52 protein-coding genes (1 of these 52 only partly in view) are annotated in these 56,376 nt (G+C 67.2%); 27 read left to right on the plus strand and 25 right to left on the minus strand.

Annotated elements, in window-relative coordinates; all coding sequences use genetic code 11:
* On the plus strand, positions 1-320 hold a 320-nt coding region (locus BR47_RS30740; RefSeq protein ID WP_036427487.1), incomplete at its 5' end, for an ISL3 family transposase.
* 169 nt (positions 321-489) lie between these two features.
* Entirely contained in the window at positions 490-1,260 is a 771-nt protein-coding gene (locus BR47_RS0116245) for an SDR family NAD(P)-dependent oxidoreductase (RefSeq protein WP_029120161.1), read from the plus strand.
* A 4-nt stretch (positions 1,261-1,264) separates the two neighbouring features.
* Here the strand turns inward: BR47_RS0116245 and BR47_RS0116250 are convergent, their stop codons facing one another.
* From BR47_RS0116250 to BR47_RS0116260, 3 genes are all read right to left on the minus strand, one after another.
* Entirely contained in the window at positions 1,265-2,446 is a 1,182-nt protein-coding gene (locus BR47_RS0116250; protein WP_029120162.1) for a geranylgeranyl reductase family protein, read from the minus strand.
* 72 nt (positions 2,447-2,518) lie between these two features.
* The gene (locus tag BR47_RS0116255; RefSeq protein WP_081831320.1) at positions 2,519-2,941 is read right to left on the minus strand and encodes a cupin domain-containing protein; all 423 of its coding nucleotides are present in this window, start codon (positions 2,939-2,941) and stop codon (positions 2,519-2,521) included.
* Between the two features lie 5 nt (positions 2,942-2,946).
* Entirely contained in the window at positions 2,947-3,873 is a 927-nt protein-coding gene (locus BR47_RS0116260) for an NADP-dependent oxidoreductase (protein ID WP_029120164.1), read from the minus strand.
* Between the two features lie 103 nt (positions 3,874-3,976).
* On the opposite strand from BR47_RS0116260, the gene BR47_RS0116265 reads away from it, so the two are divergent.
* The 3 genes from BR47_RS0116265 (at position 3,977) to BR47_RS0116275 (ending at position 5,918) form a co-directional block, all read left to right on the plus strand.
* Positions 3,977-4,876 carry a LysR substrate-binding domain-containing protein gene (locus BR47_RS0116265; protein WP_029120165.1) on the plus strand — a complete coding sequence of 300 codons (900 nt, stop codon included), beginning with the start codon at positions 3,977-3,979 and terminating at the stop codon, positions 4,874-4,876.
* Positions 4,877-4,906: 30 nt separating this feature from the next.
* Positions 4,907-5,173 (plus strand): UBP-type zinc finger domain-containing protein, encoded by a 267-nt coding sequence (locus BR47_RS0116270; RefSeq protein ID WP_020102826.1) that lies wholly within the window; start codon positions 4,907-4,909, stop codon positions 5,171-5,173.
* Between the two features lie 106 nt (positions 5,174-5,279).
* On the plus strand, positions 5,280-5,918 hold the full coding sequence (locus BR47_RS0116275; protein ID WP_029105537.1) for an HD domain-containing protein: 639 nt from the start codon (positions 5,280-5,282) through the stop codon (positions 5,916-5,918).
* A gap of 69 nt (positions 5,919-5,987) precedes the next feature.
* Here BR47_RS0116275 and BR47_RS0116280 read toward each other — a convergent pair whose 3' ends face one another.
* Positions 5,988-6,536, minus strand: coding sequence for a YceI family protein (locus tag BR47_RS0116280; protein WP_020102828.1), 549 nt, complete (start codon positions 6,534-6,536; stop codon positions 5,988-5,990).
* Positions 6,537-6,663: 127 nt separating this feature from the next.
* Here BR47_RS0116280 and BR47_RS0116285 point away from each other — a divergent pair, with 127 nt between their 5' ends.
* The 3 genes from BR47_RS0116285 to BR47_RS0116295 all read left to right on the plus strand — a co-directional run bounded on the left by BR47_RS0116285 (position 6,664) and on the right by BR47_RS0116295 (position 10,481).
* Positions 6,664-7,809, plus strand: coding sequence for a GTP-binding protein (locus tag BR47_RS0116285; protein ID WP_036421022.1), 1,146 nt, complete (start codon positions 6,664-6,666; stop codon positions 7,807-7,809).
* 181 nt (positions 7,810-7,990) lie between these two features.
* Positions 7,991-8,275, plus strand: a complete 285-nt coding sequence (locus tag BR47_RS0116290; RefSeq protein WP_029120166.1) for a DUF1490 family protein — start codon at positions 7,991-7,993, stop codon at positions 8,273-8,275.
* A complete protein-coding gene (locus BR47_RS0116295) occupies positions 8,265-10,481 on the plus strand; it encodes a heavy metal translocating P-type ATPase (RefSeq protein WP_051634845.1) in 2,217 nt (738 codons plus the stop codon). Before BR47_RS0116290 ends, BR47_RS0116295 begins: the two co-directional genes overlap by 11 nt.
* Here BR47_RS0116295 and BR47_RS0116300 read toward each other — a convergent pair.
* A complete protein-coding gene (locus BR47_RS0116300) occupies positions 10,439-11,056 on the minus strand; it encodes a TetR/AcrR family transcriptional regulator (protein ID WP_029120168.1) in 618 nt (205 codons plus the stop codon). The two genes, BR47_RS0116295 and BR47_RS0116300, sit on opposite strands and share 43 nt — an antisense overlap.
* A 142-nt stretch (positions 11,057-11,198) precedes the next feature.
* Here BR47_RS0116300 and BR47_RS0116305 point away from each other — a divergent pair, with 142 nt between their 5' ends.
* The 3 genes from BR47_RS0116305 to BR47_RS0116315 are packed head-to-tail and all read left to right on the plus strand — an operon-like array spanning position 11,199 to position 14,973.
* A complete protein-coding gene (locus BR47_RS0116305) occupies positions 11,199-11,645 on the plus strand; it encodes an MmpS family transport accessory protein (protein ID WP_029120169.1) in 447 nt (148 codons plus the stop codon).
* Complete coding sequence (locus BR47_RS30745) at positions 11,642-14,551, plus strand: MMPL/RND family transporter (RefSeq protein ID WP_036427489.1); 2,910 nt, start codon at positions 11,642-11,644, stop codon at positions 14,549-14,551. The genes BR47_RS0116305 and BR47_RS30745 overlap by 4 nt, the downstream gene beginning before the upstream one ends.
* Entirely contained in the window at positions 14,548-14,973 is a 426-nt protein-coding gene (locus BR47_RS0116315) for a hypothetical protein (protein ID WP_020102833.1), read from the plus strand. The genes BR47_RS30745 and BR47_RS0116315 overlap by 4 nt, the downstream gene beginning before the upstream one ends.
* Here BR47_RS0116315 and BR47_RS0116320 read toward each other — a convergent pair whose 3' ends face one another.
* Positions 14,974-15,747, minus strand: a complete 774-nt coding sequence (locus BR47_RS0116320) for an enoyl-CoA hydratase/isomerase family protein (protein WP_029120170.1) — start codon at positions 15,745-15,747, stop codon at positions 14,974-14,976.
* A 10-nt stretch (positions 15,748-15,757) separates the two neighbouring features.
* Complete coding sequence (locus BR47_RS0116325; RefSeq protein WP_020102835.1) at positions 15,758-16,438, minus strand: TetR family transcriptional regulator; 681 nt, start codon at positions 16,436-16,438, stop codon at positions 15,758-15,760.
* A gap of 145 nt (positions 16,439-16,583) precedes the next feature.
* Between BR47_RS0116325 and BR47_RS0116330 the strand changes: the two genes are divergently transcribed.
* Positions 16,584-17,636, plus strand: a complete 1,053-nt coding sequence (locus BR47_RS0116330; protein ID WP_029120171.1) for a ferredoxin reductase — start codon at positions 16,584-16,586, stop codon at positions 17,634-17,636.
* 38 nt (positions 17,637-17,674) lie between these two features.
* Positions 17,675-18,820, plus strand: a complete 1,146-nt coding sequence (locus BR47_RS30750; RefSeq protein WP_051634846.1) for a fatty acid desaturase family protein — start codon at positions 17,675-17,677, stop codon at positions 18,818-18,820.
* Here the strand turns inward: BR47_RS30750 and nei2 are convergent.
* A complete protein-coding gene (gene nei2, locus BR47_RS0116340; RefSeq protein WP_029120172.1) occupies positions 18,722-19,522 on the minus strand; it encodes an endonuclease VIII Nei2 in 801 nt (266 codons plus the stop codon). The two genes, BR47_RS30750 and nei2, sit on opposite strands and share 99 nt — an antisense overlap.
* The gene (locus BR47_RS0116345) at positions 19,522-20,493 is read right to left on the minus strand and encodes an NAD(P)H-dependent flavin oxidoreductase (protein ID WP_029120173.1); all 972 of its coding nucleotides are present in this window, start codon (positions 20,491-20,493) and stop codon (positions 19,522-19,524) included. Before BR47_RS0116345 ends, nei2 begins: the two co-directional genes overlap by 1 nt.
* A 100-nt stretch (positions 20,494-20,593) precedes the next feature.
* On the opposite strand from BR47_RS0116345, the gene BR47_RS0116350 reads away from it, so the two are divergent.
* Entirely contained in the window at positions 20,594-21,532 is a 939-nt protein-coding gene (locus tag BR47_RS0116350) for a MerR family transcriptional regulator (protein ID WP_029120174.1), read from the plus strand.
* An 85-nt stretch (positions 21,533-21,617) separates the two neighbouring features.
* On the plus strand, positions 21,618-22,856 hold the full coding sequence (locus BR47_RS0116360; RefSeq protein WP_029120175.1) for a thiolase family protein: 1,239 nt from the start codon (positions 21,618-21,620) through the stop codon (positions 22,854-22,856).
* Positions 22,857-22,861: 5 nt separating this feature from the next.
* On the opposite strand, the gene BR47_RS0116365 is transcribed toward BR47_RS0116360, so the two are convergent.
* From BR47_RS0116365 to hglS, 7 genes are all read right to left on the minus strand, one after another.
* Positions 22,862-23,695: a ChuX/HutX family heme-like substrate-binding protein gene (locus BR47_RS0116365; RefSeq protein ID WP_029120176.1), complete on the minus strand. Its 834-nt coding sequence runs from the start codon at positions 23,693-23,695 to the stop codon at positions 22,862-22,864.
* Positions 23,685-25,427 (minus strand): sulfite reductase subunit alpha, encoded by a 1,743-nt coding sequence (locus BR47_RS0116370; protein WP_029120177.1) that lies wholly within the window; start codon positions 25,425-25,427, stop codon positions 23,685-23,687. The genes BR47_RS0116365 and BR47_RS0116370 overlap by 11 nt, the downstream gene beginning before the upstream one ends.
* On the minus strand, positions 25,424-30,925 hold the full coding sequence (locus tag BR47_RS0116375) for a glutamate synthase-related protein (protein ID WP_502685827.1): 5,502 nt from the start codon (positions 30,923-30,925) through the stop codon (positions 25,424-25,426). The genes BR47_RS0116370 and BR47_RS0116375 overlap by 4 nt, the downstream gene beginning before the upstream one ends.
* A 197-nt stretch (positions 30,926-31,122) precedes the next feature.
* The gene (locus BR47_RS0116380; protein WP_029120179.1) at positions 31,123-35,616 is read right to left on the minus strand and encodes an ATP-dependent helicase; all 4,494 of its coding nucleotides are present in this window, start codon (positions 35,614-35,616) and stop codon (positions 31,123-31,125) included.
* A 91-nt stretch (positions 35,617-35,707) separates the two neighbouring features.
* Entirely contained in the window at positions 35,708-36,496 is a 789-nt protein-coding gene (locus tag BR47_RS0116385) for an SDR family oxidoreductase (protein WP_029120180.1), read from the minus strand.
* A gap of 15 nt (positions 36,497-36,511) precedes the next feature.
* Positions 36,512-38,053, minus strand: a complete 1,542-nt coding sequence (amaB, locus tag BR47_RS0116390) for an L-piperidine-6-carboxylate dehydrogenase (protein WP_029105543.1) — start codon at positions 38,051-38,053, stop codon at positions 36,512-36,514.
* A complete protein-coding gene (gene hglS / locus BR47_RS0116395) occupies positions 38,050-39,249 on the minus strand; it encodes a 2-oxoadipate dioxygenase/decarboxylase (RefSeq protein ID WP_020102848.1) in 1,200 nt (399 codons plus the stop codon). The genes amaB and hglS overlap by 4 nt, the downstream gene beginning before the upstream one ends.
* Positions 39,250-39,276: 27 nt before the next feature.
* Here hglS and BR47_RS0116400 point away from each other — a divergent pair, with 27 nt between their 5' ends.
* On the plus strand, positions 39,277-39,738 hold the full coding sequence (locus BR47_RS0116400; RefSeq protein WP_020102849.1) for an Lrp/AsnC family transcriptional regulator: 462 nt from the start codon (positions 39,277-39,279) through the stop codon (positions 39,736-39,738).
* A gap of 49 nt (positions 39,739-39,787) precedes the next feature.
* A complete protein-coding gene (gene lat / locus BR47_RS0116405) occupies positions 39,788-41,119 on the plus strand; it encodes an L-lysine 6-transaminase (RefSeq protein WP_029120181.1) in 1,332 nt (443 codons plus the stop codon).
* Here lat and BR47_RS0116410 read toward each other — a convergent pair.
* Positions 41,105-41,650, minus strand: coding sequence for a restriction endonuclease (locus BR47_RS0116410; protein WP_036421025.1), 546 nt, complete (start codon positions 41,648-41,650; stop codon positions 41,105-41,107). The genes lat and BR47_RS0116410 overlap by 15 nt on opposite strands.
* 133 nt (positions 41,651-41,783) lie before the next feature.
* On the opposite strand from BR47_RS0116410, the gene BR47_RS0116415 reads away from it, so the two are divergent.
* From BR47_RS0116415 to BR47_RS0116430, 4 genes are all read left to right on the plus strand, one after another.
* Positions 41,784-42,155, plus strand: a complete 372-nt coding sequence (locus BR47_RS0116415; RefSeq protein WP_231506726.1) for a hypothetical protein — start codon at positions 41,784-41,786, stop codon at positions 42,153-42,155.
* Between the two features lie 65 nt (positions 42,156-42,220).
* Entirely contained in the window at positions 42,221-42,652 is a 432-nt protein-coding gene (locus tag BR47_RS0116420) for an SRPBCC family protein (RefSeq protein ID WP_020102853.1), read from the plus strand.
* 11 nt (positions 42,653-42,663) lie between these two features.
* Positions 42,664-42,975 carry an ArsR/SmtB family transcription factor gene (locus BR47_RS0116425; RefSeq protein WP_036421090.1) on the plus strand — a complete coding sequence of 104 codons (312 nt, stop codon included), beginning with the start codon at positions 42,664-42,666 and terminating at the stop codon, positions 42,973-42,975.
* Between the two features lie 38 nt (positions 42,976-43,013).
* The gene (locus BR47_RS0116430; protein WP_029120183.1) at positions 43,014-43,364 is read left to right on the plus strand and encodes a hypothetical protein; all 351 of its coding nucleotides are present in this window, start codon (positions 43,014-43,016) and stop codon (positions 43,362-43,364) included.
* Here the strand turns inward: BR47_RS0116430 and BR47_RS0116435 are convergent.
* On the minus strand, positions 43,361-43,678 hold the full coding sequence (locus BR47_RS0116435) for a hypothetical protein (RefSeq protein ID WP_029120184.1): 318 nt from the start codon (positions 43,676-43,678) through the stop codon (positions 43,361-43,363). The two genes, BR47_RS0116430 and BR47_RS0116435, sit on opposite strands and share 4 nt — an antisense overlap.
* 56 nt (positions 43,679-43,734) lie before the next feature.
* A complete protein-coding gene (locus BR47_RS0116440) occupies positions 43,735-45,534 on the minus strand; it encodes an acetyl/propionyl/methylcrotonyl-CoA carboxylase subunit alpha (RefSeq protein ID WP_020102857.1) in 1,800 nt (599 codons plus the stop codon).
* Positions 45,535-45,714: 180 nt separating this feature from the next.
* Here BR47_RS0116440 and BR47_RS0116445 point away from each other — a divergent pair, with 180 nt between their 5' ends.
* Positions 45,715-46,446 (plus strand): acyltransferase, encoded by a 732-nt coding sequence (locus BR47_RS0116445; protein ID WP_231506727.1) that lies wholly within the window; start codon positions 45,715-45,717, stop codon positions 46,444-46,446.
* A gap of 12 nt (positions 46,447-46,458) precedes the next feature.
* On the opposite strand, the gene BR47_RS0116450 is transcribed toward BR47_RS0116445, so the two are convergent.
* Positions 46,459-46,878, minus strand: coding sequence for a SufE family protein (locus BR47_RS0116450; protein ID WP_029120186.1), 420 nt, complete (start codon positions 46,876-46,878; stop codon positions 46,459-46,461).
* The gene (locus BR47_RS0116455; protein WP_020102860.1) at positions 46,875-47,765 is read right to left on the minus strand and encodes a sulfurtransferase; all 891 of its coding nucleotides are present in this window, start codon (positions 47,763-47,765) and stop codon (positions 46,875-46,877) included. Before BR47_RS0116455 ends, BR47_RS0116450 begins: the two co-directional genes overlap by 4 nt.
* Positions 47,766-47,888: 123 nt before the next feature.
* Between BR47_RS0116455 and BR47_RS0116460 the strand changes: the two genes are divergently transcribed.
* The 5 genes from BR47_RS0116460 (at position 47,889) to BR47_RS0116480 (ending at position 52,834) form a co-directional block, all read left to right on the plus strand.
* Positions 47,889-49,232: a nucleotide sugar dehydrogenase gene (locus BR47_RS0116460; RefSeq protein WP_020102861.1), complete on the plus strand. Its 1,344-nt coding sequence runs from the start codon at positions 47,889-47,891 to the stop codon at positions 49,230-49,232.
* Positions 49,225-50,205 carry an NAD-dependent epimerase/dehydratase family protein gene (locus tag BR47_RS0116465; protein WP_029105546.1) on the plus strand — a complete coding sequence of 327 codons (981 nt, stop codon included), beginning with the start codon at positions 49,225-49,227 and terminating at the stop codon, positions 50,203-50,205. Before BR47_RS0116460 ends, BR47_RS0116465 begins: the two co-directional genes overlap by 8 nt.
* Positions 50,206-50,224: 19 nt before the next feature.
* Positions 50,225-50,983, plus strand: a complete 759-nt coding sequence (locus BR47_RS0116470) for a DUF4333 domain-containing protein (protein WP_029120187.1) — start codon at positions 50,225-50,227, stop codon at positions 50,981-50,983.
* 64 nt (positions 50,984-51,047) lie between these two features.
* Positions 51,048-52,406 (plus strand): TIGR01777 family oxidoreductase, encoded by a 1,359-nt coding sequence (locus BR47_RS0116475; protein ID WP_029120188.1) that lies wholly within the window; start codon positions 51,048-51,050, stop codon positions 52,404-52,406.
* On the plus strand, positions 52,403-52,834 hold the full coding sequence (locus BR47_RS0116480) for an SRPBCC family protein (RefSeq protein ID WP_029120189.1): 432 nt from the start codon (positions 52,403-52,405) through the stop codon (positions 52,832-52,834). The genes BR47_RS0116475 and BR47_RS0116480 overlap by 4 nt, the downstream gene beginning before the upstream one ends.
* 15 nt (positions 52,835-52,849) lie before the next feature.
* Here BR47_RS0116480 and BR47_RS0116485 read toward each other — a convergent pair whose 3' ends face one another.
* The 4 genes in view from BR47_RS0116485 to BR47_RS0116500 are tightly spaced (at most 5 nt apart) and all read right to left on the minus strand, a layout consistent with a single transcriptional unit that may run on beyond the window.
* Positions 52,850-53,797, minus strand: coding sequence for an SDR family NAD(P)-dependent oxidoreductase (locus BR47_RS0116485; RefSeq protein ID WP_029120190.1), 948 nt, complete (start codon positions 53,795-53,797; stop codon positions 52,850-52,852).
* Positions 53,798-53,802: 5 nt separating this feature from the next.
* Positions 53,803-54,549, minus strand: a complete 747-nt coding sequence (locus BR47_RS0116490; protein WP_029120191.1) for an anti-sigma factor — start codon at positions 54,547-54,549, stop codon at positions 53,803-53,805.
* A complete protein-coding gene (gene sigK, locus BR47_RS0116495) occupies positions 54,542-55,180 on the minus strand; it encodes an ECF RNA polymerase sigma factor SigK (RefSeq protein ID WP_020102868.1) in 639 nt (212 codons plus the stop codon). Before sigK ends, BR47_RS0116490 begins: the two co-directional genes overlap by 8 nt.
* Positions 55,177-56,376: the 3' portion of an SAM-dependent methyltransferase gene (locus BR47_RS0116500; RefSeq protein WP_020102869.1), read on the minus strand. It continues 93 nt past the right edge of the window; only the last 1,200 of its 1,293 coding nucleotides appear in the window; its start codon lies off the right edge, out of view — the gene reads right to left on this strand; its stop codon occupies positions 55,177-55,179. The genes sigK and BR47_RS0116500 overlap by 4 nt, the downstream gene beginning before the upstream one ends.

Raw genomic sequence — 56,376 nt, forward strand, 5'->3', positions numbered from 1 at the left:
ACCTGCTCAAAGAGGCCCTGCGCACGATCTTCACACTGCCCACCGACCACGCCGCCGACGCCCTCGACCGCTGGATCTCATGGGCGCGGCGCTGTCGCATCGAATCGTTCGTCCTACTGCAACAACGCGTTACCCGTCACCGCACCCAGATACTGGCCGCCATCGAACATGGTCTGTCCAACGGACTCATCGAATCGGTCAACACCAAGATCCGGCTCATCACCCGCGTCGCCTACGGCTTCGCCACACCCGAGCCCCTGATCGCCCTGGCCATGCTCACCCTCGGAGGACACCGACCAGCGCTCCCCGGCCGACAATGACCCACACATACGTCAACAGAGCCAGGAAAGTTGACCGCTCCAAATCGCAAGTGCCGCAGGAGAGCCGACACGCCGCCCGGTGACACGCCGACATTCGCTTGGTCGCATTGTGCCCGCTCAATGGTGCGACCCGGTAGGCACCGCAAAACCCTGTGATCTACTGCTAGCCATGGACCGCACCGCATTTGACCGCCTGTTCGACATGACCGACCGCACCGTCATCGTGACCGGCGGGACGCGCGGTATCGGCCTCGCCATGGCCGAGGGGTTCGCGCTGGCAGGTGCCAATCTGGTGGTGGCCAGCCGCAAGCCCGACGCGTGCGAGGCCGCGGCCGAGCATCTGCGTGGACTGGGTGGCAAGGCGATCGGCGTGCCCGTGAACATGGGCAACCTCGACGATCTCGACCGGCTGGTGGACGCCACCGTCGCGGAGTTCGGCGGCATCGATGTTCTCGTCAACAACGCGGCCAACGCGCTGGCTCAGCCGCTGGGGGAGATGACGCCCGAGGCGTGGGCCAAGTCGTACGACTCGAACCTGCGTGGTCCGGTGTTCCTGATCCAGAAGGCCTTGCCGCACTTGAAGGCGAGCCCGGCCGCGGCGGTCCTGAACATGTCGTCGGTCGGCGCTTTTCAGTTCGCGCCGTTCGTGTCGATGTACGCCGCGGGCAAGGCGGCGCTGCTGTCGTTCACCCGCTCGATGGCGGCCGCCTACGCCGCCGACGGCATCCGGGTCAACGCCATCGCACCCGGTCCTGTCGACACCGACATGGTGCGGAACAACCCGCAACCGATGATCGACGCGATGGCGTCCAACACGCTGTTGAAGCGGCTGGCCAACCCCGACGAATTGGTGGGCACCGCGCTGCTGTTGTGTTCGGGCGCAGGCAGTTACATCACCGGGCAGGTTGTCATCGTCGATGGTGGCGGGACGCCGCGCTAGAGCGTCAGTACGTATGCAGGGGGCCGTACGACTTCCCGTACATCACTCTGAGCGCGCCGTCCCGGACGAATCCCTTGTCGAGCAGCTTGATGCCCGTGTTCGGAATGGCCGGGATACCGGCGAGCTTGTGTCCGAAGCGGCCCATCCGGTACTCCCGGCCCCAGGCAGCCTCCAGCCGCTGGGTGTAGTTGGTGAAGTCGTCGGGGCCGCCGTTCTGCAGGGCCGCGATCACGCATTCGCCGGCGACCAGGCCGGCCTCGAGCGCCTTCGAAATGCCCGCGCCGGAAACCGGTTTGGCGGCGCCGAGTGCGTCGCCGGTGAAGACGACGCCCGGACGCCACGGCGGCCACGCGGTGAAACCCATCGGTAGTCGCCACGCCCGAACACTCTTGCTCTTCTTCAATTCCGCGATCGACGGCAGCTCCCAGTCATGCGGCAGGGATGCCAGGAATTCGCCGAGTAGCTGCGTGGCGTTGATGGCCTGCCAGTTGCGGTAACAGTTGACATAGCCGACGCCGGTGTTGAGGACGCCGTTGCCCATCGGGAACACCCAGCCGTAGCCGGGCAACTGGTCGCCCTGGAACTGCAGCTTGAGGTGGATGTCGAGCGAATCGGTGTCGGGCCGGTTGGTGTGCATCTCCGCGCGGATCGCGATGGCCGAGTAGCCGTTGTACCGCGAGTCGATGTTCAGCGCTCGCTTGACGGGCGAGTACGCGCCGTCGGCGGCGATGACCGCGTCCGCCGAGATCTTCTCCCCGGTCTTGAGGACCAGGCCGACCACCCGACCGTCGGCATCGAGTTCAGGGCCTGCCGCTTCGGCGCCCTCACGTACTTCTGCGCCGGCCTTTTCGGCGTGCCTGAGCAACACGGTGTCCAAATGCGTACGGCTGACGGTACGTCCGTGGTCGGGCATCCCGGGGCGCCGCGGAAAGGACATCTCCCATCGGCTCGGGCTGAACACCGTGACGCGGTCGACCCGGTGGAAGGTGGAGACTTCGTCGGCCAGGCCCATCTTCTGCAGGTAACTGACGGCGCGGGCGGTCAATCCGTCGCCACACGGCTTGTCCCGGGGAAACTCCGCTTTGTCCACGACCAGTACCTTGGCGCCCACCTGCGCCGCCTGCCATGCGGCGGCCGAGCCCGACGGACCACCACCGGCGACGACGACGTCATACCGCTGTGCCATCGTTTCCCGCCCCGTCCGTCCCGAAGTGGCTCCAGTTCATCAGGTTTCGTGTGGAGCCGCCAGGTGACCAACTTACCGGTGCGGGTCGTCGACTTTCAGTTCGTCCCCGGTGTTCGAGACGAAGACGACGAGGAGCCTGGCGGATTCCGTCGGACTGGTGTTCTCGGTGAGCACGTGGTGCGCGCCCGGCTGCTCCACCCAATTCTGGCCCCGGCGATACTCGGTGACGGGGGAGTCGTCGACCTGGCTGCGCACCGCGCCGTCGAGGACGTATGCATAGATGAACGCGTCGCCGTGCCGGTGCGGTGCGGCCCGTGCGCCAGGCGGGAATTCAACGATCGCTGAGGTGAACGTCTTACCCGGCACGTTGGGCAGCGCCTGCGCGATCAGTGGCGTCAGTGTCTCGACTGCCGGCGGCGGTGACGCCATGTCGGTCGACGTGCACCCGGCGGCTCCGACGAGCAGGGCAGCGAACAGGACTGGTGCGCAACGCATCCCGATCATCGAATTCCGTCGTTCGCTTGGATGATCGTCTTCCCGGGGACGCGCCTGTCCGGTGCGAATGCCGCCACCGCTTCGGCGAGGGGCCGGACGGCGCTGACGATCGGCTTGAGGCGACCGTCGCGCACCCGGGAGGCGAGGTCGATCAGCTGCGAGCGGTCGGGTTCGACGACGAAGAACATCGCGTGGCCGTTGCGCGGACGCACCTCGGGCGGTTCGGCGATGGTCACGAGCGTGCCGCCGTCCCGCACGAGTGCGGCCGAGCGGGCGAGGATGTCGCCGCCGATGACATCGAAGACGACGTCGACTTCACCGGTGTCTTCCAGCTTCTCGGTCTCGAGGTCCACGAAGGCGTCGGCGCCGAGTGCGAGGGCCTGGTCGCGGTCGGCGGTGCGGCCGGTCGCGATGACGTAGGCGCCCACTTCGTGAGCCAGCTGCACCGCGAGCGAGCCGACGCCGCCCGCCGCGCCGTGAATCAGGACCGTCTGACCGGTGGTGAGGTGGCCATGCGTGAACAGGCCCTGCCAGGCCGTCAATCCCGATATCGGAAGTGCGGCGGCGACGGCGTGGTCGATGTCGGCCGGTAGCGGCGCGAGGTTACGGGCCTCGACAGCAGTGAATTCCGCGAGCGACCCGTCACGGGCCCAGTCGGCCAGCCCGAATACCCGCTGCCCGACGGTCAATCCGGTTGTGCCGTAACCCAACTCGACGACAACGCCGGAGAGCTCGTGGCCGGGCACGCTCGGGGTCCGGTCGCGTCCTGCACGGTCGGTCCAGGTGCCGGGCCAGTCCAGCTCGCCGGGGGTGAACCCGGCGGCATGTACCCGGACGACGACGTCGTTCTCGGCGGCGTGCGGGTAGGGCAGCTCCATCAGGGACATGCCCTTGATGCCGGCATCACGATCGCTCACGGCCATGGCTTGCATGAGGTTTTCTCCTTTGGTCTACCTCCATCAGAGCAACCGCTGCCGATCAAGTCCAATGACAAGAGTTGATCTTTTCGATCAGCATCATTGATAGGTTGTGTCTGTGGAACTGCGGCAGCTCGAACACTTCCTCGCGGTGGCCGGCGCGATGAACTTCTCGCGGGCGGCGCAGCAGGTCCACGTCGTGCAATCCGCCCTGTCGATGTCGGTAGGGAAATTGGAGAAGGAACTCGGCGTCGAACTGTTCGATCGGACCAAGCAGCAGATCAAGATCACGCCGGCCGGTGAGTTGTTTCGCGAACATGCCCGGCGCGTCATCCAGACCGCGCGGCTGGCAAAGGATTCGCTCAGCGACTTCCGTGGTGAGCTGTCCGGAACCGTCGATCTGGGCTCGCTCATCTCCTTCGGCACCCTGGATGTGCCGAAGGTGCTGGGGGAGTTCCACCGCACCTATCCCTTTGTCCAGATCAGGCTGCGACAGAGTCAAACGGGTTCGGCTGCTTACCTTTCCGCGATCGCGGAGGGTTCGCTCGACCTGGCGCTGGTGTCCGCGCCCGACCGGTTCCCGCCCCGGGTCCAGATGCAGTTGATGTGCGAAGAGCCGATGGTCTTCGTCTGTCGTGCCGACCACCGTCTTGCACAGCGCGACCGGGTGGACATCACGGAGCTCTGCGACGAGGACCTCATCGGGTTCCCACCCGAGTTCGGGCTCAGAAGGCTTGTGGAATCGGCTTTTTCAGCGGCCGGTGTGTCTGCACGGACACCGCACGAGGTGGCGCTCGAGTATTCGATCGCGGCCAGGCTGGTTCAGCATGGATTGGGCACCATCATCATGCCGGGCAGTGAAGCCGCGAACTTTCCGGACCTGCGCGCCATAGACATTCGGCCCGCGATCGTGTGGCAGATCTACCTGGCGTCGGCGGAACGATCACAGATCGGACCGGCGAGCGCGAGGCTGGCCGAGATGCTTTTGGCCGACGTGCGGCCGGGCGCGTCCCGGTAATCCGGGCGCGACGGGGCTACCGTGGATGGCGTGGCATCCATCTTCGGCGACTCGCACTTGAAGAACGTCCGCCTGGTCACCCCGCAGACCACGAAAGGCTGCCAGGACTGCATCGCGGCCGGCACCCGGTGGGTGCATCTGCGGCTGTGCCTCACGTGCGGGCACGTCGGCTGTTGTGATTCGTCGCCGATGAAACACGCCAGTGCGCATGCAAAGACGCCGGGCCACGAGATCGTGCAGTCCTTCGAGCCGGGTGAGAACTGGCGGTGGTGCTACGTGCACGAGAAGTACGTCTGACCGTGTCCTGATCTGTGGGATGCATGGCTCCGCGCGCTCTGTAGGTACGGCCGATCCGCGGACAAAATGGACTGTGTCCAATCAAGTCCGACGGAAGTTGCGAGCCATGCCCGAAGTTATTGCAGGAGTGACGATTCCGGACACCGAGCTGGTCCGGGAGGCCACCTCGATCGTTCGGAAGTCGACCGACGACACCTTGTTCAACCACTCCCGCCGGGTATTCCTGTGGGGCTCGTTGAAAGCGGCTGCGCGCGGCCTAGACGTCGACCCGGAACTTGCCTACGTGGGCGGCATGTTCCACGACCTGGGTCTGACCACGGAGTACGGCACGACGCATCAACGATTCGAGATCGATGGGGCCGACTTGGCCCGAAAACTGTTGCTGGACTTCGGCCGTAGCGAGCAGGAGGCGACGAATGTGTGGCTGGCGATCGCGCTGCACACCACGCCAGAGGTTCCGCACCACCTGGCGCCCGAGGTCGCGGTGGTGATTCTGGGCGTCGAAACCGACGTCATCGGACTGGGTCTCGACGAGATCAGCGAAGAGCAGCGCGCCGAAGTGGTTGCCGCCCATCCGCGTCCCGACTTCAAGAACCGCATCCTGCGGGCGTTCAACGACGGCATGGTCAACCGGCCGCTCACCACGTTCGGGACGATGAACGACGACGTGCTCGCACACTTCGATCCGTCGTTCGAACGCACGAACATGGTTGATCTCATTCAGCGCAACGCCTGGCCGGAGTAACGGCGGCGCCGACAACGCCGGGCCGGGCGACAGGACAAAGGGAAAACCCGGCCCGGCATTGCCGTCGAATCAGGCCTGCTTGACGGCCTCGATGTCGAGGGTGATGGTCACCTTGTCGCCGACGACGGCGCCACCGGTCTCCATCGGCAGGTCGAGGTCGACGCCGAAGTCCTTGCGGTTGATGACAACTGACGCTTCGTAGCCGGAGACCTCGCCGTTGCCCATGCCGGGGCTTACACCGTTGAACTCCAGGTTCAGGGTGACCGGGCGGGTGTTGCCCTTGATCGTCAGGTTGCCGTCGAGCAGGTACGCATCCCCGTTGGGCCGCACGGCGGTCGAGACGAAGGTCGCGACGGGGTGGTTCTCGGCGTCGAAGAAGTCGGCCGACTTGACGTGGCCGTCGCGCTGCTCGTTGCCGGTGTTGAGGGATGTCACGTCGATCTCGGCGGTGACCGACGGGGTGCCGTCGGCGTCGACGGTGATGGCACCGCTGAAGTTCTCGAACTTGCCGCGGACCTTGCTGACCATCAGGTGGCGTACCGAGAACTCGACCGTGGAGTGTGCGGTGTCGATCGCCCAGGTGCCGACGCTGAGGGGAGAGGTTGCGGTGGAGGTCATGTGCCTGTCCTTTGCTTGGTTCGAGGGCCGGCTTGTCCGGCCTCTGACGAACTCCAACCGGACTGCGGTCCGGATTATTTCCGGCCGCCGGCTCGCATTCCTTAATGAAAATGATTATCGTTAAGGCATGCCCTCGACCTCAGCTGACCTGATCCCTGTGACCGTGCTTTCGGGCTTCCTGGGAGCCGGCAAAACGACGCTGCTCAATCACATCCTCGCCAACCGGGAGGGTCGCCGGGTTGCGGTGATCGTGAACGACATGAGCGAGGTGAACATCGACGCGGCCCTGATCGCCGGTCAGGGTCACCTCGACCGGACCGAAGAGAAGCTCGTCGAGCTCACCAACGGATGCATCTGCTGCACGCTGCGTGAAGACCTCATCACCGCGGTCGCGGATCTGGCCCGGCAGAACCGATTCGACCAGATCGTGATCGAATCGACGGGCATCTCCGAGCCGATGCCGGTGGCGGCGACCTTCAGCTGGGAGTTCGAGGACGGCTTCGTCCTTGCTGAGCTCGCCCGCCTCGACACCATGGTCACCGTCATCGACGCGTGCACCTTCCTGCCGGAACTGGCGCGCGGAGAAGCGCTCACCGACCGGAACCTCGCGGTGGCCGACGGCGACGGGCGCAACATCGCCGACCTGCTGGTCGATCAGGTCGAGTTCGCCGACGTCATCCTCATCAACAAGACCGACCTCGTGAGCGCCAAGACGATCGCGACCGTCGAGGCCGTCGTGCGGCGTCTGAATCCCAACGCGCGGATCGAGCGCACCGAGCACGGGATCGTGCCGCTGGCAACCGTTTTGGACACCGGATTGTTCGATCCGGAACTTGCCGCGGAGGCGCCCGGGTGGGACGAAGAGATCGCCAACGGGCACACCCCCGAAACCGAGGAATACGGCATCAGCAGCATGACGTTCCGCGCTGACCGTCCGTTCCATCCGCAGCGACTCGCCGACGCGCTCGATCAGGTGCGAGGTCTGTTGCGCAGCAAGGGTTTCTGCTGGATCGCCACCCGGCCGAACATCGCCGCCATCTGGTCGCAGGCCGGCCCCAACCTCACCATCGAGCCCGCCCAGTACTGGACGAGCACCGACATCGAGCCCGGTCAGGAGATCGTTTTCATCGGTATCCGCCTCGAAGCGGGCAAGGTACGAGCGCTTCTCGACGCGGCGCTCCTCACCGACGACGAAGTGGCCGCCGGCACGAGTGCCTGGCTGCGTTACGCGGATCCGCTGCCGGCGTGGACCGCGGCGCATAGTCACGTTTGAGGCGTGTCATTCGAAGCAAGCCCGCCACGCACCGGCATCACGCACTACCTTGGGCTGTATGACACGTGTCCGCGGTGCCGGCCTGTCCGCCATGATCACGGCCGCTACTCGTGCCTTGTCACCGGGGACTGCGTGAAAACCACAATTGCACAACACATCGCACGACGAGAGGGACCGCCTGATGTCGATTCACCCAGCACTGATCAAAGCCACCAGGACTGTGGCCACGGGCGTCATCGGGGTGGCAGCGTACGACGTACTGCGTAAGGCGCTGCGCGCGGCGCCCATCCACGAAGCGAGTGTCACCACCGCATCGTGGGCGCTGCGCGGCACCCGTAAAGCCGAGGAGGCGGCAGAGAACGCCCGGCTCAAGGTCGCCGATGTGATGGCCGAAGCGCGCGAGCGAATCGGCGAGGAGGTGCCACCGCCGTCGGTGGCCGACGCCGAACATTCCCATGACCACTGATGTGCTGACCGACGTGGCCGATGCGTCCCGCATCGATGCCGAGTCGGGCCTGACGGTGATATCGGTTGCAGCGGGCCGGATTCGGGTTCATGTCCCGTGGCTGCGGGGCGACGCCGTCGGCGCTGTGGCGATCGAAGATGCCGTCGACAAGGTCGGTGGCGTCAGAACTGTCCACGCCTACCCACGTACCGCGTCGGTGGTGGTCTGGTACGCGCCGCAGCGCTGCGACACGTCGGAGCTGCTGACCGCGATCCGCGCCGCGCAGGCCACGCCGCGGCAGCTGGTCCCGGCTCGCTCGCCGCGTTCGGCCGACATCCACAACGCGGATGTACTACGCATGGCGCTCGGCGCTCTGGCTCTCGCGCTCTTGGGAGTCCGTCGTTACGGCCTGGCCCGCCCGCGGTTGCTCGGGCCGGCCAGCCGGACGTTCGCCACCGGAGCGACCATCGTCACCGGATACCCGTTCCTGCGCGGTGCGCTTCGCGCGCTGCGCGGGGGCAAGTCGCCCGGCACCGATCTGCTGGTGTCCGCGGCGACCATCGCGAGTCTGATCCTGCGCGAGAACGTCGTGGCACTCACGGTGCTGTGGCTGCTGAACATCGGTGAGTACCTTCAAGATCTGACGCTGCGTCGTACGCGCCGCGCCATCGCCGACCTGCTGCGGGGCGTTCAGGACACCGCCTGGGTGCAGCTTCACGACGGCACCGAGGTGCAGGTCGCCGCCGAAACCCTACGGATTGGCGATCTGGTCGTCGTTCATGAACAGGTCGCGATCCCTGTCGACGGAGAGGTCGTCGCGGGGGAGGCGATCGTCGACCAGTCCGCCATCACCGGTGAAACCCTGCCGGTGACCATGGCACCGGGCGCGACCGTCCATGCGGGATCCGTGGTCGTGCGGGGCCGGGTGGTCGTGCGGGCCCGGGCGGTGGGCAGTCACACCGTGCTGGGCCGCATCGTGGCGAGAGTCGAAGAAGCGCAACGTGATCGGGCGCCGATCCAGACGGTGGGAGAGAACTTCTCCCGCCGCTTCGTGCCCGCGTCGTTCGTCTTGGCGACGGCAACGTTCCTCGCCACCGGCGACGTCCGCCGGGCAATGACCATGCTGCTGGTGGCGTGCCCGTGCGCGGTGGGGCTCGCCACCCCGACCGCGATCAGCGCGGCCATCGGCAATGGAGCGCGGCGCGGCATTCTCATCAAGGGCGGTTCACATCTGGAGGCGGCCGGCCGGGCCGACGCCGTGGTCTTCGACAAGACCGGCACCCTCACTCTCGGCCGGCACATCGTCACGAACATTGTTTCCTTCCAGGAGAATTGGACTCCGGAGGAGATTCTCGCCTACGCCGCGAGCTCAGAGATTCACTCACGGCATCCATTGGCCGAAGCGGTCATCCGCTCAACCGAAGACAAACACATCGTGATTCCGCCGCACGAGGAGTGCGAGGTACTCGTGGGTCTGGGGATGCGGACCCGCGCCGACGGTCGCACGTTGCTGCTCGGCAGCCCGTCTCTGCTGGAGCGGGAGGACGTCGCAGTGTGTGGCGAAGCCGATGCGTGGGTGCAGCGGCTGCGCCGTCAGGCCGAGACGCCACTGCTGCTGGCCGTCGACGGTGAACTGGTGGGTTTGATCAGCCTTCGCGACGAGGTGCGCCCCGAAGCGGCAGAAGTGCTTGCGCGCCTGCGGCGCTCGGGTGTGCAGCGGATCGTCATGCTCACGGGCGACCACGCGGACACCGCGCAGGCCGTCGCTGCCGAGCTCGGCATCACCGAATGGAAGGCCAACGCGCTACCCGAAGACAAACTCGCCCTGGTGCGCACGCTGCATGACGAGGGCTACACCGTTGCGGTGGTGGGCGACGGGGTCAACGACGCACCCGCGCTGGCCGCGGCCGACATCGGTATCGCCATGGGATTGGCCGGCACCGACGTCGCCGTCGAGACTGCCGACGTGGCGTTGTCGACCGACGACCTGCGACGGCTGCTCGACGTGCGAGGTCTCAGTGACCACGCGGTCGGCGTGATTCGGCAGAACTACGCCATGTCGATCGCGGTGAACGCGGCCGGGCTGCTGCTCGGAGCGGTCGGTGGATTGTCACCCGTCCTGGCGGCGATTCTGCACAACGCGTCGTCGGTCGCCGTTGTCACCAACAGCTCGCGCCTCATCCGTCACGAGCTGGCGCAGTCCGGCGCGAGGTCGCCGAGCAGGTAGCGCTGCAGTGTGACGCCGAGGTCGGCGGCGAGCTGTTCGTTCGAACGGTTGGCCAGCGGTTCGAGTCCGATGACGTACCGCGCCATCGCGAAACCGTTGACCTGTGACATGACGAGCGCGGCGCGGTAGTCGGCATCGGCGGAGCCCAGTCCTTCGGCGATGGGCGCAATGATCTTGCACGCCAAGAAGTCCCGGACCAGCTTCGCGGCTTCCGGTTCGGCCGTGGCGGCGCGCACCATGCCGATCATGGGTTGTCGCCGGACTTCGTCGTCGAGAACCTCGAGGATGAACGTCGCCAACCGCAGCCCCGCCGAGTCCTTGTCGCCGTCGAGCACCCGGCCGATGACCGTGGCGGGCTCGACCGGCAGCTCGACCACCGCGAGGAACAGGTCGCGCTTCTTGCCGTAGAAGTGGCTGACCAGCGCCGGGTCGACGCCGGCCTGCAGCGCGATCTGCCGCAGGGAGGTCCGCTCGTATCCCAATTCCGCGAACATCTTTCGCGCGGTTTCCTCGATCGCCTCACGAGTGCCGCTGGGCCCCGGGCGGCGTCCACCGCGGGTGGGTCGCTGGCTCATTCGACTCCCTGATTCACAGAATTCTTTACGTGTTGAATTATAGCCCCAGCGGGTCTACTGTCATACCGTCAACCTTCTTGATCAGCCACGCAAGAAGGCGTTCCGCGCAGTCCGTGCCTCGTGCGGATTGAAAGGGGCACGGATGCAGCAGGTTTCGATCAGACGCCGACTCGGCCAGCACTGGATGTATGTGGTGGCCGTGGTGGTGGTCGTGGTCGCCGGGTTTGCGGTGTACCGACTGCACGGCATCTTCGCCTCGCATGACGTCACCTCGACCCCGAGTGGTGCGGTGAACGACATCGTGCCGTTCAACCCCAAGCACGTGGTGATGGAGGTCTACGGGCCGCCGGGCACCGTCGCCACCGTCACCTACCTGGACGTCAATGCCCAACCGCAGCGCGCCGACGCCGTCACGTTGCCGTGGACCTACGACACGACGACCACGCAGCCCGCGGTGTTCGTCAACCTCCAGGCCCAAGGCGACAGCAACTCGATCGGCTGCCGCATCACCATCGATGACGCCGTCAAGGACGAGAGAACGGTCAACACCGTGCACGCCTTCACCTACTGTCTGGACAAGTCGGGATGAGCGCCAACCGCGTGCCCGACTTCATCAGGCGATACTCGGTGCTGATCGCCTTCTTCTGGCTGGCGTTGGCCGTCGTCACGAATGTCTTTGTGCCGCAATTGGAGACGGTCGCCGAGTCGCACAACGTGTCGCTGAGTCCGACGGACGCGCCGTCGCTGCAGGCGGCGAAGCAGATCGGCAAGGTTTTCCAGGAGTTCAACTCCGACAGTTCGGCCATGATCGTTCTGGAGGGCGACAAGCCGTTGGGGGCGGACGCGCACCACTACTACGACGGCCTGATCGAGAAGCTCACCGCCGACACCAAGCACGTCCAGCACGTGCAGAACTTCTGGGGTGACCCGCTGACGGCGGCCGGTTCGCAGAGCGCCGACGGCAAGGCCGCGTTGGTGCAGGTGTATCTCGCCGGCAATCAGGGTGAGTCGCTGGCCAACGAGTCCGTCGACTCCGTCCGCAAGATCATCGAATCCACCCCGCCGCCAGCGGGTTTGAAGGTGTATCTCACCGGTGCCGCGCCCCTGATCACCGACCAGTTCGAGGTGGGCCGGCACGGCACGCTGAAGACCACCCTGATCACCATCGGCGTCATCATGGTGATGCTGTTCTCGCTGTACCGCCGGATCACGACGGTGATCGTGGTGATCTTCACCGTGATGATGGAGCTGACGGCCTCTCGTGGCGTCGTCGCGTCGCTGGCCAACGCCGGCATCATCGAGCTGTCGACGTACTCGACAAACCTGTTGACGCTCTTGGTCATTGCCGCGGGTACCGATTACGCGATATTCCTCCTCGGCCGCTTCCATGAGGCCCGGTATGCGGGGCAGGACCGGGTCGAGGCGTACCACACCATGTATCACGGGACGTCACACATCATCCTGGGATCGGGCCTGACGATCGCCGGCGCGGTGTTCTGCCTGACGTTCACCCGGCTGCCGTACTTCGAGAGCCTCGGAATCCCCGCCGGCACAGGCGTTCTCGTCGCCGTGGTCGCCGCGTTGACGCTCGCGCCCGCGCTGTTGTGCATCGGCCGGCACTTCGGTCTCTTCGAACCCGTGCGCCAGCTGCAGACGCAGGGCTGGCGGCGCATCGGTACGGCCATCGTGCGCTGGCCCGGTCCCATCCTGGCGGTCACCGTCGCGGTGGCCCTCATCGGCCTGATCGCCCTGCCCGGCTACAAGACGAGTTACGACACCCGCCCGTACATGCCGGCCGACGCGCCCGCCAACATCGGCTACGCCGCCGCCGAACGGCACTTCTCCCAGGCCCGGCTCAATCCCGAACTGCTCATGATCGAAGCCGACCACGATCTGCGGAACTCCACCGACATGATCCTGCTCGAGCGCGTCGCGAAAGCCGTCTTCCACACCGACGGCATCGCGCAGGTGCAGTCGATCACCCGGCCGCTGGGGACGCCGCTGGACCACTCGTCGATACCGTTCCTGATCAGCGCCGGGAACGCCGGCCAGATCAACAACCTGCCCTTCCAGCAGGCACGTAGCGCCGACCTGCTCAAGCAGGTCGAGGTGATCAACAATTCGATCGACATTCTGCGGCAGCAGTACGCGCTGCAACAGCAGTCGAGCGGTATCACCCACGAGCAGGCCACGGCGTTTCAGCAGACGGTCGCCACCGCCCAGGATCTGCGTGACAAGATCGCCAACTTCGACGACTTCTTCCGCCCGCTGCGCAACTACTTCTACTGGGAACCGCACTGCTACGACATCCCGGTCTGCGCTGCCCTGCGGTCCATATTCGACGCGCTCGACGGCATCGACGACCTGACCGATCAGCTGAACGACGTCGCGGGGAGCATCGCCAAACTCGATGCGCTGCAGCCGAAGCTGCTCGCGTTGATCCCGCCGCAGATCGCCAGCCAGCAGACCAACCGCGAACTGACGATGACCAATTACGCCACGAACAAAGGGCTCAACGACCAGGCTGCCGCATCGCTGCAGAACGCCACCGCACTGGGCCAGGCGTACGACGCGTCGAAGACCGACGACTCCTTCTATCTACCGCCGGAGGCGTTCACCAACCCCGAGTTCCAGCGCGGTATGAAGCTGTTCATGTCGCCCGACGGCAAGGCCGCCCGCATGATCATCACGCACGACGGCGATCCCGCGACGCCGGAAGGCATTTCGCACATCGCCGCCATCAGGCATGCCGCGCAGCAGGCCGTCAAGGGGACGCCGTTGGGCGGCTCGAAGGTCTATCTCGCCGGAACCGCGGCCACCTACAAGGACATTCAGGACGGCGCCAAATACGACCTCATGATCGCCGGTATCGCCGCGCTGAGTCTGATCCTGCTGGTGATGATGTTCATCACCCGCAGCATCGTCGCCGCCGTCATCATCGTCGGTACCGTGGCGCTGTCGCTGGGCGCGTCGTTCGGACTCTCCGTGCTGATCTGGCAGGACATCTTCGGCATCGAGCTGTACTGGATCGTGTTGGCGCTGGCCGTCATTCTGCTGTTGGCCGTGGGGTCGGACTACAACCTGCTGCTGGTCTCGCGGTTCAAGGAGGAGATCCACGCCGGCATCAACACCGGCATCATCCGCGCGATGGCGGGGTCCGGCGCGGTGGTGACCTCGGCCGGGCTGGTGTTCGCCGCGACCATGGCGTCGTTCGTGTTCGCGGACCTTCGAGTGCTCGGCCAGATCGGCACGACGATCGCCCTCGGGCTGCTGTTCGACACGTTGATCGTGCGCTCGTTCATGACACCGGCCATCGCGGCGCTGCTCGGCCGGTGGTTCTGGTGGCCGCTCAAGGTACGGCCACGCCCCGCCAGCCAGATGCTGCAGCCCTACGGATCCCGCTCGGCCGTGCGCCAACTGCTGTTGTGGGAAGACGGCGATCCGGCGGTCACGGGATCGGGTGCAGGTGCGCGACGGCACGGGGGAGACGCATGACGGGCATCGAACTGTGGGGCGGCCTGACCATCCTCGCCGGGCTGATGGCACTGATCTGTCTCGCGTGTGTCTTCGTGTACATCCGCGGGCTGGAGCGGCGGCCACCCGCCGCACTGGGTGAACAGGTGGGCGCCCACAAAGCCGTACTGGCCAAAGTGCGCGAGGGCCAACCGATGTCGCAGGACGAGATCGACTACGCGAAGGAACTGGTGTCCGACGCCGGCTCACCGCTCGCCTACGCGATTCCCGCGCTGCTGTTCACGATGGGCTTCTTCTATGTGGTCGGCTGCATGTATGAACTGCAGGTCCACGGCGGCCATCCGTCATTCCGCACTTTCGTCGGCGGCATCCCGATGCTGACTTCGATGAACATCTTCGGCCAGCTGCACCGGGTGGCACGATTGAAGAAGCGCGTGCCCTAGCTACTGGGGGCCGAAAGCCTTTGCTGCCAAATCGATGTGGGCCGAGGCGGCGAGAATCTGGCTGCGGTTCTCGACGTGCAGTGCGGCCTGCAGGCTGGGGGCCTCGAGGTTGGCCCACAGCACCTGCTTGGTCGACTCGACACCGAATTTCCCGTAGCTGCACAGGGTTTCGGCGATGGCCAGGGCGTCAGCGACGACGTCGTCGTCCGACAGTCGCGAGACCAGGCCCAGGCGCAGTGCCTCGTCGGCCTCGACCGTCCGGGCCGTGAGAATCAGATCGAATGCCTGCCCGGCGCCGACGATCCGGGGGAGGGTGTAGCTCACCCCGATGTCGCAGCCGCCGATGCCCAGCTTGATGAACTGGGTGCAGAACCGTGCGCCGGGCCCCGCGATCCGGAGGTCGGCGGCCAGCGCGACGGCGAAACCGCCGCCGTATGCCGGCCCGTTGACCGCGGCGATCACCGGCTGGCGCAGATTCTGGATACGGGTGGTCAGCTCGGCGATACGTTCCTGCCAGCGCATGCCCGAGCGCGGAAATTCCAGTCCGCCACCGGCTTCCGGGGGGTTGGGGTCGGAAAGGTCCAGGCCGGAACAGAATCCGCGGCCGGCGCCGGTGAGCACGACGACACGGCACTCGTTGTTCCGGTGGATCTCCTCGAGCGTGCTGTGCAGGGCCTCGACGAGTTCGAAATTCAGCGCGTTGAGTTTTTCCGGCCGGTTCAGCGTGAGGACGGCGATATCAGGGCGTGGATAGGCGAGCGACAGCGTTGTCATGCGCCTGACGTTAGCCGCTGTGCCACCCGGCCACGCCGACGGCGATCATGCGCAGCTGCTTGCGCGCGGTCCGCTTGACGTCGTCCAGTGCCTTGGCGTCGTTGGCGTCGTCGATGGATTCGGCGGTGGTCATCATCGTGTTGACGAACAGCCCGGCCACGATGTTCAGGTCCTCGGCGCTCCAGGTGGTGAGCCCGGGCAGCCGGCCCAGGTCGATCGCGAGCTCTGAGGTGATCAACCGGATTTCCGTGCGGATCGCATAGCGCAGCGCGGTGACACCGCTGTTGCGTTCACGGCTGATGAAGCGCCAGTGCTCGGGGCGTTCGGCGACGCTGTTGAACAGGATGTCGACCGAGGACTCGATGATGCGTTTGGGGTCGAGTTGGCCGGCGCGGCCACCACGGAGCATTTCCCGCAGGGCGCGGAACGACTCGTCGATCAGGACCAGGCCGAGGGCGTCCATGGTTTCGAAGTGCCGATAGAAGGCCGCCGGCACGATGCCGGCCTCGCGGGTGACCTCACGCAGGCTGAGCGCGCTGAAACTGTCCTCGTCGAGCAGCTTGAGTGCGGCCGCGATGATGGCGCGGCGGGTGGCTTCCTTGCGCTCTTCGCGAGAGAGGTTGTCCTGGACGCGAGAGCTTGATGAGCGGCTGGACCTCCGGTCGCGTGAACCAGGGGTACGACTGTTCACCGAACAAAGTTTACACAGCACACCGAAACCGCAGATGGATACAAATGTGTATGAGTTATGAGTACGGGTGTTCACCGTGTGATCCGAGCAACAACCTGCACTTTAAGTCTTGACGCGAACGGTTGGAGTCGGTCACTGTGTACACATGTTCACCGAAACTTTGAGCCGCCGAGTACGGCGCTCCGCCCTGGTTGGCATCCTCACCGGCCCGCATGGCGTGGACCGGTACACCGAGGTTTTCGACCGCACCTGGACTGTCAACGATGCCCGCGCCAAGGTGGTCGCGGTTCGTCGGCAGACGCCGCGCAGTGTCACCCTGACCCTGCAGCCCAACGACGCCTGGCAGGGCTTCAAAGCCGGCCAGCACATCAACCTGACCGTCGAGATCGACGGCCGTCGCCGCACCCGCTGCTACTCGCCGGCCAACTCCGAGGGCAGCCCGGTCATCGAGCTGACCGTCGGCCTGCACGACGGCGGCCTGGTCTCCACCCACCTGTTCGAGCACGCCGAGCCCGGCATGGTCGTCCACCTCGACTCCGTCGGCGGTGACTTCGTCCTGCCCGAGCAGCGCCCGCGCCGCATCCTGCTGGTCTCGGGCGGCAGCGGCATCACCCCGGTGCTGTCCATGCTGCGCACGCTGCGGGAGGAGAACTTCGAAGGCGAGGTCGCGTTCCTCCACTACGCCCGCAACCCCGAAGAGGCCGCGTACGCCACCGAGCTGGCGGCAACACCCGGCGTGAAGGTGCTGCACAGCTACACCCGGTCCAACCGCGGTGACCTCAGCGGCCACTTCGGCCCGGATCACCTGGCCGCCGCCATGCCCAACCCCGATGCCGTGTTCGTCTGCGGCCCGCCGGCCTTGGTCGACGCGGTCAAGGACCTGCTGCCGGGCGCGCAGTCCGAGAGCTTCGTGCCCCCGGTCATCGCCGTCCCGACCGACGCCTCCGGCGGCAACGTCGCCTTCACCGGGAGCAAGGTCGACGTCGTCGATGACGGCCGCTCGATCCTCGAGCAGGCCGAGGCCGCCGGCCTGAACCCGACCAGCGGCTGCCGGATGGGCATCTGCCACACCTGCACCCGCAAGAAGATCAGCGGCCCCGTGAAGAACCTGATCACCGGCGCCGTCTCGACCGCGCCCGACGAAAACATCGAAATCTGCGTGACCGCCCCGTGCGGCGACGTCCAGATCGACCTCTAGACCACCCCACCAGCCCACACACTCAAAGGAGACGAACCATGGCTCAACGTCCCGCCCCCATGACCCCCGAGCAGTTCGACGAATTCGGCCGCGCGCTCGACGCCATCCGCGAACGCCACCTCGCCGACCTCGGAGACCGCGACTCCGACTACATCCGCAACATCATCGCCATGCAGCGCAAGCTGGAGGTCGGTGGCCGTGCCCTGCTGTTCCTGCCGCCCGCCTGGCCCGTCGGCACCGTGATGCTCGGTCTGTCGAAAATCCTGGACAACATGGAGATCGGCCACAACGTCATGCACGGCCAGTACGACTGGATGGGTGACCCGGCGCTGCGCGGCCAGAACTTCGAATGGGATTCGGCCTGCCCGTCCAACCAGTGGCGGCACTCGCACAACTACATGCACCACACCTACACCAACATCGTCGACATGGACCGCGACATCGGCTACGGCATCCTGCGGATGAGCGAGGACCAGAAGTGGAGTCCGTACTACCTGGGCAACCCGGTCTACGCCTTCCTGCTGATGGTGTTCTTCCAGTACGGCGTGGCGCTGCACGAGCTGGAGACCGAGCGCATCCGCAGCGGTGAAATCCGCCTGCGGGACAAGAAGGACATGCTGCGTGAGATGTGGGCGAAGGTCCGCAAGCAGACCGTCAAGGACTACGTGGCGTTCCCGCTGCTGGCCGGACCGTTCCTGCCGTTCGTGTTCGCCGGCAACATGACCGCCAACCTGATGCGCAACGTGTGGTCGTACGTGATCATCTTCTGCGGTCACTTCCCCGAGGGCACGCACGAGTTCACCATCGAGGAGACCAAGAGCGAGACCCGCGGTCAGTGGTACTACCGCCAGCTGCTGGGTTCGGCGAACCTGTCGGGCGGCAAGTGGTTCCACATCTTCAGCGGCAACCTGTCGTTCCAGATCGAGCACCACCTGTTCCCCGACATCCCGGCACACCGTTACGCGGAAATCTCGCCCGAGGTCAAGGCACTGTGCGAGAAGTACGACCTGCCCTACAACAGCGGTCCGATCCACAAGCAGTTCTTCTCGGTGGTCAAGAAGATCTGCCGCCTGGCCCTCCCGGACTCATGGCTGACAAAGCGGGCACCAGAAGGTGATCCGGTCAGTGAGGTTGTTGAGGTCGCCGACGACGTCGAGGTTCTGGTGCCGGTTCCGGTCGCCTGATTCGATCAGCGTCCCGCACCTGCGACACGCCTGCCCGGCCCGGCCGTACACCCAGAGTTGACGGCCGGGTCGGGTATCGCCCGTTGTCGTGCGGTTCCATCGGTTTCTGTTCAACCACAACATGTCCCGGGCCCGCTGCGCCAGCCGCAGCGGGTCTTTCACTGTGCTGACCGGGGCGGTCGGGCGGCGGCCGACGATGAAGCACAGCTCATTGGCGTAGACGTTGCCGACGCCCGCGAGGTTGCGTTGGTCGAGTAGCGCTTCATGCAGCGCCCTGTCCGGGTCCTGGGTGAGGTTCTGGGCTGCCCGGTGTGGATCCCAGTCCGGGCCGAGAAGATCCGGGCCGAGGTGTTTGACGGGTTCCTCGTCGTGGTCCCGTTTGAGGACTTCCAGGGTGCCGAGTTCTGAACCCACCGCTTGGATGTCCTTGGTTTCCAGGATGATTCTCGTCTTGTGGTCGGGCCGGCGGGGCCTGGTGCTGACCTGCCACTTGCCCTCCATCTTGAGATGCGAATGGATGCTGGCCTCGGCGGTGCGGATGAACAGGTGCTTGCCGCGGCTGATGACGTCCTCGACCGTCTGGCCGGTGAGGTCGACGGTGGCGAACTTCGGCACGCGAATGTCGCAGCGCGTCAGCGTCTTTCCCTGCAGCGCCTCGCGGAGGATCGCTGCGGTGTGAAAAACCGTGTCGCCTTCGGGCATCAGCGGATGTAGGCGTGGGCTCGGGTCAGCGCGCGTTCGGCATCGTGCGCGATCTTCTGGACCAGGGGAGCGGCCAGCTCCAGCTCGTCGATGAGGTCGAGGGCCTCACCGGCCCAGATCGGCACGTAATCCATGTCCAGCTCGGCGACCTTGGTGCGGAACTCCTGCTGTGCCTTGGGATCCGCGTCGAGCTCGGCGTCGCGGTCCTGCCACTCGTCGGTGAAGACGCTGCGCACGGTACGCGCCGGATACTCGGCCGGCCAACGCGTTTCGGCAGGGCGCGCGGCGATGTCGATGGCGCGGCCGCTGGTGGTGTCCGCCGCCTTCGCTTTCAGCATGACCTTGGACTCGGCGGCGCTGAGCAGGGACTCGTGGGTGGCCTCGAATCGGGTGCCGATCATGGCGCCCGCGGCGCCGAGGGTCAGCGCAGCCGCCAGGCCGCGGCCGTCTGCTATCCCACCGGCGGCAAGAACCGGGATGCCGTGCGCGAGGTCGACGACCGCAGGCACGAACGGCAGCGTCGACCGGCCGCCGTGGTGGCCCCCGGCCTCCCGGCCCTGCGCGACCAGTACCTGGACTCCGGCGTCGAGCGCCTGCTTGGCCTCATCGAGGCTGTGCACCTGGGACAGCAGCGGGATGCCGGCGTCGTGGATGGCCTTGGCGAACGGGGCGGGGTCGCCGAACGACAAGATGATGGCGGCGGGCTGCTGCGCGATCACCCAGTCGATGATCTCCTGGTTCACCGCCCAGGTGAGTAGGCCGACGCCCCAGGGCTTTTCGGTGCCCTGCTTGGCCTGCTGGCATTCAGCGGCGAGCATCGTGAGGTCACCGCGGCCGCCGCCGATCAGGCCCAGCCCGCCACCTTCCGATACCGCGGCTGCCAGCCGGCCACCGGATACGTCGCCCATCGGGGCCAGGACGATCGGGTGGTCGATGCCGAACAGTTCCGTCAGCGGGGTGTGCAGGGGCATGGCTTCACTCTAGGAGCCCGGCATGAATGGGTCCGGCGGCCGCGGAAGTTGACCTTGCCCCCGGCGGCAATGTTTACCCTCTGGGCTGAGGACATTGACCATGCAGATTTCTGAGCTGGCCCGGCTGACGGGCGCGTCGACCAAGGCCGTGCGGTACTACGAGGACCTCGGCCTCCTGGTGCCGTCGCGTCTGCCCAATGGCTACCGGGATTACACCGAAGAGGACGTGCAGATCGTCAGCGAGGTGCGTGCGCTCGCCGCGGTCGGCATCGCCCCATCGAAGGCCGGGCCGTTCATCGACTGCCTTCGTCATGGCCACGAACACAGCGACGAGTGCCCCGAGTCGCTTGTGGCGTATCGGGACAGCATCGCGGTCCTCGACGAGACCATCGCGTCGCTGACACAGCGGCGGCAGGACCTCGCGGCGCGGCTCGACGCCGCCGCGTGCCGAGCATTCGACAAGAAGGACGAACCGTTGACAGATTTCACGACGCTCCCCGCCGGCCTGCCCGTTCCCGAAAACGACGGTGCGGCTGATCATCTGGCCGGGCTGCCGGTCCCGGACATCACGCTGAGGTCGAGCGGCGGTGGTGACGTCCAGCTGCGTCAGCTGCCGGCGGGGCGGACGATTCTGTACCTGTATCCACTGACCGGCCGTCCCGGTGCCGACCTCCCCGCGGGTTGGGACGCGATTCCCGGGGCCCGGGGCTGTTCCACCGAGGCGTGCGACTTCCGCGACCATTTCACCGAGCTGAAAGCCGCTGGGGCGAGCCAGGTCTGGGGACTGTCCAGCCAGGACGTCGACTACCAGGCCGAAGTGGTGCGGCGGCTGCGGTTGCCGTTCCACATGTTGTCGGACGAGACGTTCGCGCTGGCCGACGCGCTGCAGCTCCCGACCTTCGCCGCCGACAAGCATCCTCGGCTCTACACCCGCCTCACGCTGGTGATCCGGGACAGCCGGATCGAGCACGTCTTCTATCCGATTTTCCCGCCGAACACCCACGCGCAGCAGGTGCTCGACTGGCTGCGCCGAGCGTGAACCCGATCGTCGACTTTCTCGAGATCCGCGCGATCACGTTCGCGTTCGACGTACGCTCGGCTCGACATCGAGCGGGAGACGGTTGATGACAGAAGCATTTGTGCTTGGTGGTGTCCGCACTCCATTTGCGCGGTACGGCAGTTCGCTGTCGCACATCCGCACCGACGACCTCCTCGGCATGACGATGAAGGGCGCGTGCGAACGCGTCGGCGTCGAGCTCGGAGCCATCGAGGATGTCGTCGCCGGCTGTGTGAATCCGGCGCACGAGGGGATGGGTGACGTCGCCCGCTGGGCGGCGCTCGCCGCGGGCTTCCCGGACACCGTGGCCGGGACGACGATCAACCGGTTCTGCGGGTCGTCGCTGAGCGCCACGATCAACGTCGCCCACGCAATCCGGGCCGGCGATCTGGGCGTGGGGATGGCCTGCGGCGTCGAGTCGATGTCGCGATCGGGCTGGGCCTACATGAAAGGCGACGCGCCGTTCGCGCCGCGGGGGCCGGTCATTCTGCTCGACACCATGTGGGCCGGTGCCGGTGGCCCACCCAACCCCGCGCTGCTGGCGCGCAACGCGTACATCAGCATGATCGAGACCGCGCAGAAGGTCGCCGATCGCTACGGTCTGACGCGCGAGGAGATCGACGCCTTCGCGCTGCGCACGCAGCGAAACGCCAAGGCGGCCCGCGATTCCGGGCGCCTGGCCAAGGAGATCATGCCGGTCGAGATCGCCGCGACGAAGAAGTCGCCGGCGCGGCTTTTCGAGCACGACGAGTTCATCCGCGACGAGACCACGGCCGAGCAGCTGGCGGCGCTGCGCCCGCAGCCGGGTACCACGCAGATGACGGCGGCCAACTCGACGCCGCTCACCGATGGCGCCAGCGCGCTGGTGCTGGCGTCGGGGGAGCGCGCGGCGGAACTCGGCGTCGAGCCCTTGGCGCGGGTGGTCTCCTCGGCGGTGTACGGGATCGACCCGCTGTTCATGGGGCTCGCGCCGGCGTGGGCGCTGCCCCTGGCCATCAAACGTGCCGGGCTGAGGCCCGAACAGATCGATGTCTGGGAGGTCCACGAAGCGTTCAGCGCGCAAGCCCTCGGGGTGTTGCGAGAGCTGCCGAATCAGCTCGGCGGGTTCGTCGTGCCCGACGAGAAGCTCACTCCCAATGGCGGTGCCGTGGCGATCGGTCACCCGTTCGGCGCCACCGGGGCCCGGTACGTCCTGACCCTGGCCACCGAACTGCGCGAGCGCAACGCGCGCTACGGGGCCATCGGCGTCTGCGTCGGATCAGGTCAGGGCGTTGCGATTGTGATCGAAAACCCTTCTGCTGCCTGAGTTTTCTAGTCCTCGCAGGTCGGCAACGATGCCACCATGGCTTCCCAGGTTTTCCGGACGTGCTCGCAGACGGCTCCGGTCTGCGTCAGAACCGTCACGCAGTGGCGGCTGTGGTCGTACAGCTCGATCGCTGACGTCGGCCCGGATATGCCATGCGTGCGGGTCACCCAGCATTCCGAAAGCTGTACGGGGTCAACGGCATATCGTGCTGCTCCGAATATCACCGCGAAATGTTGGTTCGCCCCATCTGCCATCGACGCCCGGCCGCGGTGTAGCTGCACGCACCCGCCGCCGCGCACAGCGACCGTGAAACCCAGCCCCTCGGACACCAGATACGCCAAGAGGTGAGGAACCACTGCAGGAACGATCCGCCGGGCGCCCTGAAACGGAAGCACCTGGTAGCGCGCGTGCGACAGATCGTCGAGATGGTCGAGTTGATCGGTGTCGTCCCAGTTGACCGCACCCCAGTCGACCGGCGACACAGGCTCTGATGCGTCGGCCGGTGTGGTCGAGAGTGCCTCCACCACAAGCTGGTCCGTCAACGGTGTCAGATAGGCGCGGTGCGTGCCGAAGTCGTCGAGCAGTGTCAGTGCCCGCGAGGTCCGGTACCCGACCACACTGGGCGAGATCCGTAGTCCGATCCGATCCTCGTTGTACACGAGCGCTTCACCGGGGTGCGCGACCGCGCCATACTCGCCGGTCTGCGACAGTAGCGCAGCATCATTGGCGGTCACCGAGACCACCGTGCCCAGCGCGGGCAGCGCTTCGGCCAGTGCGCGGCTGCCGGCCGCAAGCCGCCCCGCGGGGCAGTTCGGGCATCGTCGACCGTCAGTACACATCGCGCACGTACCGCTTCTCGCGTTTGAGTTCGTTGACGTAGTCAGTGGCGGCGTCATGATCGAGTCCGCCGTGTTCGGCGACCACATCGTGCAGAGCCTGGTCGACGTCTTTGGCCATCCGTAACGCGTCGCCACAGACGTAGAAGTGGCCACCGTCCTGGAGCCAGCCGAACAGTTCTTTGCCGTTTTCGCGCATCCGGTGCTGCACATAGACCTTCTCGCGCTGATCGCGCGAGAACGCCAGGTCCAGTCGGTCCAGAAGGCCGGAGGCCTGCCACGCCGTCAGTTCGTCTTCGTAGACGTAGTCGTCCGCGCGATGCTGGTCGCCGAAGAACAGCCAGTTGCGGCCGCCGGCACCGCGCTTTTCGCGTTCTTGCAGGAACGCCCGGAATGGTGCGATGCCGGTGCCGGGACCGACCATGATCATCGGCACGTCGTTATCGGCTGGTACCCGGAACGACTTGTTCGGTTGCAGGAAGATTTTCGCCGTCTCGCTGCGGTCGGCCAGGAACGTCGAGCACACGCCGCCGCGCATGCGCCCACCCATTTCGTAGCGCACGCTGGCCACCGTCAGGTGGATACGATCAGGATGCGCGAGCGCACTCGATGAGATCGAATATGCCCGGTGCTGAAGGGGTTTGAGCAATCCGACGAATTCTTCGACGCTCAAGTCGTCGCCGGCGATGCGCAGCACGTCGAGGATGTCCTTACCCCACAGCCAGCGGTCCAGTCGCTCCTTCACGCCGCCGCGCAGCACGTGCGACAGTTCTTCGTTCTCGGCGCGACTTTCCACCTCACCGAGCAAATCCTTTGATGGAGAACTGATTTCGTATCGATTCCCGAGGAGCTCGCTCAGCGGCTCGCCGGCGACCATCGTGTCGACGGACACCCGGAAATGCTCGGCGATGGCCTGCACCAGAGCAGGATTGTTCTGCGGCAGCACGGCCAGCGCGTCACCGGCCTCGTATTCGATACCGCTGTCCGCCAAGGCGAATTCGTAGTGCCGGATCTCCTTGTCCGAACCCGGGCCCGACAGCAAGCGGTTGACCGCCAACGCCGCGACGAACGGGTTCTTCCGCGTCCATCCGGAGCGCGCGACCGCACTGGGCGGCGGCGCCGACGGCCGCCCACTGGCACCGGATGTCGGCACCAGCGCCATCAGTGCACTCTGAATCCAGTCGGCGGCCTGTGCCTCGTAGTCGACGTCGCAGTCGCTGCGCGGGACGACGCGGGTCGCGCCGAGTTGTTCCAGGCGCATATCGAACAGCTTGCCGGCCTGGCAGAAGCCGTCATAGCCGGTGTCGCCGAGCGCCAGCACACCGAACGAGACACCCTCCAACCGCGGTGCCGTCGACGCCGACAGGGCCTCCCAGAACAATTCGGCATTGTCGGGCATCTCGCCCTCGCCATAGGTCGAGGTGACGATCAGCACGAACTTCAGGCCGGCGAACTCGCCCAGTTCGATCTCGTCGAGTCCGCTGACCTTGACGTCGAAACCCTGTGACTTGGCCGCTGCCGCAGCATCATTGGCGACACCCTCGGCGTTGCCCGTCTGGGTTCCGTACAGGACACGCAGCTGCGGAAGCGAGGCCGGTTGGTCACCGACGACCACGGGCGGCGGGGCAGCGACATTGATCGCCAGTCGGGAATGCAGACCGGCCAGGAAGCCGGAGATCCAGGCACGCTGGTCTCCGCTGAACGGGGCGTCTTCGGGAATGTAGGCGATCTTCACTGTGCGCTCTCCAGGGAGTCGAACGAGGCGGCGACATCCGGGACGGATTGTGCGGCAAACAGTTCCTCGAAGGACGGCAGTCGGCCGATCTTCTCGACGTTCTTCGCATCTTGGTACAGGATCCAGCCGTAGGTGCCGGGACTGTCCATGGACAGCACATTGCGTTGGGCCAGCGCCTCCTTGTAGTCGTTGATCCGCTTGTTGGCGACGAACACCGCGAGGTCCTCGTCGCTGAACCCGTCGATGGCCTCGCGGGCGTAGCGCTGCAGTTTCTGGATGAGGAAGAAATCCTCGGTGAGCACCAGGTTGCGCACAGTCTTTCCGATCCGTGGATCGGCCACGTCAGCCACCCCGGGGGTGCGGGACAAGGCGAGTTGCTGAGCCATGTGCAGCACCGTGTAGGTGTTGAGCAGCGCGTACATCTCCTCGGTGTCGGTATCGCCGTAACCGGGTACCGCACCGCCGAGCACTGTTTCGCCGTTGCGGTAGGACCGCTTGAATTTGGCCACTTGGTAGCCGGCGAGCGCAGTGGCCAGTTCGTCGAGCAGTTCCTTGCGGGTCTTGGCCGCCAGGATTGCGTCGGCGTCCTGGTACAGCAGCAGTGCCCGCGGCATGGCGTACACCACGTGCTGGCGGGTGACGTGCCAATCGTCAAGCAGCCGCCGCGCTTTCGCCGAACCGGTGGCCTCAGCATGCCACTGCAGCAGAGTCAGTGCCGTCGCTTCGTGAAACGGCGCCTCCGATATCGGGGCGACGACCACCGAGTCGGCACTGACCTTCGAGGGCAGCTGACCGTCGGGGTCGAACTGGTAGAGGAATCCGCCACTCATGCCATTGGCGACACCCTTGCCGAACTCGCCGATGTTGAACACCGCACCGTTGGTCATGTACTCGCAGAGGAATTCGCCGACGCCTTCGACCACTGCCGTGGCGCCGGAGTTACGCACGGCGAACCGGTCACCGGCCTCACCTGCGACGAACAGCCGGCCGCCCGATGCGCCGAACAGAGCGAAGTTACCGATCAGCACGTTGCCGCCGGGCTCGTCCGATCCGCCGCCGGGGGACAGCACCGCAATGGTGCCGCCACAGGCGCTCTTGCCGACGCCGTCGTTGCAAGTTCCGGTGTGCGTCAACAGCATTCCGTCGTTGCAGAACGCGCCGTAGCTCTGTCCGGCCGATCCGGACGTGGTGATGACGACGCTGTCCGGCTTCAGGAAGCGGCGGCCGCGGTCGTCGGTCGCCACCGCCGGACCATCGGCACCCTCGTGGTTGAGCATGCGTTCGATGTCGATCGCCAGCTGTCCGCCGACGCTCTTGTTCCGGTTGGTCAGCGTCACCGGTTCCATCGCGACGCCGGCCAGGTCGAGCTGGGCCAGGAACGAGTCGTCGACGGAGTAGTCCCGTTCCATGTAGATCGGGTCTTCGGGGACGAAACCCTCTGCGGGGGCGAGCATTGCCCGCAGATCGAGTTGGCCGATACTCGACGGGTGATCCAGCAGGTGCAGCAGGTCGCTGCGGCCGCGGGCATGCTGCAATGACGGCAGCCCGAGCGTGGCGAGAATTTCGCGGACCTCATGGGAGATGTTGAGCAGGTACTGCGCCAAGGCACGAGGATCGCCCTCGAACGCCTCGGCGTTGGTGGTCAGGCCTGCCGGGCATTTGATGTTGCAGTTCTTCGCCATGACGCACTTGAGCATCATCAGGGCAGTGGTGCCGAACTCGTAGCTGTCCGCTCCGAGTAGCGCCGATTTGATCACGTCACTGGCGGTTTGGTGCGCGCCTGAACATCGCAGGACGACTTTCTGCCGAATCCCGTTGGCCACCAGGGCCTGATGCACTTCGGCGACGCCGATCTCCGCCGAGCGGCCCGCGTACTTGAGGCTCGTGACGGCGGCCGCGCCGGTGCCGCCGGTGTTGCCGGCCACATTGATGACGTCTGCGCCGGCCTTGGCGACACCGGCGGCGATGATTCCGATGCCTTCACTCGACACCAGCTTGACGATCACCCGCACGCGTGCGGCCTTGCAGTCGTGGATCAGCTGTGCCAGGTCCTCGATCGAATACGTGTCGTGGTGCGGCGGCGGCGACACCAGCTCGACGCCGGGGGTGCCGCCGCGGGCGGCCGCGATCTGTACCGTCACCTTGGGAGCCGGAAGCTGGCCGCCCTCACCGGGTTTGGCGCCCTGCCCGATCTTGATCTCCAGCTCGCGGAGCATCGGATCGGCCAGATAGCCGGCCCACACGCCGAAGCGGCCCGAGGCGAACTGCTTGATGCGGGAGCCGCGGATGGTGCCGTAGCGGCTGATGTGCTCGCCGCCCTCACCGCAGTTCGACAGACCGCCCACCATGTTGGTGCCGTGCGCGACGGCCTCGTGGGCGTTCGCCACCAGCGCACCGTGGCTCATGGCGCCGGAGGTGAGCGTGGCCGCGATCTCATCGGCCGGTTGGACCGAATCCAGCGGAATCGCTTCCGGCGCGGTCTGCGTCATTCCCAGGAAATGCCGAGCTCTCGCACGAGCGACGAGCCACAGCCGGTCGTCGTCGATCCGGTGGTCGATGATTTCCTCACCGAACCGCTGTACCAACGAGTCCGCCAATGCGTGCAGTCGCTCCGGTGAGTGGCTCAGCCGGATTGTGAACTCGTCTCCCATCCGCTCCACCGTCAGACCGCGCACCAGGTAGGAGTTGTTGCCGAAGCGAGCGAACTTGCCCATCTCGGAACGGAATTCGTCCGCCGTGGTGGCGAAGGTGACGTCGGCAGGGAACGCCAGCACGTCGCGCAGAGCTGCAGGCCGGCGGGCCCGTTCGTCGTTCATGGCGAACACGAAACTGCGGTAGCCGGGAGTGATGTCGAAGCTGTTGATGGCCCGCGGCGTCAGTTCCTCGAAGCTGTTGTTGCGGTAGGCCTCGTCGTTCAGGCCGAATGCACCTTCGAGTTGGTTCAACGGCAGCGTTCGCAGGAACACCGGGTCGGCCATGTCGGCATTCTTGGGCCGCGCAGCGTCGTCGAACGCGATGGATTCCTCGGTCATGTCGACGAATCCCCGCACGGCCGTGGTGCCGTACGAGTGCCCGGCGCCTTCCGCGCGTTCCTTGAACAGGCCGAGCAGCGGCACGTCTTTCTCGGTGCTGACCTGCAGGGCGCGGTTATGCCACTCAGCCGAGGTGTCGGACAGCGTACGGAATCCGACGCCGCCGACGACCGCGGTGACGTTCGGAAAGTACTTGCGGAGCACCGGCCCTGCGGTGTCGAGGTAGTTGGGCTCGAAAAACTCACCGCCGATGTAACTTTCGACGGTGCACAGGCCGACGCGGCCCATGGTCTTCATCAACGACTTCTCCGCGGCCTTGGCGAAACGCTTGTAGGCGGCGGCAACCGATTGCTCGTCGGGGCCGAACTTCTCCTCGGCGCGCATCTGCACCGTCAGCGGATACACCGCGGACGCGCCGAACCCGAGCACCGTCGCGATGTGATGCGACGACGCCAGTTGGCCGCTCTCGGCGATCAGCGACACCCGCAGCCGCAGGCCTTCTTCGATGAGCCGCTGGTTGATGGCCGAGACCACGATGGTGAGAGGCATCGGCGCCCGGGCACCTTCGACGTGACGGTCGGAGATGACGGCGATGCCGCCCGACTCGCGCGCGAACGCCTCGACCTCATCGCACAGCTTGTCGATCGCGTGCACCAGAACGTCGGCGTTGTACTGCCCGCCATCGAGGGCCACTCGGTATCGCATGCCGAACACCCGCACCGGGGTGTGGCTCTGGTCGCGGATCTTCAGCATGTCCAGATGCGACAGGATCGGAGACGGGATGACGATCTGCGGCGCCGGTGTACCGCCACTACCCGGCTTGGCGCCGAGTGCCACCCGCAACGTCATGCCGTCGGCTTCACGGATGCTGTCCAGCGGCGGATTGGTGACCTGAGCGAACCGCTGCGAGAAATACCGGGCAATGCCGCCTTCGTGATTGGACAGCGCGTTGATCGCGGCGCCGTAACCCATCGCGGAGATCTTCTCCTGCCCGGTGGCCAGCATCGGGTCCATCAGGAACTTGAAATCTTCCTGGCTCATGGAATAGGCGACGTAGCGCTGATAGCGGTTCAGGTCGCCGTTGTAGCGGGCGGGGGAGAGCTGGCTTTCCGGCGGCACCGCGGGCAGGTCGGCCAGGTTGACCCGGGCCCGCGCCAGCATTTCGGGGTAATCATGTTGTGCAGCAAGTATTTCCAGGGCTTCGGTAGAACCGTACGACCGCTGCGCTTTGTGGTCGTAGTACAGCATTCCGCCGGCTTCGATGCGGCCCCGTTTGATCACTTCCTCTGGCGGGAAGTACACCTGCCCGGCTTCGGACATGACGCCCAGATACTCGGCGGTCTCCACGGTGCGCAGCGGGCGCAGTCCCAAGCGGTCGAGGCGCGCGCCGATGAACCGGTCGTCGCCGAAGATCAGTGCGGCAGGACCGTCGTTCTTCTCCTCGTAGAGGCTGAAGTACTCGAGCATGGCGCGGACCTCAGGCGACAGTGTGGTGTCGTTCTCCCATGCCGGGGGCATCATGGCGACCACGGCCGTGACGAGGTCCAGTTCGTCCTCGAGCACCCGGTGCTGCAGCGTCTGGTCCAGCCGGCAGCTGTCCGATTGTCCGGCGGGGCGGATGATGGCGCGGTTGTGCGCCCGCGCCATCGCGTTGTCGGAGAGCCGGTTCTTCTTGTCGGTGTTGAGCTCGCCGTTGTGGGCCATCAACCGGAACGGCTGGGCCATGGTGGCATTGGGCGCCGTGTTGGTGGAGAAGCGGGTGTGGAAGAACATGGAGTGCACCTCCATCCGCGGATCGGACAGATCGCGGAAGTAGGGCACCACTTCGTTCGAGTTGAGCCGGCCCTTGAGCACCTGCGTGCGCGCGCTCAACGAAAGCGGGTACAGGCCAAGCAGTTCGGGGCGGGTGTAGGCGATCGCCTCGATGGCCATGAGGGCATCGTGGATCTTGCGATCCGAATCCGACAGGAACACCCACTGCCGGATGGGGAGCTGATACTTCGTCGCGGCGGCCCTGATTGCAGAATCATCCACGGGGACATCGCGCTTGAGCAGAATTTCGAAACCCTGGTCAAGGAGTGCCTTCTCGATGACCGCCTCGGCCTCGTCATGGTGGGCGGGATCATTCGGCAGGAAGAAGTTGCCCACGCCGAACTGGCCGAGGCGTAGGTCGGACCGATTGGTGAGTTCGGCGAAGAATCGCAGTGACAGATCGAGGTTGACGCCCGCGCCGTCGCCCACGCCTTCGGAGGACATGCCGCCGCGGTGCGGTACGGCGCACAACGCCTCGTGGAGTTTGCGGATGACGTCGTGGGTTTGGACGCCGTCCTTCCTGGTCAAGAAGCCGACACCGCAACTGCTCTTGTCCTGATCCGGGTCGTACAGTCCGGGCAATCGCGTCTCCTCAAACCCTTCAGCCGCATACCGGCGTGTCCCGTGGGTTCTCGTCGTTGAGCGACCCGCCATGGCCGACGCGGCCAGGCCGGCAGCCGACGCAATCAACCAGCTTAGCCTAACCTAACTAGATGGTAGGTGGACTGGCGGCGACGCTCGTCACATCGACCGGCGTGTGGACGCCGGCCGATGATTTCCGAGCTCATCACATCGTAAGCAGTGGACCGTGAGCGTGCAGGATCTAGACAGATCCAACTCGACCCACCGGATCAGCGCAGCCGCAGCCCCCGCGGCGTCCGGGAGAACCCGGCATCGGCCAGCGCGGCGTGGACCTCGGCCTGCGCGGCGTCGGGGGTGGGAGCCAACACCGTCTCCCCGTTGACCTTCTCGATCAACAGCGACTGCAGTCGCCCGGTGCTCACCAGCTCTGCCAGCGCACCGGCCGCCGCGCGTTGTTGTTCGGCAGTGGCGCCGAACGACAACAACGACTTTCCGCCCCGTTCCAGGAACCACACCAGCTCGCCGTCGACCAACGCCACCAGCGCCCCCGCCTTGCGACCAGGCCGGTGGCCGGCAGCCTCGGGCCAGGGGAGTGCGACGCCGTAGGGATTGCCCGGGTCGGTGGCGGCGAGCACGATGGCGGTGTAGTCGGGTCTGCTCTGGTCGACGCTGTCGAGATAGTTGCGCAACCGGTCCACCGTCGAGGCCACCGCGAACTGCGCGCCACCAAGGGATTCGATGAAATACCCGCGCTGGCAGCGCCCGGCCTCCTCGAACGCCGTCAGCACTTTGTACAGCGTGGCGAATCCGCCGGGCAGGCCGTCGGCCGCGCCGCGGGTGACGACGCCGTAGCGGCCCAGCAGCAGCTCGGCCTGAAAGTGTGCCCGCGTCGTGGATTCCGGCTCGGCGGGCGGCAAGGCCGACCACCGGCCGGCGACCGTCGGGTCGACGGTGCGGGCCTGCGGCCGGGCGACGCTGTAGCGGCTGAGCCGGGGCGGGCGCTGCTGCCGCTGTCGGTGCGACCCTCCGGGTTTGCGCCCCGCGTTGCCCAGGAGCGCCCGGACCGGGGCGAAAGTGTCGCCGGTGACCCAGCCGGCCCAGATCAGTTCCCACAGCGCCTGTTTCGCGTCGGTGCTGTCCTCTGCGGCCAGCTGCCGGAAAAAGTAGGCGCCGCCGTTGCTGAGCGTGTCCAGGAGTTCGCGGTGCGTGTCGGTGAACTCGATCTCCGTACCCGGCGCCAGCGACAGCGGCGCGGTGTCGGCCCGGTGGAAGACGACCCAGCCGTCGTTGGCGCCGATCTGGCCGGCACCCGACCAGATGACCTCACCGGAGGCCAGCAGTTCGTCGAGCATCGCCGGTTGGTAGTCCGACACCCGCTGACCGAACACCAGCGGCTCGACGGCGGACGCCGGAATCGGCACGCCGGCAAGCTGTTCGATGACCGATGCCAGGCCGTCGATGCCGCGCGCATCGCCGAACTGCTGCCAGGCCGGCAGGAACCGGGCGTACGCGGCGGTGCTCACCGGCTCGATCTGGGCCCGCAGCGCGGCCAGCGACCGGCGCCGCAGAATCTTCAGCACCGTGGCGTCACACCATTGCTGGTCGACGCTGTCCGGCAGATCGGTGAACTCACCGCGAATGAGCTTGCCGTCCAGCACCATCCGGCTCAGGGCATCGGCAGTCACCCGGTGGCCGAGGCCGAACCGGGCCGCCGCCTGGGTTGTCGTGAACGGCCCGTTGGTTCTGGCGTAGCGGCCGAGCAGTTCGCCCAGCGGGTCGGTCACCGCGGCAGTGAAACTGGCCGGCACGCCGACCGGCACCGCGACGCCGAGACCGTCGCGCAGCAGGCCCATGTCCTCGACGGCGGCCCACCAGCTTTGGCCGGCGAACGTCACCGCCACGGCGCGCTTGGCGGCCTGCAGCGTGGCGCACCAGGCCTCGACATCGCTTGCGGTGCACCGCTGCCGGAGTTCCTCGGTGGTCAGTGGCCCGAGCAGCCGCAGCAGGTCGGCGATGCCCTCGGCGTCACGGGCGGCACGGTCTTCCGTCAGGTGCTGCAATTGCCGGATGGTGGCGGCGACGACGTCGGGGTCGAGCAGTTCGCGCAGTTCGACGCGGCCCAGCAGCTCGGCCAGCAGCGTGGCGTCCAACGACAGTGCGGCAGCACGACGCTCGGCGAGCGGGCTGTCGCCCTCGTACATGAACGCGCCGACGTAACCGAACAGCAGCGACGCGGCGAACGGCGACGGCGTGGCGGTCTGCACGTCGAGCACCCGGATCCGGCGTTGTGCGACACGGCGCATCAACTCGATGAGCATCGGGACGTCGTAGACATCCTGCAGGCATTCCCGCACGGTCTCCAGCACGATCGGGAAATCCGGGTACTTGCGGGCGATGTCCAGCAGCTGCGCGGCCCGCTGTCGCTGGTGCCACAGCGGCGACCGCTTGCCGGGATGGCGCCGCGGCAGCAGCAGCGCCCGTGCCGCGCATTCGCGGAAACGCGATGCGAAGAGTGCCGACCCGCCGACCTCGGCGGTGACGATGGGCTCGATCTCGTCGGCCTCGAACACGAAAATGTCGGCGCCGGGCGGGTTTTCCCCGGTGTCGGGCAGGCGCAGCACGATGCCGTCGTCGGACGCGGTGGGCTTCTCGTCGATGCCGTACCGCTCCATGATCCGTCGACCCACCGCCAGCGCCAGCGGCCCGTGCACCCGCAGCCCGTAAGGCGAATGCAGGACGATCCGCCAGTCACCGAGCTCATCGCGGAACCGTTCCACCACGAACGTGGTGTCGGTGGGTACCGTGCCGGTGGCCTGCCGTTGCTCGTCGAGCAGCTGCCACAGGTTGTCGGTGGCGTAGTCGTTGAAACCCATTGTGCTGCAGTACTCGTCGAACTCGGCGCGCGGCAGCCCGGCGAGCTTGCCGGTGAACGCGCCGATGGCCGCACCCAGCTCGGCGGGACGGCCGACGGCGTCGCCGCGCCAGAACGGCAACCGCGCGGGCTGGCCGGGCGCGGGCAGCACCAGCACCCGGTCGTGGGTGATCTCGGTGATGCGCCAGCTGGTGGCGCCCAGGGAGATGACGTCGCCGGGCCGCGACTCGTAGACCATCTCCTCATCGAGTTCGCCTACCCGCGAAGGCTTTTCGTCACCCGTGGCCAGGTAGACGGTGAACATGCCGCGGTCCGGGATCGCGCCGCCGGACGTGACGGCCAGCCGCTGTGCGCCGGGCCGGGCAGTCAGGGTGCCGGTGTCGCGGTCGTAGACCAGGCGCGGCCGCAGCTCGGCGAACTCGGTCGAAGGGTACTTGCCGGCCAACAGGTCGAGCGTCGCCTCGAAGGCGCTGCGCGGCAGCGCGGCGAACGGCGCGCTGCGGCGGACGGCGTCGAACCAGCGGTCGGCATCGAGGGGTTCGAGAGCGGCCGCCGCGACGGTGTGCTGGGCCAATACGTCGAGGGGATTGGTGGGTACCTGCAGGGTCTCGATCTCGCCGGCGCGCATCCGCTGCACGGTGACGGCGCAGTCGATGAGATCGGTCCGGTGCTTGGGCAGCAGGACGCCCTCGGAGATCTCGCCGACCTGGTGGCCGGCGCGCCCGATGCGCTGCAGACCACTGGCCACCGACGGCGGCGCCTCGACCTGGATGACCAGATCGACCGCACCCATGTCGATGCCGAGTTCCAGGCTCGACGTGGCGACGACGGCCTTGAGGCGGCCGCTCTTGAGGTCGTCCTCGACCTGCGCCCGCGCCTCCTTGCTGACCGAGCCATGGTGGGCCTTGGCGAGCAGGCTCGGCGCACCGAAGGTTTGCCCGCTGGCCATGATGGTGGCCGGCGCGCCCCCGCCGATCTGTGGGTTTCGCTCATTCGGCAGCTCGATGCCGGACCGCGCGGCGTGAATCTCGTTGAGCCGCGCGGTGAGCCGTTCGGCCAGCCGCCGGGAGTTGGCGAACACCAGCGACGAATTGTGCGACTCGATCAGGTCGACGATGCGTTCCTCGACATCGGGCCAGATGGTGCCGCCGTCGAGGTTGGCCATGTCGGGCACCGGTACCTCGACGCTCAGGTCGAAGGTCTTGGCGGCCGGTGGTTTGACGATGGTGGTGGGCGCGGCTCCCGACAGGAAGCGGGCGACCTCCTCGGGTGGCTTGACGGTCGCGGACAGGCCGATGCGTTGGGCCGGCTGGTCGAGCAGCTCGTCGAGGCGTTCCAGCGACAGGGCGAGGTGCGCGCCGCGTTTGGTCGCCGCGACGGCGTGCACCTCGTCGACGATGACGGTCCGCACCGTCGCCAGCGTCTCGCGGGCCGCCGACGTCAGCATCAGGAACAGCGACTCGGGTGTGGTGATCAGGATGTCCGGCGGCGTCGCGATCAGCTGGCGCCGCTGCGCGGGAGAGGTGTCACCCGACCGCACGCCGACGGTGATGCCGGGCGCCGGTGCGCCCACCCGCTCGGCCACCCGCGTGATGCCGGTGAGCGGCGTGGACAGGTTGCGCTCGACGTCGACCGCGAGGGCCTTCAGCGGCGAGACGTAGAGGACTTTTGTGCCCTTGGCGCCGTTGGTGTTGGCGGGCTGCTGTGCCAGCTGGTCGATGGCCCAGAGGAACGCCGCCAGCGTCTTGCCGGACCCGGTCGGGGCGATGACCAGCGTGTTGTGGCCGTCGGCGATGGCCTGCCAGGCCTGCTCCTGGGCCGGGGTGGGCGTGCTGAAGGCAGCCGCGAACCACTCCCGGGTCAGGTCACTGAACCTGTCGAGTGGATTCACGTGTCCATACTGCCCGGCGGGTCTGACATGCCTGAGGGATTTGTGCACGAAAATCCGCGGTCAGCGCGGAAAATCGTGCACAAATCGCAGGTCAGAGGGTCCGCTGGTACCGCCGCATGCCGGCGATCCAGCGGTCGTAGTCGGCGCCCTTGTGGCGGTACATCTCCAGTACCTCGGGGTGCGGGAGGACCAGGAACGTGCCGTCCTGTACGGCCTGGACGACGAGGGCCGCGACATCATCGGGCCCGACGACGTTGCCCGCGTGGGTCACGGCGTTGCCGGCCACGCGGATCGCGGCGTCGGGGGAGTCGGTCATGCCGCGCAGCAGGGGCGTGTCGACGCCCATCGGGCAGACGCAGCTGACGCCGATGCCCTGGTCGCCGTAGGTGATGGTCAGCCACTCCGCGAACCCGACGGCGGCATGCTTGGTGACGCTGTACCCGGCCGCGCCGAGCTGGGTGAGCAGGCCGGCGGCCGAGGCCACCGCGACGAAATGCCCGCCGCCGCGCTCAACCCATTCGGGCACAACAGCTTTGGCGGCCCGGATGTGCGCGCGCAGGTTGATGTCGATGATGCGGTCCCACGCGGCTTCGTCGTCGCCCAGCCCGGGTTCGCCGGTGATGCCGGCGTTGGCGACGTAGATGTCGACGGGTCCGTAGGTCGCGCGGGCGGCGTCGAGCAGCGTCGCGATGCCGTCGACCGACGACGCGTCCGCGCCGATGCCGACACCGCCGTAGCCCGCGGCCGTCTCGGCGGCGGCTTCGGCATTGATGTCGCCGGCCACGACCGATGCGCCCGCGGCCGCCAGTGCCGTCGCGATGGACCTGCCGATGCCCGAGCCCGCTCCGGTGACGACAGCCACCGCACCTTCGATCTTCACGGGCTCATGTCTACCTCAGCCGAATTGGACGCCTTGAGCCAGCGGCAGCTCGGATGAGTAGTTGACGGTGTTGGTGGCCCGGCGCATGTACGCCTTCCAGGAATCGGAGCCGGATTCGCGGCCGCCACCGGTCTGCTTCTCGCCGCCGAACGCGCCGCCGATCTCCGCGCCCGACGTGCCGATGTTGACGTTGGCGATGCCGCAGTCCGACCCGTCGGCGGCCATGAAGCGTTCGGCCTCCCGGATGTCGGTGGTGAAGATCGCCGACGAAAGGCCCTGCGGCACCGCGTTGTTCAGCGCGATGGCTTCATCGAGGGTGTCGTACGTCAGGACGTACAGGATTGGCGCGAACGTCTCCTGGTGCACGATGGCCGTCTGCCCGGGCATCCGCACCACCGCGGGCGTGACGTAGTACGAGCTGGGATGCAGCTGGACCCGCTCACCGCCGGTCACCTCGCCGCCTTCGGCCTGTGCCTGTTCCAGCGCGCCCACCATGTCGCGGTAGGACCGCTCGTGGATCAGTGGCCCGATCAACGTCCCCTCGGCAGCCGGGTCGCCGACAGGCAGGCTCTGATACGCGGTGACGATCCGCTGCACCAACGTGTCGACCACGCTGTGGTGCGCGATGACGCGGCGCAGCGTCGTGCACCGTTGCCCGGCCGTGCCGGCGGCGGCGAACACGATGCCGCGTACCGCGAGGTCGAGATCGGCCGACGGCGTCACGATGGTCGCGTTGTTGCCGCCGAGTTCCAGCAGCACCTTGCCGAACCGCTGGGCCACGCGCGGGCCGATCTCCTGGCCCATCCGCACCGATCCCGTCGCGCTCAGGAGTGCCACGCGGGGGTCGTCGACCAGCTGCTCGCCGATGTCGCGGCTGCCCAGCACCAATCGACCGACGTGCGCGGGGGCGCCGACATCAGCTGCGGCGCGCTCCAGCAGCGCCTGGCAGGCGACGGCGGTCAGCGGGGTGAGTTCGGAGGGCTTCCACACCACGGTGTCGCCACACACCAGCGCGATGGCGGCGTTCCAGGCCCAGACCGCGACGGGGAAGTTGAACGCGGTGATGACGCCGACGACTCCGAGCGGGTGCCAGTTCTCCATGAGCCGGTGTCCGGGCCGTTCGGAGGCGATGGTGCGCCCGTACAGCTGGCGCGACAGACCGACCGCGAACTGGCAGACGTCGATCATCTCCTGCACTTCGCCGAGCGCCTCGGAGGTGATCTTGCCGGCCTCGATGGTCACCAGCGTGCCCAGATCGGCCTTGTGCTCGACGAGCAGCTCACCCAGCCGGGCCACGAGCGCGCCGCGGACCGGCGCCGGCGTGGTGCGCCAGGTGGAAAAGGCCTGCGCCGCTTCGGCGATCGCTGTGTCGGTTTCCTCGGCGGTGCTCTCGGGCAGCGTGAAGAGCACCTCACCGGTGATGGGCGTGCTGGCGTGCAAGCCGTGGGCGCCGGGCTCGCCCAGTGTGACGTGGGCGCCGACGGCCTGCAGCGCGGTACGCACGCGGTCGCGGAGTTGATCGGCGGTGGGCAAGAGCTGATTCTGCACAGAAGTCATGATGCCGCTTTCTCGTAGAGGTCGTACGGGTCATGGATGTGATGGCTGATGGCGCCGGCCATCCAGTCGAGGCTGTAGTCGGTGTGGTCGTCGGCAGCTGCCGGCTCCGCATCCCGGTCGAGGTTGGACCGGAAGATGCCGGCGGCAGAGGCGGGGAGGAAATCCTCGTAGACAACGGGTTTCGTGGGATCGCCGCCGCGGTAGTAGGCCAGGCCCTGTGCCGCCATCTCGATGTCGGTGCCGGGGAAGTACCGGTCCCAGTGTTCCTGATCGGTCATCGCGGTGTCGTAGCGTTCCCGGCCGGCGCGGGTCAGCGCCACCCCGCGGGCCTCCACCTCGCCGAAGCGCACCCGCAGACTCCCGTCGAACACCGTGCCGTCAGGGTTGCGGAACGTGCGGGGCTCGGCCAGGGCCCGAAACGACGTCTGCCGCAACAGGACCGGCGGACCGTCGGTGGCCGGCGGTCCCTGGATCGCGTCGATCATGGTGATGCCGCGGGCCGTCATCCGTCGGTACAGCTCGTCGATGTCCAGTACGCGTGGCGTCAGGTGATTGATGTGGGTGGTGGCCACGCCGGCGATGTCCGCGGCGACGGCGGAGACCGCACTGAGCTCGTCGTACCAGGCCTTGTCGATCGGCGTGCGCGACAACGCGAAAGCGGCGGTGCACCGGTGCACGAAGTCCTCGGCATCACCGTCCGGGCAGCCGTCGGCGGCGATCCGGCGGGCCTGGGCGATCAGCGCCGGGTCGAACAGTTGGCGCTGCCCGAGGAACCGCTGCACCCGGTCGCGCAGGTCGGGGGAGAAGAAGCGGGCGTCCTCGGTGGCCAGCATCGAGGTGAACACCCGAAACGGGTTGCAGTCCAGCTCTTCCGCGTCGATGGGACGGAATGCGGTGGAGACCACGGGCACCGGTGAGGCGGCCTCGCGCAGGTTGTAGAACCCGACGGGGTACATGCCGAAGGCCGCGAAAAGGTCTGCGACGTCGGCGAGTTCGGCGGGGCTGCCGACTCTGATCGCGCCGTGGCGTTCGGCGGTGACGCGGTCGAGGGAACCGAGCCGGCCGTCGGTGGCGCAGTCGCGGTTCACGGCCGTGCTGACCTCGACCAGCGTCGTGTACGCCGGAACCTCGGTGCCGTACATGCGCGACAGGGCGGCGGCGAACGCGGCGCGCAGCTCCCAGGTCTGGACCGTCATGGCATGACCTGCGGGTAGTCTCCGGCCATGGCCGAAGCCGAGCAACTTGACGATGTCGACCGAATCCTGGTGCGGGAGCTGATGGCCGACGGCCGCGCGACGCTGGCGCACCTCGCGACGGCCGCGGGGCTGTCGGTGTCGGCGGTGCAGTCGCGCGTGCGCAGGCTCGAATCCCGCGGTGTGATCACGGGATACACGGCGCGGATCAACCCCGAGGCCGTCGGCCACATGTTGTCGGCGTTCGTCGCGATCACCCCACTCGATCCTTCCCAACCTGATGATGCCCCGGCGCGGCTGCAGCCTTTCCCCGAAATCGAGTCCTGCCATTCGGTGGCGGGCGAGGAGAGCTACGTCCTGCTGGTGCGGGTCGCCTCGGCGCGGGCGCTGGAAGGCCTGTTGCAGCGGATCCGCACGGTCGCCAACGTTCGCACGCGAAGCACCATCATCTTACAGACTTTTTACGATGATCACGTGTCGCTACCGGAATAGTTCCTGCTGTAGGTCGCGCAAGCTGTAAATATTGCGTTAGGATGGCGGCATGACCGCTGTTCTGACTTCTGGTGACGGGCTGTCGGCGGGCAGCGCCCGCGACGTTCGCGACGTGTTGGGGCGCAGCATCCTGACCGATGGTCTGGATCTCGTGCTCGATCTGGACCGGTCGGGTGGTTCGTATCTCGTCGACGCGCGTGACGGCACCCGGTACCTCGACATGTTCACGTTCTTCGCGTCGTCGGCGCTGGGGATGAACCATCCGGCTCTGACCGACGCGGCCTTCCGCGCCGAACTGGCGCAGGCGGCGGTGAACAAGCCGAGCAACTCCGACGTGTACAGCGTGCCGATGGCGCGCTTCGTGCAGACGTTCGCGCGTGTGCTCGGTGACCCGGCGCTGCCGCACCTGTTCTTCGTCGACGGCGGGGCGCTGGCGGTGGAGAACGCGTTGAAGGTCGCCTTCGACTGGAAGAGCCGGCTCAATGAGTCGCGCGGCATCGACCCGGCGCTGGGCACCCGGGTCCTGCACCTGCGTGGCGCGTTCCACGGTCGCAGTGGTTACACCATGTCGCTGACCAACACCGACCCCAACAAGGTCGCCCGGTTCCCGAAGTTCGACTGGCCGCGCATCGACGCGCCGGTGGTTTCTCCCGGCGTGGATATCGTTGCGCTGGAACGTGAATCGCTGCGCCAGGCCAGGGCGGCCTTCGAGGCGTACCCGCACGACATCGCCTGCTTCATCGCCGAGCCGATCCAGGGTGAGGGCGGTGACCGGCACATGCGTCCCGAGTTCTTCGCCGCGATGCGGGATTTGTGCGTCGAGTACGACGCGCTGCTGATCTTCGACGAGGTGCAGACGGGCGTCGGTATGACCGGAACCCCATGGACCTACCAGCAATTGGGCGTCACGCCGGATGTGGTGGCGTTCGGCAAGAAGGCCCAGGTGTGTGGCGTGATGGCCGGTGGCCGCGTCGACGACGTCGCGGACAACGTCTTTCGCGTCAGCTCGCGGATCAACTCCACCTGGGGTGGCAACCTCACCGACATGGTGCGGGCCCGCCGCATCCTCGAGGTCATCGAAGCCGACGGGCTGATCGACAACGCCGTGCGGATGGGCTGGTATCTGGTGGGCCAGTTGCGTTGCCTGGCAAGCGAATTCCCGTCACTGGTACTCAACCCGCGCGGGCGTGGGCTGATGTGTGCGTTCAGCATGCCGTCGGCCGCGCAGCGCGACGAGGTGATCAAGCGGCTGTGGCAGCACCATGTCATCCTGCTGGCCAGTGGCACCGACTCCGTGCGGTTCCGGCCGGCGCTGACAGTGTCGCGGACCGAGATCGATGAAGCCGTCCAGGCGGTGCGGGACGTGCTAGCGGCGCTCTAGTACCTGCTGCCGGATCAATCCGCGCAGCCGGGTCAGCTCGGTGCCGCTGACGAGGGTGCAGTCGTGCAGCTCCGCCAATTTCCTTGCGGCCGGGGTGAACTCGTTGTTGGTGACCACCATGGTGTGCGCGCAGTCCTGCATGGGTGCGCCGGCGACCACCTCCTGGACGGCGCCGGGGCCGACGGGCCGGGACAGTCGCTTGCATTGGATGGCAAGGCGATTGGGCCGCGTGCCGACGATCAGGTCGACGCCCCAGTCCCCGGACAGCTCCGTCATGATGACCGGGACGCCGCACGACCGGGCGATCCGGGCGATGTAGTCCTCGAATTCGGTGCCGGACATGTCGTGGACGGGGTCCTCGTGGCGGCTCGGGGTGCGCATTCCGGTGACGACGTGTGGAACGGCGGCGAGCAGCAGCGGCACGCCGACGGCCACGCCCAGTGCCGGTTCCCACGTCCAGCCGTGCAGATACGCCGCGCCACCCGAGGCCAGCCCGGCCGCGCCCAATAGTTTCATCCGCACGCCAGGCATCGTAGGGCCAGCCCCTGACAGGTCTTTACAGGATGACATCGATTTACTACCGTGCGTAGTAGAGGTGATCCGCATGACTGGTGACTCCAGGAATTGGCAACGTAACTTCGATTGGGCCGCAGGCTTTTTGGCCGTGGCGCTGCTGCTGCACGGCGCTGACCACATGCGGCGGGGGATGAACGTCGTCCCACCGGCGGTGATGGTGGGCGGCACTCTGCAGCTGATTCTTGCGGCCATCGCGATCGCGTTGGTGTTCAGGCGGAACCGGTGGGCGCCGCTCGCGGCCGTCGGGATCGGCTATGCCGGCGCGGTGGGATTCACTGCGGCGCATCTGCTTCCGAAATGGGGATTCTTCAGCGACAGTTTCATCAACGCGCCGCCGTGGGCGCGCGTGACGGCGTTCTCGTGGGTGACCGCGATTCTGGAGATCGCCGCCAATCTGGTGTTCGGCACCATCGGTCTGATGCTGTTGCGAGAGCGGCGCGCGACGCCAAGTGCAATCTGAGGGTTGCACTACGGGTGTATGTGTGCAACTGTGGAGTTGCACATAGCGCCACTCGAAGGGGAATCATGGACACGCTGGACATCACCCGCACCATCGACATCAACGCGCCGATCCAGCGGGTCTGGGATGCCCTGACGAAAGCCGAGCTCATCGCCCAATGGTTCGGTGACGCAGCCGAACTGGAGCCGATCCCCGGCGGCACCGGGTTCTTCGGCTGGAACGCCCACGGCAAGTTCCGCGTCGTCGTCGAAAGCGCCGAGGCGCCGCACACGCTGGTCTATCGGTGGGCGCATCGCGAGGCCGACGCCGACCCGACCCCGGAAAACTCCACGGTCGTCCGCTTCGACCTCACCGAGATCGATGGCGGCACCCGGCTAGATCTGCGTGAGACGGGTTTCGAGAACCTGGCCGACCCGCAGACCGCGTACTCCGAGAACAGCGGCGGCTGGACGGCCGAGTTGGACGACCTGGTGGCGTACCTGCAGGCGTCGGTGTGACCGACACCCATATGCCGGCGGTGCTGGCGGTGCTCGCCGACGAGACGCGGTGGCGCATCCTGACCGAGCTGGGCGCCGACGATCTGTCGGCGAGCGCCCTGGCCGGCCGGTTGCCCGTGAGTCGGCAGGCCATCGCCAAGCATCTGTCGGTGCTGGCCGACGCGGGGCTGGTCGAGCCCGTCAAAGTGGGCCGGGAGATTCGCTACCGGGCGCTCGGTGCCAAGCTCAGCGCCCTGGGCAACGAGCTGGAAACCCTTGGCAGACAATGGGATCGGCGTCTCGCCGCGATCAAACGGATCGCCGAGGGCGGGCTGGCGCCCTAGCGTCCACCAGGCGCATACTGGGGTTGGCGGTGATAACGATGCTCAGCCCGACAACCGATCGCTTTCGCGACGACGATCCCAGCGTGCATCAGGCCGCGCGATTCGCTCTGGTGATGGGGAGCCTCGGCGTCGGTTTCATGGTCCTGGCGGCAGTCTGGGTCCGGCACTGCCACGGTTACGACACCGCCGCCTGCACCATGCCGTATCGAACTGTCCTGGCGCTGGCCGGCCCGCTGTTCCTGTTCGGTAGCGGGGTATGGGCTTTCGTCCGGACCTATCGGACCTGGCGCGGTGACCAGGTCTGGTGGGCCTGGCAGGGCGCCGGCTGGTTCCTGTTACTGCTGATGTCCATCGTGTTGACGATGAGCCTGCCGGTGCTGCTGTTCTAGCCCAGCATCGCGGCCGCGAAGCGGCGCACGGACTCGACGCCCGTCGCGGCGGCTTCGTCGAACCCGGCGCGGGTCCGTACGGCAATCTCCCGCGTGGCGGGGTCCAAAGTGATCTCGGCGAGCAACTCGCCGGTCGTCGGCTCACAGACCGCCCACGAGTACAACGTGTCGGATTCCCATTGCGCCGTACGGGTTTCGACGTGATCGGGGGAGTGCTCACCCAAATCCGCCAGCGACGGCCGGTCATCCATCCGGTCGTCGGCACGCAGGGCGCGCAGATACCAGGCTCCGGCGTTGATCTCGATGGGTTCCATGATGAAAAAAATCCGCCGGGTGACCAGAGAACTGGCCACCCGGCGGACAGAAAGAACTAGTCCTTCAGCTCCGCGATGACGGTGCCCTGCGTGATGGCGGCGCCGGCTTCGACCGACAGGCCGGTCACGGTGCCGTCCTTGTGCGCGGTCACCGGGTTCTCCATCTTCATGGCCTCCAGTACCACGATCAGATCACCCGCGGAGACCTGCTGGCCCTCCTCGACGGCGACCTTCACGACGGTGCCCTGCATCGGCGCGGTGACCGAGTCACCCGAGGCGGCCTTGCCGCCGGCAGCGCCACGCTTGCGCGGCTTCGGCTTCTTCTTGATGACACCGGTGGCTGCGCCACCGCCGCCACCGCCGATGGCCAGGTCGCCGGGCAGCGACACCTCGACGCGACGGCCACCGACCTCGACGACGACCTTCTGCCGCGGCGCGGCGTCTTCGTCGTCCAGTGCCTCGCCGCCGGTGAACGGCTCGACCGTGTTGTTCCACTCGGTCTCGATCCAGCGGGTGTGCACGTCGAACTTGTCGCCGTCACCGATGAAGGCCGGGTCGGAGACCACAGCGCGGTGGAACGGGATGACCGTGGCCAGACCCTCGACGTTGAACTCCGCCAGCGCGCGACGCGAGCGGGCCAGGGCCTCTTCGCGGGTGGCGCCGGTGACGATCAGCTTGGCCAGCATCGAGTCGAACTGACCACCGATGACCGAACCGGTCTCGACACCCGAGTCCATGCGGACACCGGGGCCGGTCGGCGCCTCGAACTTGGAGACGGGGCCGGGGGCCGGCAGGAAGCCGCGGCCGGCGTCCTCGCCGTTGATGCGGAACTCGAACGAGTGGCCGCGCGGGGTCGGGTCCTCGGTGATGTCCAGGGCCTCGCCGTTGGCGATCTTGAACTGCTGCAGCACCAGGTCGATGCCCGAGGTCTCCTCGGTGACCGGGTGTTCCACCTGCAGACGGGTGTTGACCTCGAGGAACGAGATCAGGCCGTCCTGGCCGACCAGGTACTCGACGGTGCCCGCACCGTAGTAGCCGGCTTCCTTGCAGATGCGCTTGGCCGACTCATGGATTTCCTTGCGCTGCGCGTCGGACAGGAACGGCGCGGGGGCCTCCTCGACGAGCTTCTGGAAGCGGCGCTGCAGCGAGCAGTCGCGGGTACCGGCGACGACGACGTTGCCGTGCGTGTCGGCGATGACCTGGGCCTCGACGTGGCGCGGCTTGTCCAGGTAGCGCTCGACGAAGCACTCGCCACGGCCGAAGGCCGCGACGGCCTCACGGGTGGCCGAGTCGAACAGCTCGGGGATCTCTTCGATGGTGCGGGCGACCTTCATGCCGCGGCCACCACCGCCGAAGGCGGCCTTGATGGCGATCGGGAGGCCGTGCTCCTTGGCGAAGGCCAGGATCTCGTCGGCGTCCTTCACCGGGTCCGGGGTGCCCGGCACCAGCGGCGCGTTGGCCTTGGCGGCGATGTGGCGCGCGGTGACCTTGTCACCCAGGTCGCGGATGGACTGCGGGCTCGGCCCGATCCAGATCAGCCCGGCATCGAGGACGGCCTGGGCGAAGTCGGCGTTCTCCGACAGGAAGCCGTAGCCCGGGTGGATCGCGTTGGCGCCCGACTTGGCAGCGGCGTCGAGGATCTTGTCGAAGACGAGGTAGGACTCGGCCGAGGTCTGCCCGCCCAGGGCGAAGGCCTCGTCGGCAAGCCGCACGTGCGGCGCATCGGCGTCCGGCTCGGCGTAAACGGCGACGCTGGCCAGTCCGGCGTCCTTGGCAGCCCGGATGACCCGGACGGCAATCTCTCCACGGTTGGCGACTAGCACCTTGGAGATCTTGGAACTGGCGTGGTTGGCCACAGTGCCTCCTGACGGCGGTTCTCTAAGAAATGTCTTTAAGAATGTATCGCGTGCAGTGTAAGGCCTAACCGGCGGATCCCCACTTCGGGATACGCGGGCGCCGGGACGTTTTCTTAGAGATTGCCCAAGCGACCCGCTTGACCCGCGCTTTCTCACCGAACATCTGCTTGGGTGATACTGATGCCGCACCGGACCCGCCGGGGAGCCACGAGTAAGGGGACACCGTTGTTCGTCGAGCCGCAGGCCTCAGACCCCGAATTGATCGCGCGCAAGCGAGCGGTCAACCCGAACGTCCGCATCCCACCGAAGATGCAATGGGTCACCGACGAGGACGGCAACATCCTCAAGCACGAGCTGCCCGGCGAGACCCTCTGGCACCGCATCCGGGACACCTACGCCGCGCTGTTCTACAGCTCGGTCGTCACGCACATCCCGTTCCACTTCATCCGGCTGGGCTACCTCCGGCTGTTCGGCGCGACGATCGGCAAGGACACCGCGATCAACCGCGGCACGAGCGTCTGGTCGATTCCGTACCTGGTGATCGGTGACCGGGTGTCCATCGGCTTCCGCTGCCTGCTGGACGCGCGCGCGGGCATCGCGATCGGCAACGACGTCGTCATCGCCAGCGACACGCACATCATCGCCGGCGGGCACGACATCAACCACCCGAACTTCGTGCCGGCGCCCAACCCGCCGGACCCCATCGTGATCGACGACCACGTGTGGATCGCGACGCGCGCCATGATCCTGCCGTGCCTGCTCGGCCGCGGCGCCGTGGTGGCCGCACACACCGTCGTGAACAAAGAGGTGCCGCCGTTCGGCATCGTCGGCGGCGTGCCCGGCAAGATCATCGGGCAGCGCAACCCGGACGCGCTGCACTACAGCGGCAAGTTCAAGCTGCCGTTCTTCTGAGCCGTACCCGAGTTACGCGGCGTCGCGCAGGCGGCGCTTGATGCGCGTCAGCATCGCCGACATGCCGCGCAGCCGCAGGGGGCTGATCAGCTTGGCCAGGCCAAGGTCCGCGTAGAAATCGTCGGGCACCGCGAGGATGTCGGACGCCGGCAGACCATCGAGGCCGGCCGCGAGGATGGCCGCGAAACCGCGCGTCGTCGGGGCCTCGGCCGGTGCGCTGAAGTACAGCCGCACATGCTCGGGGTCGCCGGCGTCGACGTGCAGGAACAACGGCGACTGACACTCCGGTACCGGCTCCATGGCGGCTTCTTCGAGCGTCGCCGGCAGCGGCGGGAGTTCATTGGCGAACTCCAGCAGCAGCGCCAGCTTGTCCTGTCCCTGGACGTCGGCGAAATCCGACACCACCTCGGCCAGGGCCGCGGGGACGGTCATGCCGGCGCCGGCCCCGGTTCCTCGCCAACAGCGACGGGCACCCGCACCGCGTTGCCCCACTCGGTCCACGAACCGTCGTAGTTGCGGACGGCGGGCAGACCGATCAGGTGCGTCAGCACGAACCAGGTGTGGCTGGAGCGCTCGCCGATGCGGCAGTAGGCGACGGCCTTGTCGTCGGGGGAGATGAAGCCGTACAGCTCATCGAGTTCGGCGCGGCTGCGGAACCGTCCACTGTCGTCGACGGCCTTTGCCCACGGGATGGACCGCGCGGTGGGGATGTGGCCGCCGCGCAGCGCACCCTCCTCCGGGTAGTCGGGCATGTGGGTGCGCTCGCCGGTGTACTCCTGCGGCGAGCGGACGTCGATGAGCGGCTCTTTGCCGAGGATCGCGAGGACGTCGTCCTTGAAGGCGCGGATCGGGGCGTCGTTGCGCTCGACCACCGGGTACCCCGTGGTCTGCTTGCTCGGGACGTCCAGCGTGGTGTCGCGGCCGTTGGTGATCCACAGGTCGCGGCCACCGTCGAGGAGGCGGACATCCGGGTGCCCGAAGAGCGTGAACACCCACAGCGCGTAGGCGGCCCACCAGTTGCTCTTGTCGCCGTAGATCACCACGGTGTCGTCGCGGCTGATGCCCTTGCGATCCATCAGCGCGGCGAACTGCGCGCCGTCGATGTAATCGCGGACATGCGGGTCATTGAGGTCGGTATGCCAGTCGATCTTGACGGCGCCGGGGATGTGGCCGGTGTCGTATAGCAGGACGTCTTCGTCGGATTCGACGATGGCCAAACCAGGGCGTCCGATGTTGCCTGACAGCCAGTCGGCGGTCACCAGGCGATCGGGATGCGCATAGGTGGCGAAAGCGGGATGTGGGTCTGCGGGCAGCGGCACACTGTGAGCGTACCTAGGCCCGAAATGCGCCGCCGACCCGTAAGGTCGAAACTTGTTTGCGCGACAACCGCTGCGGTATGACATCAGCCGTCTCCCACAGGGCTGACCGGAGGGATTGAGGATTTGCCAGAGAAATACGACGTCGGAATCATCGGCCTGGGATATGTGGGGCTGACGCTGGCCACCGTGCTGGCCGAGGCCGGCAACTCCGTCATCGGAATCGAGACCCGCCAGGAATTGGTCGATATGACCAATCAGGGTTTGCCGCATTTCACGGAGACCGGACTGCCCGACGCCCTCGAGGGCGTCACCCGATTCGGGAAACTGAAGGCCGTCACCGCCTTTGACGACAGCTTCTCGTGCGACACGTACATCATCACCGTCGGCACCCCGCTGTCGGCGGACGGTGTCGCACGCGTCGACATGATCGAGGCCGCGGCCCGTGACATCGCCGGGAACATGCAGGACGGCGCGCTGGTCATCCTGCGGTCGACGGTCAAGGTCGGCACCACCCGCGACGTGGTGGCGCCGATGCTGGCCGCCAGCGGCAAGAGCTTCGACATCGCGATGTGCCCCGAGCGCACCCTGGAAGGCAAGGCGCTGCAGGAATTGCGTGAGCTGCCGCAGATCGTCGGTGCTGACGACCCGGCGGTCGCCGACCGGGCCGCCGCGGTATTCCGGAAACTCACCAGCTCGATCGTGCTGGTCTCCGATATCGAGACCGCCGAGATCATCAAATTGGTGAGCAACACGTTCCGCGATGTTCAATTCGCGTTTGCCAACGAAGTTGCCCGGATTTGCGACGCATTCGGTGTCAGCGCCTATGAGGTGATCTCGGCGGGCAAACTCGGATACAACCGCACCAATATCCCGTTGCCGGGTCTGGTGGGTGGTCCGTGCCTGGAGAAGGACCCGCACATCCTGATGGAGAGCGTGCGCGAACGCGGCGTCACGCTGGACATCACCGCCGCCGGCCGTCTGGTCAACGAGCGTCAGCCGGCCGAGACGGTGCGCTTCATCACCAGCGAGATCGCACGCCGGAAGCTGGGCGCCGACGGGCCGCTGAAGATCAACCTGCTGGGCATGGCGTTCAAGGGCCAGCCCGAGACCAGCGACCTGCGCGGGTCGATGTCCATCAAGGTGTTCAACGAGCTGAAGGCCGCGCACCCGGATGCCGAGATCGGCGTCTACGACCCCGTCACGCCGAATGATGTTCTGGCCGAAGCGTTCCCGGGGCACAAGGTGTACAACCGGTTCGGTGACGCGGTGAGCGGTGCGGACGTTGTCGTCCTCGGCAACAACCACCCGTCGCTGGGCACCATCTCGCCGCGCACCATCAGCGAGTTCATCAGCCCCGACGGTTTCGTCTTCGACTACTGGAACCACTACAGCCACCTGCCGGCCACCGAGCTGGGCGACAGCTACTTCGCCGTGGGCCGCAGCGGAAAGGTCGTCGAGCGTGTCTAAGAAGGTCGTGGTCACCGGTGGTGGCGGGTTCATCGGCGCCTACCTGGTCAAGCGGCTGGTGCGGGACGGCTGGCAGGTCGCGGTCGTGGACTCCATGGTCCGCGGCGATGCCAGCCGATTCGCCGAAGTCGCTTCGGACGTCGAGCTTTTCACGTGTGACGTCCGCGATCAGGACGCCCTCGAGAAGGCGTTCGCCGGCGCCGAGGTCGTCATGCACCTGGCCGCCATCAACGGCACCGAGAACTTCTACAAGCAACCGGAACTGGTCCTCGACGTCGGCCTGCGCGGCGCGCTCGCGGTGACCAACGCCGGCCGCGCGGCGGGGGTGCCCGACCTCATCGTCGCCTCCACCGCCGAGGTCTACCAGACGCCCGCGATCATCCCCACGCCCGAGACCATCCCGCTGATGCTGCCGGACAGCCTCAACCCGCGGTACTCCTACGGCGGCGGCAAGATCGTCAGTGAGTTGATCGCCTTCAACTACGGGCAGGACCACTACCGGCAGGTGCAGGTCTTCCGGCCGCACAACGTGTTCGGGCCGAACATGGGGTGGAAGCACGTGGAGCCGCAGTTCATCCTGCGGGCGCTGGGCTGTCAGGAGGCGGGTAACCCGACCTTCCCGATCCAGGGTGACGGCAGCGAGACGCGCTCGTTCTGCTACGTCGACGACATCGTCCAGGGCATCTTGACGATGTACGAAAAGGGCGGCCACCGCGAGGTTTACCACATCGGCAGCGATGAGGAACTCAGCGTCCGCGAGCTGGCCGAGCGGATCGGCCGGGCCGTCGGGGTCGAGCTCGAGATCAAGCCCGGCGAGTTGCAGGCCGGCGGCACACCGCGCCGGTGCCCGGACATCTCGAAGATGCGGGCGCTGGGCTGGTCGCCGCAGGTGGCCCTCGACGACGGCCTGGCGCGCACCGTGGCGTGGTACCGCGAGCACCGAAATGACGTGCCCGCAAACGACCTGATGTAGCCCGGGCACAATAGCGGGTATGAGGGCGCGCATCCTGGCACTGGTCGTCATCGCTGGGCTGCTGCTGACGGGGCTCGCGGCGCTGGTCTACAGCCTCACGCGCCCCGAACCCGAAGCCGTCCAGGCCAAGCCGTCGGCGCAGTTGCCGATGGTCGACAAGGCGTCGCTGGAGCGCGCGATCCACGACGCCTTCACGAGCCAGCCGCCGCAGGCGGTGATCTGCGAACGCGGCCTCATCGCCAAGGTCGGGCAGAGCACGCGGTGCGACGTCACGATGTCACCGGCCTACGGCATCCAGCCGACCATCACGGTGTCCGGCGTCGAGGGCGGCAAGGTCAGCTATTCGATGACCCCGGCGGTCTCCAAGACGCAGTTGGAAGCGGCTGTGGCGGACATGGTGACCCGCACCCGCAAGGCGGCCCCGGACTCGGTGACGTGCTTGTCGGGACTGGAGGGCAAGCAAGGCGCGGTGGCGTTGTGCGACATCACCGATGACGGGTTCACCAGCCGGCGCACCGCGCTGGTGAGCGAAGTGTCCGGCCTCGCAATGAATTACGGCCTGACACCCGTGCTGGAGAAGTCGGTGGCCGAGAGTTCCCTTGCCTCGCAGCTGGGCCAGAGCCCGAGCACCGTCACGTGCGCCGGGGATGTGGACAGCAAGGTCGGGGCGACGCAGCGGTGCACCGCGGTCGTCGGCGGTCAGAACCGGGCCTACACCCTGACGGTCACCGACGTCGCCGACGGCAAGGTGTCGTTCAGCTACAAGCCGGCCAACTGATCAGACCCATCCGCCAACCGGTTGGCTCCGAATCCCACTGAGACCGATTCGACTCGGAGGTTTGATGGGAATCGAGTACAGCAGTGTGGTCGACGCGCCACGCGACGACGTGTTCGCCTGGCATGCGCGGCCGGGTGCCATCCACCGGATGCTGCCGCCATGGCAGCCCATGAGCGTGGTCGCGGAAGCAGCGTCGCTGGCCGACGGGCGCGCCGTGCTCGGTCTGCCGGGCGGGTTGCGCTGGAACGCACAACACAATCCCGCCGACTATGCGCCGCCCGCACGGTTCGTCGACGAATTGAGCCGCGACGGATTGCGTTCGCTGCCAACACAGTTGATCGGGCACTGGCGGCACGAACACTGCTTCGACGCCGTCGGCGACGGGCGCACCCGGGTCACCGACCGCGTCGATGCGCCGGTACCCGGGAACCTGCTCGAGCCGACGTTCCGCTACCGCCATCGCCAGCTGAGCGACGACCTGGCCGCTCACCAGTGGGCGCGCGAACACGGTGCACGTCCCGGCTCGGTCGCGGTGACCGGGGCATCGGGATTGGTCGGCAGCGCCCTGACCGCCTTTCTGTCCACCGGTGGCCACCGGGTCATCCGGCTGGTGCGCCGCGAACCACGCGACGACACCGAACGCCGCTGGGATCCCGACTCACCCGCGGAGAATCTGCTCGACGGCGTCGACGCCGTGGTGCACCTGGCGGGCGCATCGATTGCCGGCCGGTTCACCGACGGGCACAAGAAAGCGGTGCGTGACAGCCGGATCGAGCCGACCCGCCGGCTGGCCGAGTGCGCCGCGGCGGCGACGGACGGACCGTCGGTGTTCGTCAGCGCGTCGGCGATCGGCTGGTACGGAGACGACCGGGCCGACGAACACCTCGACGAATCGGCGCAACCGGGCGACGGGTTCCTGGCCGACGTCGTCGCCGACTGGGAAGCGGCGACGACGCCTGCATCCAACGCCGGACTGCGCGTCGTCAACGTCCGCACCGGCATCGTGCAGACGCCGCGCGGCGGCACGCTGCAACTGATGCGGCCGCTGTTCGCCGCCGGTCTCGGCGGCCCGCTCGGCAACGGGCGGCAGTGGCTGTCCTGGATCGACATCGACGACCTCGTCGATGTGTACCACCGCGCCCTCGTCGACGCCGGGCTGTCCGGTCCGGTGAATGCCGTTGCCCCGCAACCGGTCCGCAACGTGGACTACACGCGGACCCTGGCCGGGGTGCTGCACCGTCCGGCCGTGCTGCCCGTGCCCGCCCTCGGGCCGGCGCTCCTGCTCGGCCGGCAGGGGGCGCGCGAGCTGGCCATGGCCAGTCAGCGTGTGGTGCCCGGCCGGCTCATCGCCGCCGGGCACCGGTTCCGGCGCCCGGATCTCGAGCAGTGCCTGCGCCACCAGCTGGGAAAGGCGGCCCGATGATCGACGCGCAGCGTCAGGTGGTGGTGGCCGCGCCTGCGGACGCCGTCTTCGCGTACCTGGCGGACTTCACGACCACGACGCAGTGGGACCCCGGCACCGTGCACACCGAACGCATCGCCGGTGACGGCGGCGTGGGTACCCGCTACGCGAACACGTCCCGCTTCGCCGGCCGTACGTCGGAGATCACATACGAAGTCACCAGCCTGACGCCGGGGCAGGCGATCGAACTGCGCGGGGTCAATCAGTACCTGGTCGCGCGCGACACCATCACCGTGGCTCCGCACCCCGACGGCACCGAGGTCACCTACCGGATCAGGTTCGCGTTCCAGGGGTGGCTGCGGTGGATCGAGCCCCTGCTGCAACTCGCGGTGGCACACCTTCTCGACGACGGGGCGCGCGGACTTCGCCGCGAACTCGCACGAATCTGATTGCGCGGCAGGTCCTCACAAACCGATGGCAGCGGCGCAGTACTGCCACACCTGCCGCACCTGGGCGTCGTCGTCCCGGCCGGTGGGCAGGTAGTGCGTGGGGCGGATGCGGCGGTCGTGCCAGAACTGTCCGGAAACCGGGGTGGGTTCGGTGGCCGTCAACCAGACCGCGGTGTCGGCGGCCTGCTCGGACGTCCGCAGGATCGGGCGCGTCAGCCGGCGGAACCCGGGCAGTGACTGCGCGACGCCCGGGGTGTCGGCCCAACCGGGATGCATGACGGCCACCATCAATTCGGGCCAGCGCCGCGCCAGCAGTGGCGTCAACGCGACCTGTACGCGTTTACTGCGCGCGTACGCCGTGGCGCCGCGGTAATGCCCGCGCCGGTACTCGATGTCATCGACCGGAAGCGACTGGGTGTACATACCGCCAGAGGACATCAGGACCACCCGCGGGTCGGGCGCGGCGGTGAGCGCCGGCAGCAGGAGTTCCGTCAGCAATACCGGGCCCAGGACGTGGGTTGCCAGCGAAAGCTCGTGTCCCTCCGCGCTTTCCGTCCGCTCCTCGGGCATCACCCCGGCGTTGTGGATCACGGCGTCCAGCCGCGGCCGCCGGGACAGCAGGTCCGCGGCGAACGACCGGACCGCGGCCAGGTGCGACACGTCGCACACCTCCACCGCCACCTTGGCTCCCGGTACGTCGGTGAGCACGTCGCGCCGGGCGGCCTCGCCGCGGGCCCGGTCGCGCACCGTCATCAGCACCGTCGCCCCGAGCGCCGCGAGTTCGGTGGCGATGGCCTTGCCGATACCGGAGTTCGCCCCGGTGACGAGCACGGTGCGGCCGGCGAGTGCCTCGTCCGGCAGTTCGGGCGTCTGCCAGAACTGTTGGCGCACAGCCAGTCCCACGCGGGAGTAGCCGAGCACGACGGTGCGGTCCAGGAGATCGTCGAAGAAGGCGCCGGCCATGGCCGTCACGTCAGGGAGACGACGACGACCGGGGTGCTCGTCGGCTGGCTGGACCCGGAGCCCGGCTCGACCGTCACGGCCACCTTGGCGGCCGCGTCCAGCGCGGGTATCACCTCGCCGCCGGGCGGTGGCATGGTGTCCGCGCTCATGGTGCCGGCGGACCGCGGCGCGCCCGACGCCGGGATGAACCACATCTGGTAGACGTGGCCTGCCGGTGGCGCAGGCACGTCCGCCATGGCCACCACGACGGCGTTCGCCTGTTGCGACGCGCTGAGGGTGATGGTGCCCCCGGCGACGGGCGCGGAGTACGTGCGGATGTCCTGGTTGGCCAGCACCTGCGACACCGTCGGCTGTCCCGGGTGCTCGGTGAAGCGGTCGGAGACGACCGTCGTGCCGATGACGATCGCGCAGATGACCGCGGCGGCCGCCGCGAGTCGGACGAGCAACCGGCGTCGCCGGGTTCGCCTGAGCGCCAACTCATCCGAACTGTGCTCGGCCGACTGGATACCGATTGCCTGCAGGATGCGCGCGCGCAGTTCGGCCGGCGGCGTCAGGGTGTCACTCGCGGTGAGCAGTGCCATGGTCTCCTGGGTGTCGCCGACGATCCGGGCGAACGCCTGCGCGGTGTGCGGCGCGGCGATGCCGAGGCGGCCGGCGATGTCCGAACGTTCGGCCTCGGACACCGCGTCGAGTGCGTATACGTACGCCAGATCGAGCAATTGCTGTTCGTCGTCGGTGTAGCTGTCAGGCATCGGTGCCCACCCCCAAGCAGTTCTTCAGGCGGATCAGGCCGTCCCGGATACGGGCCTTGATGGTGGGGAGCGTGACGTCGAGGTGCTCGGCGACCTCCCGGTAGGTGTGGCCGCTGTAGTACGCCAGGCCGATGGCTTCGCGCTGGACGGTGGTCAATCCGTCGAGGCAGTCGGTGACCTCCTGCTCGTCGAGTCGCTGTCCCACTTCGTCGGCGACGGTGTCGTGCTCGCGGCCGAGGTTCGAGGCGCCGTAGGCGTGGTTGCGGTCGGCGGCCGACTGTTCCGAGCGCACCCGGTCGATGCTGCGGCGGTGGGTCAACGTCATGAGCCAGCCGATCGGGCTGGCCAGTGCGGGGTCGTACTGCCGTGCCGCCGAGGACCACACCTGGAGGAAAACCTCCTGCACGACGTCCTCGGCCAGGGTCCGGTCCCGCACGACGCGGTAGGCGAGGCCGAAAACCCGTGGCGAGGTCAGGTCGTAGAACTCGGTGAAAGCCGTTCTGTCGCCGTCAGCGATCGCGGTGAGCAGCGCTGCGCGGTCCGGCTCACCATCCATGCGGGAATCGTCGCACGGCGGCGTGGGAACCGGGGCGATCTGGCGCAACCCGTCGGATCCGGGCGGCGTGCTCACGATCGCGCCTTCGGCTGCAGGACCAGCTGGTGCAGGTCCAGGTAGCCCGAGGCGAAGCCCGCCTCGGAGTAGGCGAGGTAGAAGCGCCACATCCGCCGGAAGATGCGGTCGAACCCCAGCGCGTCGGCGCCGGCGCTGTTGGCGGTGAAACGCTGCAGCCACAGTCGCAGCGTGTGGGCGTAATGCGGTCCGAACGAATGCCGGTCGGTGATGCGCAGTGCGGTATGTGTGCTGACCGACTTCTCGATGAGCTTGACCGACGGCAGGAACCCGCCCGGGAAGATGTACTTGTGCACCCACGTGTAGGTGTCGCGGGACGCCAGCATGCGCTTGTGCGGCATGGTGATCAGCTGCAGGCCGACCCGGCCGTCGGCCTCGAGGAGGCGCTCGAGCGTGCGCAGGTACGCCGGTAGGTAGCGATACCCGACGGCCTCGATCATCTCGATGGAGACGATTGCGTCGTACGTGCCGGTGATGTCGCGGTAGTCGCACAGCTCGACCGTGATCCGGTCCGACAGCCCGGCGGCGGCGATGCGCTCCCGAGCCAGCAGCTGCTGCTCGCGCGACAGTGTGACGGTGTGTACGTGCGCGCCACGCTGCGCCGCGCGGATCGCCAATTCGCCCCAGCCGGTGCCGATTTCGAGCAGCCGCGTGCCGGCGCCGACGCCGGTGGCATCCAGCAGCCGGTCGATCTTGCGGTGCTGCGCGGCCGCCAGGTCGCGCCACGCCGGCGGCGGGTCGAGCGTGTCGAACAGCGCGCACGAGTAGGTCAGCGTCGGATCGAGGAACATGCTGAAGAACTCGTTGGACAGGTCGTAGTGATGGGCGATGTTCGCACGCGTATCCGCTTGCGCGCCACGGTGGTTGCGTGGCGTTCGTGGCAGCAGCACCGAGCGCAGGCCCTGGAACACGGCCGGCACGACCGTGTCGATGCGGGACGCCAGCGCGGTGAGCACGGCGGTGAGCTCGGGTGCGGACCAGTCGCCGACCATGTACGCCTCACCGAAGCCGATCAGGCCACTGTTCGCGATCCGGCCGAAGAAATCGTCGGGGCGGTGCAACAACATTCGCGGTGCGGCCGGATCATCGGCGCCGGCCGCACCCTGGACGGTGCCGTCCGGATACTCCACCCGCACCGGCAGGTCCCGTACCGCGGCCCGGAACAACGCCCGCGTGACGGGCGTGCCGAGCCGGGT

It is taken from the genome of Mycobacterium sp. UNC410CL29Cvi84, from assembly GCF_000686745.1.
In the GTDB taxonomy this organism is placed as follows: domain Bacteria; phylum Actinomycetota; class Actinomycetes; order Mycobacteriales; family Mycobacteriaceae; genus Mycobacterium; species Mycobacterium mucogenicum_B.

What these genes read in the sequence shown, in the direction of transcription:
- BR47_RS0116435 (WP_029120184.1), bottom strand. Translation starts at nt 43,678, where the DNA reads ATGGAACCCATCGAGATCAACGCCGGAGCCTGGTATCTGCGCGCCCTG.
- BR47_RS0116255 (WP_081831320.1), bottom strand. Translation starts at nt 2,941, where the DNA reads ATGCGTTGCGCACCAGTCCTGTTCGCTGCCCTGCTCGTCGGAGCCGCC.
- BR47_RS0116430 (WP_029120183.1), top strand. Translation starts at nt 43,014, where the DNA reads ATGCTCAGCCCGACAACCGATCGCTTTCGCGACGACGATCCCAGCGTG.
- BR47_RS0116485 (WP_029120190.1), bottom strand. Translation starts at nt 53,797, where the DNA reads ATGGCCGGCGCCTTCTTCGACGATCTCCTGGACCGCACCGTCGTGCTC.
- BR47_RS30745 (WP_036427489.1), top strand. Translation starts at nt 11,642, where the DNA reads ATGAGCGCCAACCGCGTGCCCGACTTCATCAGGCGATACTCGGTGCTG.
- BR47_RS0116360 (WP_029120175.1), top strand. Translation starts at nt 21,618, where the DNA reads ATGACAGAAGCATTTGTGCTTGGTGGTGTCCGCACTCCATTTGCGCGG.
- BR47_RS0116450 (WP_029120186.1), bottom strand. Translation starts at nt 46,878, where the DNA reads ATGACCGTCCCCGCGGCCCTGGCCGAGGTGGTGTCGGATTTCGCCGAC.
- BR47_RS0116420 (WP_020102853.1), top strand. Translation starts at nt 42,221, where the DNA reads ATGGACACGCTGGACATCACCCGCACCATCGACATCAACGCGCCGATC.
- BR47_RS0116320 (WP_029120170.1), bottom strand. Translation starts at nt 15,747, where the DNA reads ATGACAACGCTGTCGCTCGCCTATCCACGCCCTGATATCGCCGTCCTC.
- BR47_RS0116400 (WP_020102849.1), top strand. Translation starts at nt 39,277, where the DNA reads ATGGCCGAAGCCGAGCAACTTGACGATGTCGACCGAATCCTGGTGCGG.
- BR47_RS0116350 (WP_029120174.1), top strand. Translation starts at nt 20,594, where the DNA reads ATGCAGATTTCTGAGCTGGCCCGGCTGACGGGCGCGTCGACCAAGGCC.
- BR47_RS0116330 (WP_029120171.1), top strand. Translation starts at nt 16,584, where the DNA reads ATGTTCACCGAAACTTTGAGCCGCCGAGTACGGCGCTCCGCCCTGGTT.
- BR47_RS0116410 (WP_036421025.1), bottom strand. Translation starts at nt 41,650, where the DNA reads ATGCCTGGCGTGCGGATGAAACTATTGGGCGCGGCCGGGCTGGCCTCG.
- BR47_RS0116280 (WP_020102828.1), bottom strand. Translation starts at nt 6,536, where the DNA reads ATGACCTCCACCGCAACCTCTCCCCTCAGCGTCGGCACCTGGGCGATC.
- BR47_RS0116300 (WP_029120168.1), bottom strand. Translation starts at nt 11,056, where the DNA reads ATGAGCCAGCGACCCACCCGCGGTGGACGCCGCCCGGGGCCCAGCGGC.
- amaB (WP_029105543.1), bottom strand. Translation starts at nt 38,053, where the DNA reads ATGACTTCTGTGCAGAATCAGCTCTTGCCCACCGCCGATCAACTCCGC.
- BR47_RS0116275 (WP_029105537.1), top strand. Translation starts at nt 5,280, where the DNA reads ATGCCCGAAGTTATTGCAGGAGTGACGATTCCGGACACCGAGCTGGTC.
- hglS (WP_020102848.1), bottom strand. Translation starts at nt 39,249, where the DNA reads ATGACGGTCCAGACCTGGGAGCTGCGCGCCGCGTTCGCCGCCGCCCTG.
- nei2 (WP_029120172.1), bottom strand. Translation starts at nt 19,522, where the DNA reads ATGCCCGAAGGCGACACGGTTTTTCACACCGCAGCGATCCTCCGCGAG.
- BR47_RS30750 (WP_051634846.1), top strand. Translation starts at nt 17,675, where the DNA reads ATGGCTCAACGTCCCGCCCCCATGACCCCCGAGCAGTTCGACGAATTC.
- BR47_RS0116480 (WP_029120189.1), top strand. Translation starts at nt 52,403, where the DNA reads ATGATCGACGCGCAGCGTCAGGTGGTGGTGGCCGCGCCTGCGGACGCC.
- BR47_RS0116250 (WP_029120162.1), bottom strand. Translation starts at nt 2,446, where the DNA reads ATGGCACAGCGGTATGACGTCGTCGTCGCCGGTGGTGGTCCGTCGGGC.
- BR47_RS0116305 (WP_029120169.1), top strand. Translation starts at nt 11,199, where the DNA reads ATGCAGCAGGTTTCGATCAGACGCCGACTCGGCCAGCACTGGATGTAT.
- BR47_RS0116295 (WP_051634845.1), top strand. Translation starts at nt 8,265, where the DNA reads ATGACCACTGATGTGCTGACCGACGTGGCCGATGCGTCCCGCATCGAT.
- BR47_RS0116475 (WP_029120188.1), top strand. Translation starts at nt 51,048, where the DNA reads ATGGGAATCGAGTACAGCAGTGTGGTCGACGCGCCACGCGACGACGTG.
- BR47_RS0116445 (WP_231506727.1), top strand. Translation starts at nt 45,715, where the DNA reads ATGCCGCACCGGACCCGCCGGGGAGCCACGAGTAAGGGGACACCGTTG.
- BR47_RS0116315 (WP_020102833.1), top strand. Translation starts at nt 14,548, where the DNA reads ATGACGGGCATCGAACTGTGGGGCGGCCTGACCATCCTCGCCGGGCTG.
- BR47_RS0116245 (WP_029120161.1), top strand. Translation starts at nt 490, where the DNA reads ATGGACCGCACCGCATTTGACCGCCTGTTCGACATGACCGACCGCACC.
- BR47_RS0116425 (WP_036421090.1), top strand. Translation starts at nt 42,664, where the DNA reads ATGCCGGCGGTGCTGGCGGTGCTCGCCGACGAGACGCGGTGGCGCATC.
- lat (WP_029120181.1), top strand. Translation starts at nt 39,788, where the DNA reads ATGACCGCTGTTCTGACTTCTGGTGACGGGCTGTCGGCGGGCAGCGCC.
- BR47_RS0116375 (WP_502685827.1), bottom strand. Translation starts at nt 30,925, where the DNA reads ATGGCGGGTCGCTCAACGACGAGAACCCACGGGACACGCCGGTATGCG.
- BR47_RS0116470 (WP_029120187.1), top strand. Translation starts at nt 50,225, where the DNA reads ATGAGGGCGCGCATCCTGGCACTGGTCGTCATCGCTGGGCTGCTGCTG.
- BR47_RS0116365 (WP_029120176.1), bottom strand. Translation starts at nt 23,695, where the DNA reads ATGTGTACTGACGGTCGACGATGCCCGAACTGCCCCGCGGGGCGGCTT.
- BR47_RS0116260 (WP_029120164.1), bottom strand. Translation starts at nt 3,873, where the DNA reads ATGCAAGCCATGGCCGTGAGCGATCGTGATGCCGGCATCAAGGGCATG.
- BR47_RS0116345 (WP_029120173.1), bottom strand. Translation starts at nt 20,493, where the DNA reads ATGCCCCTGCACACCCCGCTGACGGAACTGTTCGGCATCGACCACCCG.
- BR47_RS0116285 (WP_036421022.1), top strand. Translation starts at nt 6,664, where the DNA reads ATGCCCTCGACCTCAGCTGACCTGATCCCTGTGACCGTGCTTTCGGGC.
- BR47_RS0116290 (WP_029120166.1), top strand. Translation starts at nt 7,991, where the DNA reads ATGTCGATTCACCCAGCACTGATCAAAGCCACCAGGACTGTGGCCACG.
- BR47_RS0116490 (WP_029120191.1), bottom strand. Translation starts at nt 54,549, where the DNA reads ATGCCTGACAGCTACACCGACGACGAACAGCAATTGCTCGATCTGGCG.